The organism is Cellulosimicrobium sp. MI9406 (assembly GCF_040595865.1).
In the GTDB taxonomy this organism is placed as follows: domain Bacteria; phylum Actinomycetota; class Actinomycetes; order Actinomycetales; family Cellulomonadaceae; genus Cellulosimicrobium; species Cellulosimicrobium funkei.
Genome location: NZ_JALIZI010000010.1, coordinates 112,839 through 170,067 on the forward strand (window position 1 = coordinate 112,839; position 57,229 = coordinate 170,067).

The following is a 57,229-nucleotide window of genomic DNA, read 5'->3' on the forward strand; positions in this document are numbered from 1 at the left end:
GGGGCCACGAGCAGCGTCGTGACGAGCGGCGGGTCGTCCGCCGTCGACCCGCCGCGCCACGTAAGCGCGGCCCAGGCGGTGGCGCCCGGCGCGAGGGCGATCGGGGCGAGGCCGTCGTCGTCCGGCTCGAGGAGCACGTCCGTCTCCGAGCCGTCGTCGGCGACGAAGCGGACCACGGGCGCGCCCGCGAGGACGCACTCCGCGGCGCCGTCGTTGCGGGCCGTGACGGTGAGGAACCGGCGCCCCGCCGCGGCGTCGAACCCGAGGGCCCCGAGCGTGAGGTCGCCGGGGGCGCACGCGCCCGCGGGGCGCGTCCCGGTCGTCGGTGCGGCGGCTCCCGCGACGAACCCGGAGCGCGTCGCGGACGCGCCGCCGTCGGTCGAGCCGTGGACCTGGTACGCGAGCACGGGTCCGGTGTAGGCCGCGCCGTCGAGCGTGCGCGCGACGACGGCCGCGTCGCCCGAGGTGATCACCGTGAGCAGGGGGTCCTGCGGGAACGTGTCGCGCGCGGTCTCGTGCACGACCTGCGTCACGCCAGGTTCCGCGGCGACCTCTCCGAGCAGGGTGAGCAGCGCGTCGTCGGGGACGGACTGCCCGCCGTCGTCGTAGGTGCCGACGGCGCCGCCGGCGACACCGAGGCTCGTCAGCCCCCGGCCCTCGGCACGGACGAGCGCGGCGACGCCGACGAGGTCGTCGGCCGTGCCGACGTCGACCGACGCGGACCCCGGGGACAGGAACACGCGGCGCACGGGGTCGTGGGCGACGAGGCGCACGGCGTCGGCCACGGCGTCGGCCCCGAGGAGCTCGGGGCGGGGCTCCCCGGTGGCCGGGTCGATGCCGCGGTCGGTGTCCGCGCCCGGGCCGTGCGCGACGGCGAACGTCCCGCCGCCCGCGCCCGTGCCCTCGACGCGGAGCGACCAGGCACCACCGCCGGGCGCGGCGGCGACGATCGCGCTCGCGTCGTCGGCGGTGCGCTGCGCCTCCTCGGGTGTCGGCAGCGGGCTGACCAGCGTGACGCGCGCGGACTCGCCCGCGGTCCCCAGGGCATCCACGGCCGCGACGCCGGGCAGCGCCCGCAGTCGCGCCGCGACGGCCTCGTGGTCGCTCTCGGGGGAGTTCGGCGCGGGCGTCGCGCCGGGTGCGGGGGTCGTCGGGGCGACCGACGAGGTGGTCGGGGCGGGCTGCTCGGCCGCGGTGCGCAGCGCCGCCGGCCCGACGACGGCGGCGACCACCGCGAGAACACCGCCCACGCCCGCGGCGGCCACCGCGACGAGGGGGCCGCGCCGTCGGGCCCGTGGCGGGGCCGTCCCGGTGCCGGGGTCGGTGGCGGGCTCGGGGGAGGGTGTGCCGTCGTCGTCCACGGCCGTGACCGTACCGGTCACCGCGACCGTGCGGGGTGGGGCGCCGACGTCCTCCCCAGGGTCCGCCCGGCGTCTTCACCGTGCCAGGGCCTCCCCGGGGCGACGCGCGGGGGAACCGGTCTTTTCGGCGCATCGACGGACGAGCCGGGCGCGTACCGACCCCGCGCTTTTACCAGGACTCCTGCTGACGGGCAACATCTGGCATGATCCGGCCATGACAGTGCGGACGGCTGCGGAGCTCGCTGCGGTCGACGACCCGGCGTGGCCGACGCTCTCGCGCATGCTGGGTCGCGGCGGCGTCGAGGTCGTGCCCGCGCCCGCCTGGTCGCTCGAGGTCCTCTACCGGCTCCAGGTCACCGTCCGCTCGACCCTCGGCGCGCTCGCCCTGCACACCGGCGGGGTCCTCGTCGACGGCGGGTGGCTCCGGATCATCGGCGGGGGCGGGGCCGGGCTGCCGGACCTCGCGACCGTCAACGGCCTCGGGGAGCCGGGGGAGAACAGCGTCGCGCCGTCCGTCCTCGTCGTCGCGTACGACGTGCTCGGCGGCACGTTCGCGATCAACGGCGGCGGGCTCCCCGGCCCGCTCGGCAACGTCCACTACTTCGCGCCGGGCTCGCTCTCCTGGCTCGACCTCGGGTTCGGCCAGGCGGCGTTCCTCGAGTGGTCCGTGAGCGGGGGGACCGCCGAGTTCTACGCGCCCGTGCGCTGGCCCGGCTGGTACGACGAGATCGGCACCGTGCGCCTCGACGAGGGCCTGAGCGTCTACCCGCCCCTGTGGTCGGAGGAGGGGCGCGACGTCGCCCGCTCGTCGCGCACCCCGGTGCCGCTCGGCGAGCTCGTGGACTGGCATTTCGAGATGGCCGAGCGCATGGCCCCGGTCGACGACTACGTGCGCGACGCCGACGAGCACCTCGACGGCTACGGCGCCTGGCCCGCGGACGGCTACCGCCCCTGAGCCCCGGTCACGCCCTGGTCATGCCAGATCCGCGTCGAGAAGGTCGGCGCGCACCGTCCCGAGCTTGTCGGGGTTGCGCACGACGTCGAGCGCCGCGACCCGCCCCCCGACGACCGTGAACGCGATCACCGTGAGCACCCCGGTCCCGTCGCGCAGGAGCAGCCCGGGCGCGCCGTTGACGTCGACCAGGCGCATCGCTTCGGGCGGCGTGCGCAGGTAGCTGAGCAGCACGGGACCTGCCGTCCCCGCCCCGCGCACGGTGTGCCGCAGCGCGCGGACCTTGCCGCCGCCGTCGCCCCGCAGCACGACGTCCGGGTCGAGCACCGCGAGCAGGGCCGGCAGGTCGGCGTCCGAGCAGGCCGCGACGAACGCCTCGACGGCGCGCGCCTGCTCGGCGCGCGTCGCGGTCCCGCGCGGCCGCCCCGCCTCCACGTCCTTGCGGGCGCGCGCCGCGAGCTGGCGGACGGCGGCCGGCGAGCGCCCGACGACGTCGCCCACCTCGTCGAACGGCAGCCCGAACACGTCGTGGAGCACGAACGCGACGCGCTGCGCGGGGGAGAGGCGCTCGAGCACGACGAGGAGAGCCATGCTCACCTCCTCGTCGAGCGTCACGCGGTCGGCCGGGTCCGCCGCGTCGACGGCGCCCGCGGCGACCGGCGAGGCGGCGCCCGGGGTCGTCACGACCGGCTCCGGCAGCCACGTCCCGACGTAGCGCTCGCGGCGCGCCCGCGCGCTCCCGAGCACGTCGAGCGCGAGCCGCCCGACCGTCGTCGTCAGCCAGGCCGCGAGGTTGCGGATCGAGCCTGCGTCCTGGGTGCGCAGCCGCAGCCACGCGTCCTGGACGCAGTCCTCGGCGTCGGACCAGGAGCCGGTCGTCGTGTACGCGAGCCGCAGGAGGCGCGGGCGCTCGGCCTCGAACGCGCGCGCGAGGTCGTCGGCGGCCGGGCCGGTCACCGGGCTGCCGCCCGCTCGGCGCGCTGCGCCGCGAGCCAGTCGCGGAACGTCGTGGTGCCGCGCACGTCGGGGTGCGAGTCGGTGAGGCCGCCGGCGCGCAGCGCGCGGCCGAGCGCGCCGGGGAGCGGCACCCGGACGGGGACGGCGCGCGAGCCGGTGACGTCGCGCCAGGCGCGCGCCAGGTCGCGCAGGTCGACCGCCTCGGGACCCGCGACGGTCGTGATGCCGCCGAGCGGTTCGCGCTCGGCCGCGTCCGCCACGGCGGCGCCGACCTCGGCGGCCGCGACCGGCTGGACCGGGGCGCGCAGCAGCGGCACGACGCCCCGGCGCGCCGCGGCCCCGAGCGTCGCGGCGACGAGCTCGTGGAACTGGGTCGCGGCGACGACCGTCCACGGCACGCCCCCGTCCGCGACCTCGCGCTCCTGCGCGACCTTGGCGGCGTAGTAGGCCATCGGCACATCGTGGCACCCGACCACCGACACGAGCACGTGGTGCCGCACCCCGGCGTCGCGCTCGGCGGCGAGCAGGCGCCGCGTGCCGTCGACGACGGCCGCGCGCACGTGCCGCAACGACGTCGCGGTGTTGCTCGCGTCGACCACGACGTCGACGCCGTCGAGCGCCGCCGCGAGACCTGCGCCCGTCGTGAGGTCGACGGGGTGCTCCCGGGCGTGCCTGCTCAGCGCCCGCACCTCGTGGCCGCGCGCGGCCAGGCCCGCCACGACGTGCCGACCGACGGTCCCCGTCCCACCCACCACAGCGATCCTCATACCCGGACGACGACGCGGCGCCATCCGATGTGACATCTCCAGCCTCCTCCGGAGTTGTATACAAGTGCGCAGGACGTGTGGCACGATGGCCGGGTGACGACGACGCCCGAGCTGCGCACCGCCGTCGGGCCGTCCGCGGCGCCTGGCGACGCGGGCCTCGCGCGCCGCCAGTCCGGGGCCCGCGCGGTCTACGACCTGCTGCGCGGCCGCATCATCGACGGCTCCCTCGCGCCCGACGCGCGGCTCACCGAGCCCGTGCTCTCCGCCGAGCTCGGCGTCTCGCGGACGCCGGTGCGCGAGGCGCTGCGGCTGCTCCAGGCCGAGGCGCTCGTCGTCGAGCTGCCCACCGGGGGAGTGCGCGTCGCGCCGCTCGATCTCGCCGACGCGCGGCGCGTCTACGACGTGCGCGCCCGCCTCGAAGGCCTCCTCGCCCGGGACGCGTGCGAGCGCGCCACGCCCGACGACGTCGCGCGGCTCGCGCGCCTCGTGACGCTCATGGACGCGGTCCGCGACCACGAGGACGAGGTGCTGCGCATCGGCGCTCAGTTCCACGGCGAGATCGAGGCGCTCGCCGACAACCGCTGGGGCTCGGCGCTCCTGCGCCAGATCCGCGGCCACGTCGACCGGTACCGCGCGCTCGCGGCTCGCCGCCGCGTGGGCACCACCGACCACGTCGACGAGCACCGCGCCGTCGCCGACGCCATCGCGAGCCGCGACGCCGCCGCCGCCGAGGCGGCGATGCGCGCCCACATCGAGCGCAGCGCCGCCCTCGCCGAGCAGTCGCTGCGCGGCGCGGGGTCGGCGACCGACGACCTCCCCTGACCACCGCCCACCGCACGACGGAGACACCGATGCCGTACACCCACCACCTGCGCGTCTACCCCAGCGCGGAGCCGCTCGACCGCACCGACCAGCTCGCGTGGAAGCTCGCCGAGCTCGCGACCGACCCCGTCGAGGTCACGCCCGAGGTCGTCGACATGGTCGTCAACCGGGTCATCGACAACGCCGCGGTCGCCGCGGCCAGCCTGACGCGCGGCCCCGCGGTCGCGGCGCGAGGCCAGGCGCTCGCGCACCCCTACACCCCGGGGTCGACGGTGTTCGGCTGCGGCCTCACCACCCGCACGAGCCCCGAGTGGGCGGCCTGGGCGAACGGCGTCGCGGTGCGCGAGCTCGACTTCCACGACACGTTCCTCGCCGCCGAGTACTCCCACCCGGGCGACAACATCCCGCCGATCCTCGCCGTCGCGCAGCACGCCGGGTCCGACGGCGCCGCCGTCGTCCGGGCGATCGCGACCGGGTACGAGGTCCAGGTCGACCTCGTGCGCGCGATCAGCCTGCACCGGCACAAGATCGACCACGTCGCGCACCTCGGGCCGTCGGCCGCCGCAGGCATCGGGACGCTGCTCGGCCTCGACACCGAGACGGTGTTCCAGGCGATCGGGCAGGCCCTGCACACGACGACGGCCACCCGCCAGTCGCGCAAGGGCCAGATCTCCACGTGGAAGGCGCACGCCCCGGCGTTCGCGGGCAAGGTCGCGGTCGAGGCCGTCGACCGCGCGATGCGCGGCCAGACGTCGCCCGAGCCGATCTACGAGGGCGAGGACGGCGTCGTCGCGTGGCTGCTCGACGGCCCGGACGCGGCGTACGACGTCGTGCTCCCGGCCCCTGGCGAGCCCAAGACGGCGATCCTCGACACGTACACCAAGGAGCACTCCGCGGAGTACCAGTCGCAGGCGCTCATCGACCTCGCGCGGGCACTGCACGACGAGCACCCGTGGCTCGCCGACCCCGAGAACGTCACGTCGATCGTCATCCACACGAGCCACCACACCCACTACGTCATCGGCTCCGGCGCGAACGACCCGCAGAAGTACGACCCGACGGCGTCGCGCGAGACGCTCGACCACTCGATCCCCTACATCTTCGCGGTCGCGCTGCAGGACGGCGGCTGGCACCACGTCGACTCGTACGCCCCCGAGCGCGCGGCCCGCCCCGACACCGTCGCGCTGTGGGCCAAGGTCACGACGGCCGAGGACCCCGAGTGGACGCGCCGCTACCACTCGACCGACCCGGCGGAGAAGGCGTTCGGCGGGCGCGTCGAGATCGAGCTGGCCGACGGCGGCCGCCTCGTCCGCGAGATCGCCGTCGCCGACGCGCACCCGCTCGGCGCGCGGCCGTTCGGGCGCGAGCAGTACGTGCACAAGTTCCGCACGCTCGCCGCGGGCGTCCTCGAGGACGCCGAGATCGAGCGCTTCCTCGACCTCGCGCAGCGGCTCCCGGAGCTCACGCCCGCGGAGGTGCGCGAGCTGACGATCGTCGGGCGGCCCGGTCTGCTCGACTCCGTCCCCACCCCGACCGGCCTGTTCGAGCTCGGTCGCGACGACGCCCCCGCGCACCCCGAGGTCGAAGGCGACGGGTTCACCATGCACGAGGCCGACGCGACCACCGAGGGAGAGGCGCGCTGATGCTGTACAGCCAGGTGACGCCGTCGGACAAGCGGCGCGCGTTCCGCGCGGCGCTCGACGCCGCGGCGACCACGGGGGAGCCGCTGCGGCTCCCGGGCGCGTTCAACCCGCTGTCCGCGCGCCTGATCCAGGACAAGGGCTTCGAGGGCGTGTACGTGTCGGGGGCCGTGCTGTCGGCCGACCTCGGCCTGCCCGACATCGGCCTCACGACCCTCACCGAGGTCGCGGGGCGATCGCAGCAGATCGCGCGCGTCACGGACCTGCCCGCGCTCGTCGACGCCGACACCGGCTTCGGCGAGCCGATGAACGTCGCGCGCACCGTCCAGGCGCTCGAGGACGCAGGCGTGGCGGGCGCGCACGTCGAGGACCAGGTCAACCCCAAGCGGTGCGGCCACCTCGACGGCAAGGAGGTCGTCGGGCTCGACGAGGCGGCGAAGCGCGTGCGGGCGGCCGCCGACGCGCGCCGCGACCCCGGCTTCCTGATCATGGCGCGCACCGACGTCCGCGGCACGATCCCCGGCGACGCCGGGCTGCGCGCCGCGATCGACCGCGCCAAGGCGCTCGTCGACGCGGGGGCCGACGCGATCTTCCCCGAGGCGATGAAGGACCTGTCGGAGTTCGAGGCCGTCGCGTCGGCCGTGGACGTGCCCGTGCTCGCCAACATGACCGAGTTCGGCAAGTCCGAGCTCTTCACCCGGCGCCAGCTCGGCGACGCCGGCGTGCGGCTGATCATCTACCCCGTCACGCTCCTGCGGGTCGCGATGGGCGCCGCCGAGCGCGCGCTCGACGAGATCGCCGCGACCGGCACCCAGGCAGGCCAGGTCGAGGGCATGCAGACGCGCGCACGCCTCTACGAGCTGCTCGACTACGCCGCCTACAACACCTTCGACGAGGGCATCTTCACCTACCGGCCCTGACGACCGGCCGGTGCCGCGCGCCCGTCGGCCGCGGCACCGGCATCTCCCCGCGACCCGTGCTGCACGAAGGAGTGACCGCATGACCACCACCGCACCGACCACCGACGCGCCCGAGATCCGCAAGGGCCTCGCGGGCGTCGTCGTCGACGTCACCGCGATCTCGAAGGTCAACCCCGAGACGAACTCGCTCCTGTACCGCGGCTACCCGGTGCAGGACCTCGCCGCCCGCCGCAGCTTCGAGGAGGTCGCGTACCTCCTGTGGCACGGCGAGCTGCCCACGCCGGAGCAGCTCGCCGAGCAGACCGCCGTCGAGCGGGCGCACCGCGCGCTGCCCGGCCACGTGCGCAACGCGATCCTGGAGCTCCCGACGACGTGCCACCCCATGGACGTCGTCCGCACCGCCATCTCCCAGCTCGGCGCGCACGACCCCGACGCCGAGGACTCCTCGCCCGAGGCCGAGCAGGCCAAGGCGGTCCGCCTGTGGGCCGTGCTGCCCGCCGCGGTCGCGCTCGACCAGCGTCGTCGCCGGGGCCTCCAGCTCGTCGAGCCGCGCGACGACCTCTCCTACGCCGAGAACTTCCTGTGGATGACGTTCGGCGAGGAGCCCGAGCCCGCCGTCGTGCGCGCGTTCGAGGTGTCGATGGTGCTGTACGCCGAGCACTCGTTCAACGCGTCCACGTTCACGGCGCGCGTCATCACGTCCACGCTGTCCGACCTGCACTCCGCCGTGACGGGCGCCGTCGGCGCGCTCAAGGGGCCGCTCCACGGCGGCGCGAACGAGGCCGTCATGGCGACGTTCGCCGAGATCGGCACCGCCGACCGCGCCACCGCGTGGCTCGACGACGCGCTCGCCCACAAGCGCAAGATCATGGGCTTCGGGCACCGCGTCTACAAGCACGGCGACTCGCGCGTCCCCACCATGCGCGCGACGCTCGACGACCTCGTCGACCACTACGGCCGCCCGGACCTCCTCGAGCTCTACACCGCGCTCGAGACCGCGATGACCGAGCGGAAGAACATCCTGCCGAACCTCGACTACCCGGCCGGCCCGGCGTACCACCTCATGGGCTTCGACACCCCGATGTTCACGCCGCTGTTCGTCGCGTCGCGCGTGGTGGGCTGGACCGCGCACGTCATGGAGCAGCGCGCCGCCAACGCCCTCATCCGCCCGCTCAGCCAGTACGTCGGCCCGGAGCAGCGCGACCTCCCCTGACTCTGCCCCTGCCCTGCCCCTGCCGCTGGCCCCCCGCCCCTGCGCCGAACAGGTGGTCCTGGCGCGTCCCGTCCCCCGGACGAACCGGGACCACCTGCTCGGACCGCTGGGATCGCCTGGTCGGCCGGCCGAGGGCGTCAAGCGACGAACGACTCCAGCTCGGCGCGGTCGGGCGGGCCGTCGCGGTGGATGAGGGCCTTGATCTCCTCCGTGCGGTCCCAGACGTTGACGGCCATGCCGGCCTCGACGCGGCCGTCCTCGAGCCAGAACGCGACGAGCTCGCGGTCCGGGACGGAGCCGGAGACCACGACCTCGTCGTAGGCGTCCGGGCCGGCGACGAAGCCGAGGTACTCCATGCCGACGTCGTACTGGTCGGAGAAGAAGTAGGGCAGCTCGGGGTAGGGGTCGGTCGCGCCGAGCATCGCGCGCGCGGCGTGCGGGCCCTGGTGGAGGGCGGTCGCCCAGTGCTCGACGCGCAGCGACCGCCCGTAGCGCGCCGAGGGCACGCTCGCGACGTCGCCCGCGACGAAGACGTCGGGGTCGGTGGTCTGGAGCGTCGCGGACGCGACGACGCCGCCCGTCGCCGAGTCGAGGGCGAGCCCGGCGTCCCGCGCGAGCCCGACGTTCGGGACCGCGCCCACGGCGACGAGCACGAGGTCCGCGTCGACATGGGTGCCGTCGGCGAGGTCCACCCCCGTAGCCCGACGACCGTCGCCGGAGATGCCGGTGACCTGGGCGCGGCGGTGGAGGTGCACCCCGTGGTCGGCGTGGACCTGCCCGTACAGCTCGCCCATCTCGGGCCCCAGCACGCGCTCGAGCGGGTGGGTCCCGAGCCCGATCACGGTGACGTCGAGGCCGAGCGTGCGGGCGGACGCCGCGACCTCCAGGCCGATCCAGCCGTCGCCGACGACCGCCAGCCGCCCGACGCCGTCGTCCCGGGCAGCGCGCAGCGCCGCGGCCAGGGCGTCGCTGTCGTCGAGCGTCCGCAGCTCGTGCACCCCGGCCAGGTCGCCGCCGGGCAGGGGGATCCGGCGCGGGTCCGAGCCGGTCGCGAGCAGCAGCTTCTCGTACGACAGCGTGCGGCCGTCGTCGAGCGTCACGCGCCGCCCGGCGAGGTGGAGCGCGGTCGCCGCCGTCCCGGTGCGGAGCTCGACGTCGTGTGCGGCGTACCAGTCCGCTGCGAGCGGGAACACCGCGTCGCGCTCGGCCTCGCCGCGCAGGTAGTCCTTGGACAGCGGCGGCCGCTCGTACGGGCGGTGCGGCTCGCGCGCAATGACGGTGATCCCGCCGTCGTAGCCCTCCGCGCGCAGCGTCTCGACCGCCTTCGCCGCGGCGAGCCCTCCTCCGACGACGACGTGACGTCCAGCGCTCATGGCGACCTCCGCGGTGGTTCGGGACAGCGGACGGCCTCAGTCTCGCGCGAACCGGGGCGCACCGCCGGGGGAGCGGCGGGCGGGAGAACGACGAGAGGCCCGGGATCCTTGCGGATCCCGGGCCTCTCGGCTGGTCGGGGTGACAGGATTTGAACCTGCGACCTCTTCGTCCCGAACGAAGCGCGCTACCAAGCTGCGCCACACCCCGGTCGCTGGCCCACGTGACGGTCGACGAGGAGACCTCGCCTTCCCCGCAGGAAGCCTGCCCAGAATAGCCGACGAAGTGCCGTGCCACGAAACCCGATCCCCGTGACCCCGCCGACACCCCCCTTGACCCCCCGACCCGCGCCCGTCGAGCACGGGGTTGGCGACCGACAACCCGGGATCGCGGTCGCTGACCCCGTGTTCGGCGGGTGGTGGGGAAGGGGACGTCGTCAGCGCGACGTCAGGGTGAGCAGCGTGGCCTCGGGGCGGCACGCGAACCGGACCGGCGCGTAGGGCGACGTGCCCGCACCGGCGGAGACGTGCAGCCACGTCGAGTCCTGGCCGCCCGCGGCGTCGGGGCGGGGGCCCGGCCAGCCGTGCAGGCCCTTGGCCCGCTTGCGGTCGATGTCGCAGTTCGTCACGAGCGCGCCGAACCCGGGCACGCAGAGCTGCCCGCCGTGGGTGTGGCCCGCGAGGACGAGCTCCGCGCCGTCGTCGTGCATCTGGTCCAGGACCCGCCGGTACGGCGCGTGCGTGACCCCGAGCCGGAGCACGCCGCCCTCCGGCGGGGCGGCCGGAGCCTGCGACGCGGGCGCCGGGAAGACGTCGCGGTCGAGGTGCGGGTCGTCGACGCCCACGAGGTCGAGGCGGACGCCGCCGACGTCGAGGGCGTCACGACGGTTCGTGAGGTCGACCCACCCGGCGTCGCGCATCGCGCCGGCCATCTCGGCCGCGGGCAGGAGGCGGGCCTGCGACGCGAACGGCAGCCGCGCGTCGGGCAGGAGGTAGCGCGCCGGGTTCTTCGGGACGGGGGCGAAGTAGTCGTTCGAGCCCAGGACGAACGCGCCGGGCACCGCCAGGAGCGGGGCGAGGGCGTCGAGCAGCGGCTCGAGCGCGTCGACGTGCGCGAGGTTGTCCCCGGTGTCGACGACGAGGTCGGGCTCGAGCTCGGCGAGCGAGCGCACCCACTCGATCTTGCGCCGCTGGGTCGGGACGAGGTGCAGGTCGGAGACGTGCAGCACCCGCAGGGCGCGCGAGCCGGGCGGCAGGACCGGGACGGTCGCCTCGCGGAGCGTGAAGAGCTTCGTCTCCACGTGCGCGTACGCGACGCCCGCCACACCGACGGCAGCCAGCGCCCCGAGCCCGCGCAGGGCCCGGCGCGCCCCGTCGGCGCTCAGCCGTTCCCCCGGCCGCCGAGGCTCTCCAGCCACGCGCCGAGGTCGCTCTCGCGGCCCGCGCCGTTGCTGCGGTCCCCGCGGTCGCCGCGGCCGCCGTCGGCCTCGTTGTCCGGCTGGTCGTCGTCGGGCTGGTCGCCGCCCGGCTGGTCGCCCCCGGGCTGCTGACCGCCCTGGTCGCCGCCGCCCTGGCCGCCCTCGGGCGTCGAGGGGGTGCGCGGCGGGGGCGTCGGGGCGTTCACCCGGCCCCAGTCCGGGTCGGCGAACCCCGGCGCGGGCTGGCCGGCGAGGATCTGGTTCATGTAGTCGCGCCACGTCGGGGCGGCGAGGCTCGATCCGTACCAGTAGGGGCGCGTCTTCCCGTTGATGGTGAAGCGGCCGTTCATCGGGACGTCGCTCTCGGCGTTGCCGATCCACACCGCGGTGACGACCTGCGGGGTGTACCCGATGAACCACGTGTGCGTGTTGTTGTTCGCCGTCCCTGTCTTGCCCGCTGCGGGGCGCCCGTCAGCGAGACCGTTGCCGCGGCCCGAGCCCTGCGTGATGACCTGCTGCAGCGCGTAGGTGACGGTGTTGGCGATGTTCGGGTCGATCGCTCCGGGCTGGCAGTCCGCGGTGGGCACGGGGAGCTCCTCACCGTCACCAGCGACCACCTTGGTGATGGCGATCGGCTTGCAGTACGTGCCGCCCGAGGCGAACGTGGCGTACGCGGCCGCCATCTGGAGCGGCGACGAGTTTTGCGTGCCAAGAATCATCGACGCGTTGACGTTGACGTTGCCCTCGTCCTTGAGCATGGACGGCTGGAACCCGGCGGCCTTCGCGGTCTCCGCGATGCCGCAGAGGTCGAGCTGGCTCGCCATGGTGGTGTACGCGGTGTTCACCGAGTTGAACGTCGCCTTGAGGACCGACATGGAGCCCGAGCCGGGACCGTCCGAGTTGGCCGGGGTCCACTTCTCGTTGCCCAGGCGGGTGCAGCTCGCGCGGAAGTCGCGGTTGATCGTCCAGGTGCGCTTGTTGGCGCTGACCGTGTCGTAGAGCGAGTGGCCCTCCTTGAGCCACTCGGCGAGCACGAACGGCTTCCACGTCGAGCCGGGGGAGAACCCGTTCGACGAGCCGTGGGCCTGGTCGACGCTGTAGTTGACCGCGGTCGTGTTCGGCGCCGGGTCCTGCGTGTTGTCGTACGCCCGGTTCTGCGCCATCGCGAGGATCTTGCCCGTGCCGGGCTCGACGGTGACGATCGCGTCCTCCACCTGGCTCGGGTCGTCCGCCGGGACGGCGGCCGTCGCGTGCTGGTGAGCGGCCGCCTGCATGTTCGGGTCGAGCGTCGTGTAGATGTCGAGACCGCCACGGTAGAGCAGCGACTGCCGCTCCTCCTTGGTCTCGCCGAACACCGGGTCCGACATGATGATCTTCGTGACGTAGTCGCAGAAGAACGTGGCGCCGTTCTCGGCCGCCTGGCAGCCCGCCTCGAGCGGCTGGATCTGGAGCGTCTCGGCGATGGGCGTGGCCAGCCCGGCGTCGTACTCCTCCTTGGTGATGTAGCCCTGCTGGTACATCGTGTTGAGGACGACGTTGCGGCGGTTCTGAGCCTTCTCCGGGTCGGCCGTCGGGTCGTACGTGGACGGCGCCTTGGTGATCCCGGCGATCGTGGCCGCCTGGAGGTAGTTCAGGTCCTTCGCCGAGATGCCGAAGTAGTGCCGGGCCGCCGTCTCGACGCCGTACACGGAGCGCCCGAACTGCGCGATGTTGAGGTAGCCCTGGAGGATCTCCTCCTTGGTCATCTTCTTCTCGAGCGAGATGGCGAGCTTCGCCTCGCGGGCCTTGCGGCCGAGCGTGTCGGCCTTGGCCTCGTGCTGCGCCATGACGTCGTCGTCGCGCACGGCCTGCTCGATGAGGACGTTCTTCACGTACTGCTGCGTCAGGGTCGAGGCGCCCTGCGTCGAGCCGCCCGTGAGGTTGTTGACGAACGCGCGCGGGATGCCCTCGACGTCGACCCCGCCGTGCTCCCAGAAGCGCTTGTCCTCGATCGCGATGACCGCGTTCTTCATGGGCTCGGAGACCTGGTCCAGCGGGACGACGATGCGGTTCTCCGTGTAGAACGTCGCGAGCCGCGTCGTGCCGTCGTTCGCGTAGATGCGCGACTGCTCGGACAGCGGGCCCGGCTCGAGGTCGGCCGGCAGCTCGTCGAACACCTCGACGGCGGTGTCCGTCGCCGTGTTCGCCCCGGCGGCCAGCGGCACGAGGAGCCCGGCCGCGAGCACGCCGCCGACGCCGGAGACCAGCACGAACGCCAGGAAGAGGGCGACGAGCTGGTACGCGTTGATCTGCCGGCCGCGAGGACGCACAGGGGAAGCCATGGTGCCAACCCTACGGGAGCACACCCGGGAGAGGCCCGGAAAGCCGCCTCTCCCGGGTGTGCGGGTTGTGTAAGCATCCCGGGACGGCGCGCCCGTCCGGCCGCGCCGCGGCCCGCGCCGTCCGACTACGCTCGCCCCATGGCAACCACGTGGGAGTACGCGACCATCCCCCTCATCATCCACAACACGAAGGCCGTCCTCGACCAGTGGGGCTCCGACGGCTGGGAGCTCGTCCAGGTCGTGACCGGCCCGGACGGCAACGGCCTCGTCGCCTACCTCAAGCGCCCCACCGGGGAGAAGTAGTGACGGGCGTCCCCGCCGGGACGGTCGCCGCGCGCCTCGCGGAGCTCGGGATCACCCTCCCGCGGGTGGCGGCGCCGGTCGCCGCCTACGTCCCCGCGGTGCGCTCCGGCCGGTACGTCCACACCTCGGGCCAGCTCCCGTTCGTCGACGGCGCCCTGCTCGCGACCGGCAAGGTGGGTGACGGCGAGGGCCTCGTCGCGCCCGCCGACGCCGCGGACCTCGCGCGCGTGTGCGCGCTCAACGCGCTCGCGGCCGTGCACGACGTCGTCGGGAACCTCGACGACGTCGTCCGGGTCGTCAAGGTGGTCGGGTTCGTGGCGAGCGACCCGTCGTTCACGGGCCAGCCCGGAGTCGTGAACGGTGCGAGCACCGTCCTCGGCGAGATCTTCGGCGAGGCCGGGGTGCACGCGCGCAGCGCCGTCGGCGTCGCGGTCCTGCCGCTCGACGCCCCGGTCGAGGTCGAGCTCGTCGTCGAGCTGGCGGACTAGCCCGCGACGCCCGCACGAGAACGGGGTCGGCGACCGCATCCGTGAGGATCCGGTCGCCGACCCCGTTCTCGTCGGCATCTCGTGCGGCATCTCAGCCGGCGTGGCCGCTCAGCGCGCGCGGCGCTCCAGGCGGTCCATGTCGAGCAGGACGACGGCCCGGCCCTCGCGGCGCACCCAGCCGCGCGTCGCGAAGTCGGCGAGCGCCTTGTTCACGGTCTCGCGCGACGCGCCGACGAGCTGCGCGAGCTCCTCCTGCGTGAGGTCGTGCGCGACGCGGATGCCCTCGTCCGTCTCCTCGCCGAAGCGGGTCGACAGGTCGAGGAGCGCCTTGGCGACACGGCCCGGCACGTCGGAGAACACGAGGTCGGCCAGCGTCTCGTTCGTGCGGCGCAGGCGGCGCGCGAGGGCGTTGAGCAGGTGCTTGGCGACGCTCGGGTGCTTCTCGATCCACTCGACGAGCTGGTCGTGGCCGAGCTCGTAGATCACGGAGTCGGCGACGGAGCTCGCGGTGGCGGTGCGGGGGCCCGGGTCGAAGAGCGAGAGCTCGCCGAACATCTCGCCGGGGCCGAGGATCGACAGGAGGTTCTCGCGGCCGTCGTTGGAGCGGCGCCCCAGCTTGATCTTGCCGCTCGCGATCACGTAGAGGCGGTCGCCCGGCTCGCCCTCGCGGAACAGCACGTCTCCGCGCGACAGCTCGATCTGCTGCATCGACTCGAAGAGGGTGCGCGTCTCGTCCGCGTCCATCGTCGCGAACAGGGGGGCGGAGAGCACAACGTCGTCGTCCACGCGGGGTGTCCTATCGTCTCGTCCTCGGAAATGTTCCAGGACAAGTCTGCCCTACCGCTGCAACTCGGGTGTCAGGGGCGGCGGCTACGGTGGGTTTCGTGACCACCACCGAGCAGGCCCGCGCGCGGGCCCCGAAGCCCGAGTCGCACCTCGCGCTCGTGCGGCGCGCGCGCCGCACCAACCGTGAGCTCGCGGTCACCTACCCGGACGCGCACTGCGAGCTCGACTTCACCACGCCGCTCGAGCTGCTCGTCGCGACGGTCCTCTCGGCGCAGACGACGGACAAGCGCGTGAACCTCACGACGCCCGCGCTGTTCGCGCGCTACCCGGACGCCGCGGCCTACGCGGCGGCGGACCGCGCCGAGCTCGAGGAGATCCTGCGGCCCACGGGCTTCTTCCGGGCCAAGGCGCAGTCGGTCATCGGGATCGGCCAGGCGCTCGTCGAGCGGTTCGACGGCGAGGTGCCCGCCCGCCTGGAGGACCTCGTCACCCTGCCCGGCGTGGGGCGCAAGACGGCGAACGTCGTGCTCGGGAACGCGTTCGGCGTGCCGGGGCTCACCGTGGACACGCACTTCGGCCGCCTCGTGCGCCGCCTGGGGTGGACCACGGAGGAGGACCCGGTCAAGGTCGAGCAGGTCGTCGGCGGGCTCATCGAGAGGTCGGAGTGGACGATGCTCTCCCACCGGCTGATCTTCCACGGCCGGCGGGTGTGCTTCGCGCGCAAGCCGGCGTGCGGCGCGTGCACGATCGCGCGGTGGTGCCCGTCGTTCGGCGTCGGCGAGGTCGACCCGGTCAAGGCTGCCGCGCTCGTCAAGACGAGCTGAGGGTCTCGCGCGGACCGCCGGGCGGGGGCGCGGTCAGCCCGCGGGCCGCTGCGTCGTGGGGAGCCAGTCCAGGAGCAGGTCCGTCACGTTGCCCGGGGCCTCCTCGGGGAGGAAGTGCCCGGCGTCGTCCACGACCTCGAACCGGAAGTCCCGGGCGAGCGCGGCGCCGTCGGCGTCCGCGAGCTCGCGGCGCAGCAGCCCGTCGCGCGCCGCGTGCACCTGGAGGGCGGGGACCTCGACGGGGTGGCGGAGCGCGGCGAGGAAGCGGCGCCCGTCGGGCCGGGGGGTGGAGCGCACGGCCCAGCGCAGCGACTCCATCGCGGTGTGCGCCGCGAACGGGATGCGCATGACGGTGCGGTACGTGTCGACGACGTCGGGCGCGAAGGGCTGCGCGGCGCCCGTGGCGAGCACGTCGGCCACGAGGTCGCCGCGGACGAGCGCGCGCTCGGGCAGCGTCGGCACCTGGTAGAACGCGAGCTGGCGCTGCGCGGCGGGCGTGAGGAGCCGCCGGGCCGACGTGTGCAGGCGTGCGGGGTGCGGCGCGGAGAACGCGGCGACCCCGGCCGTCACGGCGGGCTGGAGCGCGGCCATCGCCCAGGCGAGGCTGCCGCCGGTGCCGTGGCCCACGACGACCGCGCGTCCCGACCCGAGCGAGCGGATCACGCCGGCGATGTCGCGCGTGCGCGTCGGGGCGTCGTAGCCGATCGGCGGCTTGTCGGACGCCCCGACGCCCCGCACGTCCATCGCGGCGACGCGGTAGCCCGCGGCGGCCAGCGGCTCGAGCTGGTGCCGCCACGCCCACCAGAACTGGGGGAACGAGTGGAGCAGCACGACGAGCGGCGGGCCGGGGTCCCGCACGCCACGGTCCTCGGGACCGGCGAGCGCCACGTGGAAGCGGGCCCCGTTGGCCGGCACGAACTCGTGGCGCCAGGGGCCGTCGAGGAGGGCGGACGTGAAGTCGGAGGGGTCGGGCGTCACCCGGACGAACCTACCGGCGTCCCGGACCCGCTGTCGGCCGACGACCCGGAGCCGGCACCGGCGGCGTCCGCTCCGGACGCCTCCGCGGCCGCCGCGGGACGGCGGTCCTTCGGCGGGTCGAACCGGTAGCCGACGTTGCGCACCGTGCCGATGAGCTGCTCGTGCTCCGGCCCGAGCTTGGCGCGCAGACGGCGCACGTGGACGTCGACGGTGCGCGTGCCCCCGTAGTAGTCGTAGCCCCAGACCTCCTGGAGGAGCTGCGCGCGCGTGAACACGCGGCCCGGGTGCTGGACGAGGTACTTGAGGAGCTCGAACTCCTTGTACGTGAGGTCGATCGGGCGGCCGCGCAGCCGGGCGGTGTAGCCGCTCGCGTCGATCGCGAGCTCGCCCGCCGCGATCTCCTGCGGGCCGTCCTCGGCCGGTCCCCGCGCGGAGCGCTCGATGACGAGCCGGAGCCGGGCCTCGACCTCGGCCGGTCCGGCGCCCTCCAGCAGGAGGTCGTCGGCACCCCACTCGGCGGTCACCACGGTGAGCCCGCCCTCGGTGAGCACGAGCACGAGCGGGACCGTCAGGCCCGTGGCGTGCAGGAGCCGACACGTGGTGCGGGCGGCGACGAGGTCGCGGCGCGCGTCCAGCAGCACGACGTCCGAGTCCGGTGCGTCGACGAGCGCCGACGGCTCCATGGGCAGGACCCGGATGCGGTGCGAGAGCAGGCCGAGCGCGGGCAGCACCTCGACGGAACCGCCAGTGGCGGGGGTGAGGATGAGCAGGTCGGCCATCCGGCACCTCCTTCCGGGTCGCGGGGCGCGGGCGGCGCCCCCGGGCGTCGACGCGTGGCGACCGGGCGGGACGGACCTCTACGGGGCACGCCACGTCGTCGGCCACGTCCGCGGTCCGTGGACGGTTACCGTATCGCGTGCCGGCCGCTCGCACGGTGCGTGTCTCACATCGCGCGCGTCCGCTCTCCCCGGCCGGTGACAGCGCTGCCCGGCAGCGACGCCGCGGCCCGCTCGCGAGACCGCCGCCCGGCCGTCGACAGGGAGCCGGTGAGCGGCCCGTGGCGAGTCTCTGCGACACTCTGAGGCGTGCTGCACGACCCGACGCCCTCCCGCGACCCCCGAACGGGGCGCTGACCGCGTGGACCTCTCGACCCGTGCCGTCGTGACGGCATGCCTGGCGGCGGTCGTGGCCGTCGCCGCGTTCTTCGGCCCGCTGCCGCTCACGATCGCGTCGGGCGCGCTGGCGCTGGGCGTCGCGATCGGCTGGCCGCGGCTGCTCGACATCCCCGTCCACGGCGGGACCCGGGTCGTCATCGCGATCGCCGGGCTCGGCGCCGTGGCCGCGACCGCCGCGACGCACGGGGAGCCCGCGCTGCGCCACCTGCCCGTCGTGCTCGCGCTCTCCGTCGTCCTCGCGTTCGTCGCCGAGCTCCTGCGGCGCGACGGCCGTCCGCGCCTCGTCGAGTCGCTCATCGGCACGGTGAGCGGGATCGTCGTGGCGACGTCGAGCGCGGGCTGGATCGCCGCGGGCCGCACCGACGCCGGCGAGTCCCTCGTCGTCACGACGGCGGTCGCGCTCGCCGTGGCGTCCGCGGTGTCCGCGCTGCCGCTCGGCGGCTGGCTCAACGCCGCGCTGACGCTCGGCCTCGCGGTGCTCGCGGGCGGCGCCGTCGGCTACGTCATGCCCGACCTCGAGCTGCTGGGCGGCGTCTGGGCGGGGGTCGTCGCGGGCCTGCTCGTCGCGTCGCTGCACGCGCTCTTCGACCAGCTCCCCGAGCTGCGCGGCCGTCTGGGCGCGTTCTCGGCGACCGCCCTGCCCGTCGCCGTCGGCGGGACCCTGATCTTCGTCGTCGGCCGGGTGATCGTCGGGTGACCCCGTCGCCGCTCGCCGTCGTGCTGCTCGTCGTGACCCTCGTCGCGACGGCCGCGCTCGGCGTGTGGTGGCAGCGACGCCAGGGCATCGTGCGGGCCGCGCGGGGGAGAGGACCCGCGTCGCCCGCGGCCGCCGGGCCCGCGCCCGTGGACTGGGCGGCGCACGGCGTCGCGCTCGCGGAGCGCCGCACGTTCGTCCAGTTCTCCGCCGAGCTCTGCGCGCCGTGCCGCGCCACCGCCCGGGTCCTGCGCGACGTGAGCGCCGCGCACCCGGACGTGACGCATCGTGAGATGGACGTCGACGCCCACCTCGACCTGGTGCGAGCATTCGGCATACTGCGCACGCCGACCGTCCTCGTGCTCGACGCGGAGGGCCGGGAGGTCGCCCGCGCGAGCGGGGGCATGAACCGCGCCCAGGCGCTCGCGGCGCTCGCCGTCGCGGACCCGGGCGCGCGGCCCGCGAGCGTGCCAGGCAGCTGACCGCCGTCTCCGACGGCCCGACCGGAGGAGACCCGAGTGAGCGACCAGGCAGGCCCGGAGGCCACCGTCACCGAGCCGGGCGGCGCGCCCGCCGGCATCGACCCGCGCGGGCCGCGCGCGGGGGCGGGCATGACGGCCGTCCTGCTCGCCGTGGTGATCCTGCTCTGGACGTCGCCCGCGGCGCTCGTGCTGCTCGCGGTCGTCGCGGCGAGCTTCCTGCTCGGCACCGTCCGCGGCGCGCAGGGCACGTGGCAGGCGGCCGTCTACCGGCTGGTCCTGCTCCCGCGCATCGGCCCGACGACGGAGCGCGAGGACCCGAGGCCGCCGCGGTTCGCGCAGGCGGTGGGCCTCGTGATCACCGGTGCCGGGGTCGTGCTCGGGCTGATCGGCGTCGCGGGCGCCGTGCCGGCCGCGGCGGCGCTCGCGCTCGTGGCCGCCGTCCTCAACGCCGCGTTCGGCCTGTGCCTCGGGTGCGAGCTGTACCTGCTGCTGCGCCGGGTCGCGCCGGCCCGCTGACGGCCCGGCGCGCGCCCGCCCGGCAGGCGAGCGCCCGCGGGCGCGGCTCGCTCAGTAGACGAGCGCCTGGGCACCCTCGCGCAGTGCCTCCTCGACGAACACCGCCGCCCCCGCGATGCGCACGCCGGGCAGGACGTCGTCGGCGGTGATCCCGCGGCGCGCCGCGCACTGCGTGCAGACGGTCAGCGTGCCCGCGGCGAGGACCGCGTCGAGCAGGTCGGGCAGCGGCGCCGCGTGCTCGAGCTCGAGCTCCGCCGCGCGGCCCGGCACCCCGAACCACGCCGCCTCGCCCGTGAGCCACACGCTCACCTCGACGCCCGCCGCGACCGCGGCGGCGGCGACGGTGAAGGCCTGGTTCGCGGCCTCGGGCCGGTCGAGCCCGGAGGTCGTCTTGACGACGAGGGAGCGGGGGCGGGGGGCGGCGGCAGGGAGCGAGGAGTCGGTCACGCGGCCGAGCGTAGTCCCGCGGGTGACCACGGCCACGGCGTGCCGGTGCCGTCCGGCCGGTAGGATCGCCCGCATGAGCCCGCACACTCTCGAGCTGATCTTCCTCGGCCTGCTCCTCGCGGCGACGGTGACCATCACGTGGTTCGCCGGGTACGTCGTCTACAAGCTCTTCAAGGGCCAGCGCTGACGTCGCCGCGCGGGGCCCGTCCCTGCGCGGGCGCCGCGCGCCGCCCGACTCCGAGAGGTGGTCGCTGATGCCGTTCGAGTTCCCCGAAGGCCTCGCTCCCGAGGTGTACCCGCTCGCCTGGCTCGTCGGGAGCTGGCGCGGCGAGGGCGTCGTCAAGTACCCGGGCATCGAGGAGACGCCGTTCGTCCACGACGTCGTGTTCGACCACGACGGCGGCCCCTACCTGCGCTACGAGTCGACGCTGCGCGTCCTCGACGCCGCGGTCCCCGAGACGGTGCCCGCGGAGGGCGAGTGGCCCGAGCGTGACGAGGCCACCCTCGACGCCGCGGCCGCCGCGTCGCCCGTCTGGTCCACGGAGACCGGCTACTGGCGCGTGTCGACCGACCGGCCCGAGGGCCTGGAGGACGACCGCCACCCCCTCGAGGTCCTGGTCGCCGACCCGGCGGGCCGCGTGTCGGTCTACCTGGGCGCCGTCGGCAACGGCCGCGTGGACCTGGCGAGCGACCTCATCGCGCGCACGTCCACCGCGTCCGAGGTCACGGCCTCGAAGCGGCTCTACGGGTTCGTCGAGGGCCAGCTCCTGTGGGTGTGGGAATTGGCGGCCTTCGGTCAGCCGTTGCAGTCGTACGCGTCCGCGAAGCTGACCCGGCGCCCGTCGGCCTGACGCAGGCCACCGGGCGGCCCGAGGGCCCGCCCGGTCCGGACGCGTCGACGAAGGAGGACCACCCGTGACCACCGGTTACACCAGCCCGCTCCTGTCTCGCCACGGCGCCGTGCCCGCGACGGGCCCCGACGAGGGCGTCGCCTGGCACTACGGCGACCCGACCGGGGAGCAGCGCGCGCTGCGCACGGGCGGCGCCGTCGTCGACCAGTCGCACCTGGGCATCGTCACGGTCACGGGCCCGGACCGGCTGAGCTGGCTGCACTCCATCACGTCCCAGGACCTCACGGACCTCGCGCCGCGCACCTCGACCGAGCTGCTCGTGCTCTCGCCGCAGGGCCACGTCGAGCACGCCGCGTCGGTCGTCGACGACGGCACCACGACCTGGCTCGTCACCGAGCGCTCGCACGCGGCCGACCTCGCCGCGTGGCTGGACCGCATGAAGTTCATGCTCCGCGTCGAGATCGCCGACGCCACGGACGAGTGGGCCGCGCTCGGCGAGCCGGTCGACGCCGAGGGCGCCGAGGACGAGCCCGTGACGTGGCGCGACCCGTGGCCGCGCGTCCTCGCGGGCGGCACGCGGTACGGCCCGCCCGAGGACGAGCACCCGGGCCGCGAGCGCCCGTGGCGGCTCGTGCTCGTCCCGCGCGCGGAGCTGGCCGACGCCGTCGCGGCGCGTGAGGCCGCCGGGTGGCGCCTGGTGGGCACGTGGGCGAGCGAGGCCGCGCGCGTCGAGGCCTGGCGCCCGCGCCTCGCGACGGAGGTCGACCACCGGTCGATCCCGCACGAGACCGACTGGCTGCGCACCGCCGTCCACCTGCACAAGGGCTGCTACCGGGGGCAGGAGACCATCGCGCGCGTGCACAACCTCGGGCGTCCGCCGCGGCGCGTCGTCATGCTGCACCTCGACGGCTCTGGCCACCTGCTGCCCGCCCCGGGGGCCGAGGTCACGCTCGACGGCCGCGCCGTCGGGTCCGTCACGTCGGTCGCGCGCCACCACGAGCTCGGGCCGATCGCGCTCGCGGTCCTCAAGCGGAGCGCGCCGGTCGACGCCGAGCTCCTCGTCGACTGCGACGGCGGCGCGATCTCCGCGGCGCAGGAGGTCGTGGTGCCCGGCGAGGGCGTCTCCGTCGACCGTCCGGCCGCGCGCGGCCCCGTCGGGCGCGGCGTCACGCCGCGCGGCGAGGGCGCACCCACGAGCATGCTGTGACGTCGGGGCCGGCGGGCGGGCAGTCCCCGGGGGCGGTCCACGTCGCCCGGACGGCGTGGCGCCGGCTCCTCCTGCGGGCCCGGGTCCGGCAGGGCGCGTCGCGCGTGCGCGTGGCGCTGTGGCCCATCCTCCAGGCGTCGGCGGCCGCCGGTCTCGCGTTCGGCATCGCCCGGTACGGGCTCGGGCACACGGCCCCCTTCTTCGCGCCGGTCTCCGCGTGGATCTGCCTCGGCTTCAGCCAGGACCGTCAGCTCCGCCGCGTGCTCGAGCTCGCGGTGGGCGTCGCGATCGGCGTCGGCCTGGGGGACCTCGTGGTCCACGCGATCGGGTCGGGCTGGTGGCAGGTCGCCGTCGTCCTCGCGGTCTCGGCCCTCGCCGCACGCTTCATCGACCGGGGCGCGATGCTCACGACGCAGGCGGGCGTGCAGGCCATCGTCATCGTCGGGCTCCCGGCCGCGCAGGCGGGCGGCCCGCTCGGGCGGTGGACGGACGCGCTCGTGGGCGGCGCCGTCGCGCTCGCCGTCGCGGCGCTCACCCCGGGCGACCCGCGGCGACGCCCCCGTCTCCTCGGGGCGGAGGCGACGTCGGAGCTCGCGGGCGTGCTCGACGTGCTCGCGCGCGGCCTGCGGGCGCGCGACCCCGGGGACCTCGACGCGGCGCTGGTCAAGGGCCGGGCGTCCGAGGGCGCGCTCGAGGAGTGGCAGTCGTCCGCGACGTCCGCGCGCGAGCTCGCGCGCGTGAGCGCCGCCGGGCTGCGGCACCGGGACGAGCTGGGCGGGCTCGAGCGGCAGGCGGTGCTCGTCGACCGTGCGATGCGCAGCGTGCGCGTCCTGGCGCGGCGCGCACGGCCGGTCGCGAGCGGCCCGGACCACCACGAGCTCGACGCCGTGGCGGACCTCGTCGCCCGGTTCGGCGCCGGGGTGCACGTGCTCGCCGAGGCCGTCGGCGCGGGGCGCGACCCCGCGGTCGCGCGCGAGGTCCTCCTCGAGGTGGCCCGCAGCGCCGACCCCCACGCGCTCGGCGACGGCGACTGGCAGGTGCAGTCGCTCGTGATGCTCGTGCGGTCGCCGATCGTCGACGCCCTGGAGGCGGCGGGCGCGACGCCCGAGCAGGCGCGCGACGCGCTCCCCGAGCTCTGAGAGCGTTCGCACCCAGGACGACCGACCCCTGCACAGCGGTACCGCGGGCCGGTACGGTCGGGGCATGGAGGTCCCTGTCAGCGCGCTGCGCGCCGAGCTCAAGTCGTGGATCGAGCGGGCCAGGGACGGTGAGGAGGTCGTCATCACCGAGCGCGGCGTCCCCGTCGCCCGGCTGACCGGCGTCGCGACGGCGGACCTCGTCACCGAGCTCGTGCGCGACGGCGTCCTGGTGCCCCCGGCGGGGGAGCGCCCCGTGCACGCGGTGCCCGCGCCGGCGCTCGCCGCGGCGACGGACGGGGCACGTCCGGCGGGTCCCGACGGCCCGCGCCCGTCCGACGGCGCCCGGGCCGCCCGCGGCGGCGGGGTCGCGGCGCTCGTGCGCCGGATCCGGCGCTGAGGGGCCCGCGGTGGCCCTCGTCTACTTCGACGCGAGCGCGCTCGTGAAGCTGTGCGTCCCCGAGGCGGGCTCCGCGCTGGCGAGCCGCCTGTGGAACCGTGCGGACGTCGTCGTCACGAGCCGTCTCGCCGACGTCGAGGTCCGCGCCGCGCTCGCCGCGGGGGCCCGTGGCGGGGTCATCGACGGCCCGGCGCACGCCCGCGCGCTCGGCACGTGGGACACGCTGCGACCCGCGCTGCACGTGGTCGAGGTGTCCGGTGCCGTCACCGACCGCGCGTCGCGGCTCGTCGCCGCGGGGTCGCTGCGCAGCAACGACGCGGTGCACGTGGCGAGCGCGCTCGCCGTCGCGCACGACGACACGGTCGTGGCCGCGTGGGACCCGCACGTCGTGACCGCGGCGCGCGCCGCCGGGCTGCGCGTGGTGCCGTGGCCGCTCGCCAGAACGTAGGCTCGTGCCCGTGGGAATCTTCGGGTCGCTGCAGTGGATCGTCTACCTCCTCCTGTCGCTGGTCGTGTTCGGGACGCAGCTCTTCGCGCTCGTCGACGCGATCCGGCGGCCCGCGAGCGCGTTCACGGCCGAGGGCAAGCTGAGCAAGCCGATCTGGCTCGCGATCCTCGGCGTCGCCGCGGCGCTCGGCTTCCTCTCCATCCCGCTCGGCGGCGGGATCAACCTCGGCTTCATCGGGATCATCGCGGTCGTCGCGGCGATCGTGTACCTCGTCGACGTGCGTCCCCGCCTCCAGCCGTACGGGAACGGGCGCGGCAACGGGTCGTCCGGCCGGCCCGGCGGCTGGTGAGCGCCGCGGTGACCGACGGCGTCCGCACCGGGGTCGCGCGCGCCGCCGTCCCGCTGGCCGAGGTCGTGCGCGGCGACCTCGTGGAGTCCGTGCACACGGGGCACCTCGTGCTGCTGGAGCCCGACGGCGGCACGCTCCTCGAGCGTGGTGACGCCGGCACGGTCGTCTGGCCGCGCTCGAGCGTCAAGCCGTTCCAGGCCGTCGCGATGCTGCGGCACGGCCTGCGCCTGCCGCCGCGCCTCCTGGCCCTCGCCGCCGCGAGCCACAACGGCGAGCCCGAGCACCTCGCGGGGGTGCGCGAGATCCTCGCGGGCGCCGGGCTCGACGAGTCCGCGCTGCGCAACACCCCGGACCTCCCGCTGCACCCGCCGGCCGCGCTCGCGTGGCAGGAGGCGGGGAACGGCCCGTCGTCGATCACCCAGAACTGCTCCGGCAAGCACGCGGCGATGCTCGCGACGTGCGTCGTCGCGGGCTGGGACCCGCGCACGTACCTGGAGCACGACCACCCGCTGCAGGTCGCGGTGCGCGAGACCGTCGCGGAGGCGACGGGCGTCGCCGTCGAGCACGTGACGGTCGACGGCTGCGGCGCGCCGCTCTTCTCGACGACCGTGCGCGGGCTCGCGCGCGCGTTCGGGCGACTCGCCGCGGCCCCGCAGCACGACCCGGGTTCGGCCGAGGCGGAGGTCGCGCGCGCCATGGCGGCGTTCCCCGAGATGGTGGGCGGCACGGGACGCGACGCGACCCTTGCGATGCGCGCCGTCCCGGGCCTGGTCGCCAAGGACGGGGCCGACGGGGTGTACGGGGCCGGGCTGCCCGACGGCCGTGCCCTCGCCCTCAAGGTGCTCGACGGCGCGTCCCGGCCGCGCCCGGCGGTGCTCGCCGCGGCGCTGCGCCGTCTCGGCGCGCTCGACGTCGCGGGCGCGGACGGGCCGGCGCTCGACGCGCTCGGCGACGTGCCCGTGCTCGGCGCCGGGCAGCCGGTGGGCGCCGTGCGCGCGGTGCTCGACGAGCCCGGGACGGACGCGGCGTACGACGCCTCGCAGGACCTCTCGTCCGACGCAGCGCGGCGCGACGACAGGGGACGGCCGTGAGGGCCGTCGTGCAGCGCGTGACGCGCGCGAGCGTGAGCGTCGTGGCCGACGACGGGACGGCGGAGGTCGTCGGCGCGATCGACCGACCGGGCCTGCTCGCGCTCGTCGGCGTCACGCACGACGACGGCGACGCGCAGGTGGAGACGATCGCGCGCAAGATCGCCGAGCTGCGGATCCTCGCGGGGGAGCGGTCCGTGCTCGACGACGGCGCGCCCGTGCTCGTCGTCTCCCAGTTCACGCTCTACGCGGACACGCGCAAGGGCCGTCGGCCGTCGTGGAACGGCGCGGCGCCCGGTCCTGTCGCGGAGCCGCTCGTCGACGCGGTCGTCGAGGCGCTGCGCGCCCGCGGGGTCGAGGTGGCGACCGGGCGGTTCGGCGCGCACATGGCGGTCGACCTCGTCAACGACGGCCCGGTCACGCTGATCCTCGAGGCCTGACGCGGCGTCGTACGGGCTGTCCCGTACGGGGCCTGCGTACGGAGGACCGCGTACCCCGCGCGGCGCGCGTGACGCGAAGAGTGTGGGAAGCACGTAGTCCCGCGGGCCCCGCCCACGGCTACGGTCGCTCACGTCAGCCGGTCGCTCAGGCCCCGCAGGAGGCCGCACCGCCGCGCGTCCGCGCGGGTCGGCGACCGACCTCGTCGACGAGAGGTCCTCTCGATGCACCGTCCTCGCCCGTCCGCCCCGCGCCGCGCCCGCGCCACGCGCGCGGCCGCCGGCCTCACCGCCCTCGCGCTCGCCGCGAGCGGGGCCGTCGCCGCCGCGACGACCGCCGCCGCCGCGCCGACCGCCCACCTGACCGCCACGACGGCGGCCACCATCCCGACGCCCGACTCCCCGAACGGCGACGCCGCCCTCAACGGGTACCGCAACGTCGGCTACTTCATGTCCTGGGCCCCGGAGAACTACGGCTACACCGTGCGCGACTTCGTCGAGTCGGGCCAGGCCGAGCAGATCACCCACGTGAACTACGCGTTCGGCAACATCCACCCGACCGACCTCACGTGCTTCCTCGCGGACGCCCCGGGCACGCCCGAGCCGGGCGGCAACGACGGCGCCGGCGACGCGCAGGCCGACTTCGTGCGAGCCGTCTCCGCCGAGGACTCGGTGGACGGCGTCGCGGACGAGCCGGGCCAGGCGCTCGCGGGGAACTTCAACCAGCTCCGCAAGCTCAAGGAGGAGCACCCCGACACCAAGGTCCTCATGTCGCTCGGCGGCTGGACCTGGTCCAAGTTCTTCTCGAAGGCCGCGGCGACGCCCGAGAGCCGCGAGAAGTTCGTCGCGTCGTGCATCGACCTCTACATCGACGGCAACCTGCCCGTGATCGACGGCCGCGGCGGCCCCGGCGCGGCCGCGGGCCTGTTCGACGGCATCGACGTCGACTGGGAGTGGCCCGGGGCCCCCGACTGGTCGCAGCACCCCGAGAACCACGTCGACCCGGTCAACGACAAGGCGAACTTCACCGCGCTGCTCGCCGAGTTCCGCAAGCAGCTCGACGAGCGCGGTGCCGCGCAGGGCAAGGACTACCTGCTCTCCGCCTACATCCCGGTGAGCCCCACCGTGGTGAACGCCGGCTGGGACGCCCCGACGATCTTCGACTACCTCGACTACGGCAACATGCAGGGCTACGACCTGCACGGTGGCTGGTCGCCGAACCTCGCCGGGCACCAGGCGAACCTGCACGACACCACGCAGCCCGGCACGATCTCGCTCGAGGACGGCATCGACCTCTACCTGTCGCGCGGCGTCGACCCCGCCCAGCTCACGCTCGGCATCCCGGCGTTCGGCCGCGGCTGGTCCGGCGTCGAGGCCGGCGACTCGAACGGCGCCTGGCAGCCCGCCGCGGGGGTCGCCCCCGGCACCTACGAGGCCGGGAACAAGCAGTACTTCGAGCTGCGCGACCACGGGACCGAGTACTTCGACGAGGTCAGCGGGGCCTCGTGGCGCTACGACGGCGACCAGTGGTGGAGCGTCGACACGCCGCGCGCCGTCGCGTTCAAGGCGTCGTGGATCACGGAGAAGGGCCTCGGCGGCTCGATGTTCTGGGACCTCGCGGGCGACTACGAGGACGAGCTCGTCGGCACGGCGGCCGACGTCTACCGCGCGGCCCCGGCCGGTCCGGTCGACCCGACCGCGCCCGGCTCGTGCTTCCCGGGCTGGGACCGCAGCACCTCGTACGTCGGGGGCCGCGTCGTCTCGCACGAGGGCGTGAACTACCGCGCCGCGTGGTGGGTCCGCACGAACGTCCCGGGCACGGAGAAGTGGTACCCGGCCTGGCGCGTCGTCGGCACCTGCGCCTGACGACCTGACGGTGCGGTGCGCGGCCTCGGCCGCGCACCGCACCGTCCGTCGCTCAGCGCAGCCAGCCGCGGCGCTTGATGTACGCGAGCGGGATGACGGCGGCGACGAGCGTCACGAGGACCGTGAGCGTGAACCCGTACGGCCGGTCGAGCTCGGGCATGTGCGTGAAGTTCATGCCGTAGAACGACGCGATGAGCGTCGGGGGCAGGAACACCGCCGTGATGATGGTGAAGACCTTGACGATCTGCGCCTGCTTGACGTCGAGCGACGTCATGATCGCCTGCTGCAGGTAGCGCACCTTGTCGTGCTCGAACCCGGCGTGCTGCTTCACGCCGTCGACGTCCGCGACGAGCGTCTCGACGAGCCCCGCGAGCACGGGGTCCGAGTCCGCGATCTCGCTGCGCAGGTGCCGCGCGGCGCGCGCGAGCGAGAGCTGGGACTCCTGGGCGCGCGACACGATCTCCTCGGCGCGGTTCATGCGCGTGATCGTGTCCTGCATGTCGCTCACCCCGATCTCCCGGCCGCGCGAGTCGACTCCGCGCGTGGCCTCGTCGATCTCGTCGGACATGTCCTCGAGCAGGTCGCTCGCGTAGGACACGACGCGGTCGGCCGCCTCGTTGAGCGCGTAGAGCAGCGCGTACGCGACGCCGTACGACGAGCCGATGAGCCACGGCGTGCGGCGCATGCGGGCGATCGCCTTGTCGAAGACGGCGTAGTGCCGCTGCGGCTGGGCCGTCACGACGACGTCGGCGGACAGGGCGAGCACGATGCGCTCGTCCACCACCCGGTCGCCGTCGCGCCGGGTCGCCGTCACCGGCAGGTAGACGTGCGCGTCCGTCTCCCAGACGCGGCCCCCGGCGGCCGCGAAGTCGACGCCGTGCTCGGCCGCGCGGGCCGCGGAGTCGGGGTCTCCGACCGCGACCTGCACCCAGCGCGAGCGCAGGACGCGCGGGTCGAACCGGGGCGAGCCGTCGCCGTGCGCGCGGGCGTGCAGGTCGAGCCCCCCGCGCACCGGGGCGGGCAGGCGGGTCTCCGTCCCGGGGGCGAGGCCCGGGGTCTCGTGCAGCATCGTCGTCATCACGCACCGCCGGCCGTGAAGTGCGCGGTGAGGAGCGCGGCGCAGATGAACAGGTAGAGCCCCACGGTGAAGGAGATCGACTGCCGTTCGAGGTTCGGCCGGCGCGTGCGGCGCCGCTCCTCGCGCGGGGCGCGCAGGGGCGTCCGGGCGGGGCGGGTCCGCACCGGGGTGGCAGGGGTGGTGGTCGGCGCGGTCGCAGGGGAACGCTGCGTCATGGTGGTCGTCCTTTCCGGCGGGCGGACGGCACGGGCGCGGCCACGGGTGGGCGGCGCGGGTGCGTCGGCGGGGGAGGTCCGGCGGCGCGCGCGAGGCGCGCGCGGAGCGCACTGGCGACCTCCCCGCGCGGGACGGACGACGGCCGGGGACGCAGGGACCTGCGTCGGCCGGGCTCAGGCGTCGGGTCGCGAGCCACGGGGGGTGAGCGCGCAGTGCACGGATCTATGACTGCTGCCGTCAGGCATGGGGCTCACCTCGCTCTCGTGGCGGCGGCGCCGTGGGCGCCGCACCCGGGTCGGGGCGCACGAGGGTCGTGGCCGCGACGGGGATCGAGGCCAGGCTAGCCCTCCGGGCAGCGGGCGGCAACCGTCGAGGTGCGGGCGTCGGCCCAGGTGGCGGCCGTGTGACGAGCGGGAAACGATGAGGTGATCCCTTGTTTACGGAGGGTTGTTAACATTTCATCCGGTCGACGGGCGACGAAGCCCCCGGACGGAGGGTCCCGACATGTCAGAACAGCAGGACTACATGGTTCCCGAGCCGGTCCGTCGTGCGGACTCGCGGTTCGCGCGACGGCTCGAGCGGCTCTCGTCCCGCGCGCAGGAGGTCGACCGCGCGCTCGCCGCCGTGAGCGAGGGCAAGGGCGGTCTCGTGTGGACCGCCGAGCACGGCATGGGCGCGAGCGCGACGCTCGAGCTCGTGTGCGAGGCCGTCGCGACGCACGAGTTCGCGCAGCCGACCGTCACGCTCCGCTGTCGCCCGCCCGCGGGCGTCCCCGCTCCCGGGTCGGCCGTCGTCTCCGTCGTGTCGCAGGTGTCGCAGCTCGCGGGCGGCGTGGTCCCCGAGCGGCTCACGCGGGTCCTCGAGCCGGTCGACCCGGGCTTCGGCCACCTCCCCGAGGTGGCGGCGGTCGCGCTCGCCGAGCTCCTCGTCGCGACGTTCGACGGCGCGACCGTCGTCCTCGTCGCCGACGACCTCCACCTCCAGGACGAGCTGAGCCGGTCGGTCCTCGCGAGCCTCGTGGCGCAGCGGCACGCGCCCGTCGTCCTGCTGGGCACGGCGCCCGCGGGCGCGCTCGACCCGTCCGCGGGGCCGTTCGAGCTGCGCGCCGTCCCGCCGCTCGCGCCGGCCGACGCGCTCCACCTCCTGCTCGTCGAGCGGCGGCTCGCCGTCGCCCCGCACGTCGCGGCGCGGCTCGCGCACCTCCTCGGCGGCAACGCCGCGGCCATCACGCAGACGGCGGCGCTCCTCACCCCCGAGCAGCTCTCGGGCGGGTCGATCCTGCCCGACCCGCTGCCCGCCGTCCCCGCCGTCCGGTCGCTCTTCGCCGACCGGCTCGCCGCGCTCAGCGAGGCGGAGCGCCAGGCGCTGCTCGTCGCGGCGGTCGCCGTCGTCGACCGTACCGAGCTCGTGCTGTCCGCGACGGGGCTCGCGATGGAGCAGGTCCTCGACGGCCCGCTCGCGGAGCACCTCGTCCTCGCGGGGGGCCGCTTCGCGTTCGTCGACCCGCGCATGCGCTCGCTCGTCCACGCCGACGCCCGCCTCGCCGAGCGCACGGCGGCGCACGTCGCGCTCGCCGAGGCGCACCGGCGGGCGGGGGAGGAGGACGTCGCGGTGTGGCACTCGGCGCTCGCGACCCTCGTGGGCGACCCGGCGCTCGTCCCGGGCCTCCTGCGCATCGCGCGCCGCCACCTCGACCGCGGCGACGTCGTGTGGGCGCACGAGGTCGCGCGCGAGGCGGCGAGCCAGGCGGGTGCCGAGCACCGCGCCGAGGCGTTCGCGATCGCCGGGGTCGCGGCCCTGCGCTCGGGCCACGTGCAGGACGCCGCCGACTGGCTGCGCAAGGCCTCGCGGAGCGGGGACGACGCGCTGCGCGCGTGCACGCTCGGCCCGCTCGTCGCGGCGCTCACGCTCGCCGAGGGGCAGGTGCCCGACGACGTCCTGTCGCCCTACCTGCGCGGGGGCCGGCCTGACGGCCTCCCGCCGGACGCCGTCGCCGGGGTCGTGACGGGCGTGCTCACGGCGGCGCGGCTGCACGCCGAGCGGGGCGACGGCGTGAGCACCTCCCAGCTCCTCGACACCGCGACGTTCCTCGCGTCGTGGTGCGAGGACGACGCGACCCCGGCCCGTCTCGCCCTCGCGCGCTCCTGGGCCGCGGTGTTCGGGGTGGGGGAGCGCGGCGTCGTGCCCGACGTCGACCTGGGCCCGGACCACGAGGCCGCGCTCCAGGTGAGCCGGGCGCTCGGGCTCGCCGCCGACGACCGGCTGGACGACGCCGCGCAGACGCTCGCGAGCGTCGTCGCCTCCCTGGCCCCGGTGCGCGACGGCGGCCGGTGGTTCGACGGCCCGGACGCCGCCCTCACGCCGCTCGCCGAGGCGCACGTCCGGCTCGCGCAGGCGCTCGTGCACCTGTGGCGCGGCACCCTCACGCGCGCCGCGGACGAGCTCGCGGAGGCCGCGTTCCGCCTGCCGCTCGGCCTGCCGTTCGCGGGGATGGGCGTGGCCGCCGCGCGCCGCCTCGACATGATGACCCGGGGCGTCGTCGGGCCCGTCGCGACGGCGCTCGAGGAGACGTGCGCGAGCCCGACGTCGCGGCCCGTGCGCCTCGGCCTGCTCGTGGACCGCGCCATGGGCGCCGCGTTCGCCCACCACGTGACCCAGGCCGCGACGCTGCTCGAGCTCGCCGCGGAGCGCGAGCGTCCCGACAGCGCGCGCATGCTGCCGCTGCCCGGGCTGGACGACGTCGAGGCCTGGGTCGTCGCCGGGCGGCACGACGCGGCGCAGCGCGCGCTCGCGCGGCGCCGGGTCGACGCCAAGGAGCTCCCGCCGTCGCTGCGGTCGGCGACGCTCGTGCGCGCCGACGTCTCGCTCGCCGCGCCCGAGGACCTCACCGCGCCGCTCGAGCGGGCCACGCGCGTGAACCGCACGACCGCGTCGCCCTACGAGCACGCGCGGACCGACCTGTGCGCCGCGCGCGCCCTCGTGCGCGCGGGCGAGCTGCAGCGCGCCCACGGCCTGTTCCTGTCCGCGATCGAGCTGTTCGACGACGCGGGCGCGGACGCCTGGACGACGATCGCGCTCGACGAGCACGCCGAGGTGGTCCGCCTCCTCGGGGGCCCGGTGCCCGAGGACCTGACCGCGGCCGTGCCGGGGGTGCCCGGCGTCCTCGGCGGTGGGGCCGTCGTCCCGGGCGGCACGTGGCCCGCGGCCCCGCGGGCCGGGAGCATGCACGCCGCCCTCGGGGTCGCGCGCGCCGGCGTCGAGGCGCAGGCCGCGCTGCGGCCCGCCCCGCCGGACGCGTGCCGGCTCGCGGTGCGCGAGAGCGACGTGACGGACGAGGCGCTCGCGGAGCTGCGGGGCCGGTGGGCGGACGAGCTCACGGAGCGCGAGCTCGACGTCGCGCTCCTCGTCGTCCAGGGCGCGTCGAACCGGGAGGCGGCGGACCAGCTCTACCTGTCGGTCCGCACGGTGGAGGTCCACCTCGGGCGCGTGTTCCGCAAGCTCGGGGTGCGCTCGCGCGTCGAGCTCACGGTCCTGGCGCACCGCGTGGGGCGCTGAGCCGGGGTCGATTCGGGGCCTCTCGTCAGCATCTGTCCGCTTTTGTCCTACGGGTCTTCCCCTACGCCGACCGCGCGGAGGAGCCGCGAACACTGCGGGAAGCGCGGATCACGCGCGGGTCCCCTCGTGGCTACGTTCGGGGTGACCTGAGGGCAGGGCGGTCCGGAGCACGGAGCCGCCGCAGCTCCCCGTACGAGCACGAGGCAGGACCCATGGACGTGTCCCTCTCCACCCGACCACCGCGCCCGGCCCGGCGGCGCGGCGCGCGCCTCGCGGCGCTCGCGACGGCGGCCGCCCTCGTCGGCGGCCTCCTCGCGGGCGTCGCGCCGGCGCAGGCGGCGCCGACCGCCACGACGGCGGTCGGCAACCCCGGCGACAGCGACGTCAACGGCTACCGCAACGTCGGCTACTTCACCCAGTGGGGCGTGTACGGCCGCGCCTTCCCGCTCAAGAAGGTGCAGGACTCCGGCGCGGCCGCGGACCTCACCCACATCAACTACTCGTTCGGCAACATCCACCACCAGAACCTCACGTGCTTCATCGCGAACAAGGCGCAGGGCACGGGGCCGAACGGCTCCGACGGCGCGGGCGACGCGTGGGCCGACTTCGGCATGGGCTACACGGCCGCGAACTCCGTCGGCGGCGTCGCCGACGCGTGGGACCAGCCGCTCGCGGGCTCGTTCAACCAGCTCAAGCAGCTCAAGGCGAAGAACCCGCAGCTGCGCGCGCTCATCTCGATCGGCGGCTGGACCTGGTCGAAGAACTTCTCCCGCGCGGCGGCGACGCAGGCGTCCCGCGAGAAGCTCGTGTCGTCGTGCATCGACCTCTACATCAAGGGCAACCTGCCCGTGATCGACGGCCGCGGCGGGCCGGGTGCGGCCGCCGGCGTGTTCGACGGCATCGACATCGACTGGGAGTGGCCGGGCTCGAACAACGGCGAGGTCGGCAACTCCGTCGACCCCGTGAACGACCGCGAGAACTTCCGGCTCCTGCTCGCCGAGTTCCGCAAGCAGCTCGACGCGTACGGCGCGCAGACCGGCAAGCACTACCTGCTCTCGGCGTTCCTGCCCGCCAACCCGGCCGACATCGCGGCCGGCGGCTGGAACGACCCGCGCATCTTCCAGTCCCTCGACTACGGCAACGTGCAGGGCTACGACCTCCACGGCGCCTGGGACCCGGCGCTGGCCGGCCACCAGGGCAACCTCTACGACGACCCGGCCGACCCGCGGGCCGCGAGCCGCCAGTTCAGCGCGGACAAGGCCGTCCAGGAGTACCTCCGCGCCGGCGTCGCCCCGAGCCAGCTCGGCCTCGGCCTCGCCATGTACGGCCGCGGCTGGAAGGGCGTCACGTCGTCGCAGCCGTGGTCGGCCGCGAACGGGGCGGCCCCCGGCACGTGGGAGGCGGGCAACGAGGACTACGACAAGCTCCGCACGCGGGGCCAGGACTACTACGACCCGACGACCGTCTCCGCCTGGCGGTACGACGGCGACCAGTGGTGGAGCTACGACAACGCCCGGTCGGTGGCGGCCAAGGCCGAGTACATCGACCGGCTGAACCTGGGAGGCGCCATGTGGTGGGACCTGTCCGGCAACCACGACGGCACGCTGCTCGGCGGCTTCACGGACAAGGTCCGCACGCTGCCGGCCGGTCCCGTCGACGGCACGAGCGGCCCGACGAACCCGCCGACGAACCCGCCCACCAACCCGCCGACCAACCCCCCGACCAACCCGCCGACGGACCCGACGGCCTGCGTGGCCGCGTGGTCGGCCGCGACGGTCTACACGGGCGGGGCGACGGCGTCGTTCGAGGGCAAGAACTACCGCGCGAAGTGGTGGACCCAGGGCGACCGGCCGAGCGCGGGCGGCCCCTGGGAGGCGACGGGCGCGTGCGGCGGGACCACCCCGACGACCCCGCCGACGACGCCGCCCACGAACCCCCCGACCACGCCGCCCACGACGCCGGGCACGTGCACCGCACAGGCGTGGTCCGCGACGGTCGCCTACACCGGGGGCGCGACGGTCTCCTACCAGGGCCAGTCGTACCGCGCGAAGTGGTGGACGCAGAACAACGTCCCGGGCGCGGAGCAGTACGGCCCGTGGCAGGCCCTCGGCGCGTGCTGACGCCCGGCCGCCCCTCCTGACGGGGGACCACCGGGGCGGCCCGCGGGTACGGGGAATCCCGTACCCGCGGGCCGCCATCGTGTGGTTCTCCCGCATCTCGACCAGCCCTCGCGCTCGTTAGCGTGAAGGGGCCGACGAGGACCTCCGCAGCCCTCCCCAGTGGGTTGCGGGGCTCCTCCGACCGTGAAAGGCGGTCAGCGTGCCCGTGCGTCACCGAACGACCCGACCCCGCACCTCCCGTCCCCTCCCGCCCTCCGTGGCCTCCGCCCTGCCCGTGGCCCTGACGGCCGTGCTCGGCGCCGCGCTCCTCGCGGGCTGCACGAGCGGCTCCGACGACGCCGGGTCGGCCGTCGACGGCGGGTCGGGACCCGCCCAGGCCGAGGACCACGGCTCGCACGGCGACCACGCCGACGCGGGCAAGGTGCCCGTCGGCCCCCTCCAGCTCCCCGGCGCCGACTACTGGTCGGTGCTCCAGCCGGCTGACGGCGTCACGCAGGTCCGGGCGGGCGGGTGCCCCGAGGACGCGGCGTGCCCGAGCTTCGAGGTGCTGACCGGTGCGGCGCTCGACGGCGTCGACCCCGCGACGGCGCTCCTGCCCGACGGCGTCACGTGCCCCGGGGCGGATGCGCTCGCGGCCCGCGCGGTCGGCGACCCCGCCGAGTCGGACGTCGAGGTCGCCGGCACGCCCGCGACGCTCGCGCGCTGGACGCTCTCGTGCGTCGACGAGGCCGGGACCGAGGTGCGGACCGTCGAGCAGCTCCAGTGGTACGTGCCCGACGCCCCCGGCGGTGCGGTGCTCGTCGTCGACCGCTGGGCGTTCGAGGGGCTCGAGTCGCGCCTCGCCGCGGGAGGCTGGGCGTCCGCCTGACCGACCCCGGCCGGCACCGACGACGGCCTCGCACCCGGGAGGGTGCGAGGCCGTCGTCGTGCACCCGGCCGTGCCGGCGGCCGGGTCAGCCCTTGCGCGTGCGGCGCGTCAGCAGCACGACCGCGGCGCCCACGGCGGCGAGCCCCGCGGCGACGGCGGCGTACAGGCCCACGGTCGCGCCCGTCGTCGCGAGCGACGAGGATGACGAGCCGGTCGCGACGGTGCGCGAGACCTGGGACGCCGTCGTGGTCGTCGTGGGGTTCCCCTGGCCCGGCGGGTTCGTCGCGCAGCTGGGCGACGACGGCGGGTAGTCCACGCTGACGACCGTCTCGGGGTTGACCTGGAAGAGCACCTGGACGCTGGGGCGCACCCAGTCGAACTCGTCGCCCTCGACCCACTGCCCGTCGACCAGGCTCCAGCCGGGCCAGTCGGCGCCGCGGCCGTCCGCCCCGACGACGGCGCCGGGCCACAGCACGCGGCCCTGCAGGGGGAGGCCGGACTGGACGACGTCCGCGCCGCCCGGGTTGAGCCACGTGATCGTCGCGGTGTCGTTGTCCGTGCCGGTGACGGCGATGGCGTACTCGAGGTACGGGACGTCCCCGTCGCAGACGGGGGACAGGGTGGTGAGCTCGATCGTCGGCTCCGGCACGTACGTGTCGTCCTCGGCGGCTCCCGCGACCGGTGCGGTGAGCAGCACCGCCGTCGCGGCTGTAGCGGTGACGGCCAGCGCGCGGCTCCCGGCGCGGCGTCCTCCCGACGTCTTCATGGTGATTCCTGTCCGTGGGCGGGAAAGGCTGTTCGTGGAGAGGGAGCCGTGCCCCGAGGTCCCTGATACGTGCAGGTGCCACACGCGCGCGAGGTGTTTCCGTCCTGCCAGGCTAGCGAGGCGGGCGCCCGAGTTGGACGCTTGTCCAGGGTGAAAAAAGGGCGGTGCGCGGAATCGTGACCGCGCCGTGACGCGACCCGCCGCGGCTCAGCCGCAGGGCGCGACGTCGACCGTGCGCAGGCCCGGCTGGGTGGTCGTGGGCGTGCTCCACACGTCGAGCGAGGTCGCGGCGGCCGTCCCCGCGTCCCGCGGCGTCGTCGTCGTGAACGACAGGGTCGTCGACTGGCCGGGCGCGAGGTCGACCATCGCGGAGAGCGCGCCGCGGCCCGCGACGTCGCCGGGCTGCGCCGGGAGCGGGGCGTCGTCGCGGCGCAGGCCCGACACCTGCCCGTCGCGCGGCGGGTAGAGCACGACGAACGTGCGCGTGACGCCCGGCTCGACGCCCGCCGTCCCGCCGCCCGTGACGTACCAGGGCAGGCTCGTCGCGGCGTCGGCCGGGGCGGACGACGCGAGGTCGACCTCGAACGTGTCCACGCGGCCCGCGGCCGTGCACGTGCTGCCCGCGAGGCGCACGTCGCTGCCGAGGTAGACGCCCATCTTGCCGCCGGTGCCGTCGTTGAGGAACACGCCGACCGAGCCCGCGGCCTGGTCGGCGGTGTCGATGTCGCCCGCCACGACCGTGCCGGCGAGACGCTCCTGCTCCGCCTCGCGCGCCGACCACAGCAGCACGCGGTGCTCGTCCGCGCCGCGCACGAGCGCGTCCCGCGCGACGGCCGGGTCGGCCCCGCCCGCGAGGAACTCCTCCAGGACCTGGGCCGCGACCGCCGCGAAGAACGTGTCCGTCTGCTCGCCGGGCTCGAGCTCGGCGTACGCGTCGGAGAGGAGGGTCTGCACGACGTTGCCCGCGTCGAGGTCGACCGCGCCGCCGTCGACGTCGACGGTCACCGGGCCCGTGGCCTCGAGCAGGTAGGAGAGCGCGACGGGGTCGGTCGCGACCACGCCGTCGACCTGCTCGCCCTGCGCGCGCTCCCACATCGTCGACGCGAGCGCGGCGGTCGTGGGGAAGTCCGGCGTCAGCGGGGTGTCCTGGAGGTAGCGGCCCACGCGGTCCGTGAAGAGCTCCTCGACCCCGGGGTCGAGGGGCAGCACCGGCTCGTCGAAGGACGGGAAGCCGACCGTCGAGGCCTGCCGCTCCAGCGTCACCCTGCCCTGGTCCGCCGAGATCACCGCGAGCGCGCCGGGGATCCCGCCGCCGGCGCGCAGCTCGGCGTTGTTCAGCGCGAGGACGAGGTAGCGGCGGGGGCCGTGGGCGCCGAGCATCGCGGGCGCGAGCGCCGTGAGCCGGTCGGCGGTGCGGACCACCGGGCGCAGGTCGTCGGTGCGCGCGACGAGCGCGGCGTACGGGTCGGCGACCTCCGCGTGCAGCGCGTCGCGGTCGACGGTCGCGAGGCGCGCGTCGATCGCGTCGAACGCGTCGGCGGCGCGCGCGACCGTCGGCGCGGCCGCGACGAGCGGTGCGAGGTCGATGCCGTCGCCCGTGAGCGCGAGCCCGTCGCCCTCGACGCTGCCGAGGGTCTGGGTGAGGGACGGCAGCACGACGGCCGCGAGGTCGTCGGCCGTCGCGGCGGCGACGGAGAAGGCCCGCAGGTCCTGCCCGTAGACCGGCATGCGGGCGGCGAGCGACCACAAGGGGCCGTCGGTGTGGGCCCGTGCGGACGCGGTGAGGGGCTGGACCCGCTCGAGCGCGGCGTCGGCGGCCGCGACGTCGCCGTCCCGGAGCGCCTCCTCGGCGGCGGGGACCTCGTCCAGCGCGCGCGTCAGGGCGTCGCGCGCGGCGAGCGCGTCCCGGGCGAGGAGCCCGGCGCACACGACGAGCGCGACCGCGAGCAGGAGGAGAACCCAGCCCAGCCAGGCCGCCCGGCTCCGCCGACGGCGGGGGTGGCGCGGCGGGGCGTCCCGCTCCGTCGTCGTCATGCCTCTCAGCGTAGGGGCCGGGGATGGCAGGATCGGGGCCGTCGCGGGTGAGGTTCGGGTGAACCGCGGGGCGTGCAAGGAACGCGGGCCCCGGGACACAGAGCGGTTGACAGCCCGCCCCGCCGACGAGGAGCCGCCGTGACGACCGACGAGGGCAGTGACGAGACCACCGAGGCCGCCGTCCACGACGAGGCCTGGTTCGCCGCGCTCTTCGCCGCGCACGCGACACCGCTGTACCGCTACTTCCGCCGGCGTCTGCCGAGCGCCGTCGGGGGCGTCGCCCCCGACGCCGACGACCTGACGGCCGAGGTCCTCGCGACCGCGTGGCGGCGTCGCGACGACGTGCCCGACGGCGCCGAGCTGCCCTGGCTGTACCGCACGGCGGGGTTCCTCCTCGCCAACCACCGCCGCAAGGCGCGGGCCCTGCCCGTGGCCGAGGTGCCCGAGCGCCCGGACGACGGCGCCGACGTCGAGCACGTCGTCGTGCAGGACGACGAGGTGCGCCGCGCGCTCTCCGCGCTGTCCGACCGCGACCGGCGCATCCTGCTCCTGCACGCGTGGGAGGGGCTCGGCGGGGCGGACCTGGCTGCCGTCCTCGGCACGTCGCGCGGGGGCGCGGACGCCGCGCTGTCCCGGGCCCGCGCGCGCCTGCGCACGGCGTGGGCGGAGCAGTCGGCGCTCGCGCAAGAGACCGGCGCCTGAGCACACATCACGGGTAGACCCGACCGGCCGCACCTGCGCGGTACGGCCCCTGCGGTACCTGGAGGGCGACATGACCACCCGAACCCCCGAGCAGCCCGACGACGCGGACCTGGAGCGCCTGCGCGCGGCGGACCCGGCCGCGGACGCGACCCCGGACGCCACGGCCCTGGAGGCCGCGGTGCGCGACCGCGTCCCCGAGGCGTTCGCCCGCCCCGCGACGACCGGCCCGGGCGCCGCTCCCGCGGAGCTCCCGGCCGCGGCCGGCCTCGCCGGGGCGGACGGCCCGACGGCCGCGCTCGTCGACGAGCTCGCCGAGCGCCGCGCGCGCCGGCTGCGCCGTCGGGCGCCGCTCCAGGTGGCGGCGGCGGTGGTGGGCGCGCTCGTCATCGGGACGGGCGGCTACGCGCTCGGCGCCGGCGGGTGGGGGACCACGGCGGGCGACTCCGCCGCAGAGAGCACGGCGCTCGCGCCGATCCGGCTCAGCAGCGCGGACGCGCCCGCGTCGGCCGACGCGCCGGCGGGGGCGGACGCGTTCGCGGGGGGTGCCGCCACCGAGGAGGGTTTCGCCGCGAGCTCCCGCGCGACGGCGGACATGGCCTATCCCGGGGGCTGGGGCGGGCGCACCGTCTTCCACGCCGAGGGGCTGTCGTCGGACGGCGCGCGCGCGGACGCGTGGGCCTACGACGCGGCGGGCGTGTTCTCGCAGGAGACGGCGCGCCGCGTCGCCGGCGCCCTCGGGGTCCCGGGCGAGGTGCGCGAGGAGTACGGGTCGTACGCGGTCGGCTCGGCCGACTGGACGGGACCCACGGTCTCGCTCCAGCCGGACGGCCTCGCGAGCGTGAGCTTCAACGACCCGGCCAAGGACCCGTGGGGCTGCGTCGTCGTGACGCCGATGCCCGCCGAGGAGGGTGACGGGGCCGGCCCGTCGGCCGAGCCGGGCACGTGCGAGGAGGCCGACCACGGCGCCCCGCCGAGCGGCGCCGAGGCCGGCGACCGGCTGCGCGAGGTCCTGGGGTCCCTCGGCCTCGACGCCGACGGCTACGAGATCGCCGCGGAGGAGCAGCCCGTGGACCAGGGTGCCCCGCGCGTGACGACGGTGACGGCGGCCGAGGTGGTCGACGGGCAGCGCACCGGGACGCAGTGGAGCGCGACGTACTCGGGTGCGGGGCTCGCGTCGCTCTACGGGAGCCTCGCGCCGCGCGTCGCGATCGGCGCGTACGACGTCGTCAGCCCGGCCGAGGCGGTCGAGCGGCTCGGCGACCCGCGGTTCGGCGGGGGCGGGATGATCGCGTGGGCCCGCGAGGACGTGCAGTCCCTCCCGCCGGAGACCGCGTCCGAGCCCGAGGCCCCGACGGTCCCGCCCACCGTGCGGGAGAGGGCGCGGTTCGCGTGGCCCGTCACGGACGTGACGATCACGGACGCACGCCTCGGCCTGGCGGTGCAGTACCAGCCGGACGGCGCCGCCGTCCTGCTGCCCGCGTACGAGCTGTCCGACGCGGACGGGAACGTCTGGTCGGTCGTGGCCGTGGTGGACGACCAGCTCGACTTCACGCCCTCCGTCGGCTGACGGAGCACGACCCGGCGGTCGGTATCGTGATACCGACCGTCAGGTCGGCTTCGCCTGCGCGCTTTTGCACGTTGCAAGCATCCGAGGTCGCGAAAGTGGCCACGCTTTTGATTGACCACCGACAAAAGTGTGGTTAGGGTCGCAGCAGACCGAGCGCCACCGGGTCGGAGAGCGAGCAGAGCGACCCTCTCCCGGGGCGTGCGGTCCGACGGTGGCAGGGAGGCCATCGTCGTCGTGATCGGCGGCGCCGCGGCGTCCGCCGTCGGAACGGGAGCAACGATGCACCACTTCGCCCCTGACGGATCGTCGGACCGCCCCGCCCCGGACGCGCGCACCGGGCTGTGGCTCGTCGGCGCCCGCGGCTCGGTCGCCACCACCGCCGCCCTCGGCCTCGCGGTGATCGCCGACGGGCGCGCGGAGCCGACCGGGTGCGTCACCGCGGGCGAGCCCTTCGCCTCCGCCCCGCTGCCCGCGTTCGGCGACCTCGTCGTGGGCGGCCACGACATCTCCGACGTGTCGATGGTCAAGCGCGCCGAGCTGCTCGTCGAGGCCGGCATGATCGCGCCGCGCCTGCTCACCGCCGCGCACGCCGCGCTCGAGCGGGCCGACGCCGAGGTGCGTCCCGGCTACTCGGCCCACCCCGCCGAGGGCGCCGCGCGCGAGTCCCAGCAGGCCGCGGCGGAGCGCCTCGCGGCGGACATCGTGGACTTCCGCGAGCGCCACGGCCTCGCGCGCGTCGTCGTCGTCGACCTCGTGTCGACCGAGCCGCTGCCCGAGCCCGCGCCCGAGCTCTCCGACCGCGACCTGCTGCGCGCGGCGCTCGCGGACCCGGAGCGCGCGGTGCTGCCGCCGAGCTCGGTCACCGCGTACGCCGCGCTGCTCGCGGGCGCCCCGTTCGCCGAGTTCACGCCGTCGGCGAGCATGCACCTCCCGGTGCTGCTCGAGCTCGCCGAGGAGCGCGGCGTGCCCGTCGCGGGCCAGGACGGCAAGACCGGCCAGACGTGGCTGCGCACGATCCTCGCCCCGGCGTTCGGGGCCCGCGGGCTGCGCGTCCTGTCGTGGGCGGGGGCCAACCTGCTCGGCGGCGGGGACGGCGCCACGCTCGCCGACCCGCAGGCGGTGCAGAGCAAGCTCGTGTCCAAGTCGCGCGGGCTCCAGGACCTCACGGGCAGCGACGTCACGCCGCTGCACATCGACAACGTGCCCGACCTCGGGGACATCAAGGTCGCGTGGGACCACGTCCACGTCGAGGGCTTCCTCGGCTCGCGGCTCACGCTGCAGACCACGTGGTCCGCCTACGACTCGATGCTCGCTGCGCCGCTCGTGCTCGACCTGGCGCGCCTGCTCGCGCTCGCGGACGCGGCCGGGTACGCGGGCCCCGTCCCCGAGCTCGGCTTCTTCTTCAAGGACCCCTGGGGCAGCGGCGTGCACGACTTCGCCGCGCAGACCGTCGCGCTGTCCGACTGGGTCCGCGTGGCGACCGCCCGGGTGGGCGGCGACGCGACCGCCACGGCCGACCGGTCGTGACGGGCTCCCTCCACGACCACCTGGACCTCGTCCGCGCCCCCGCGGTCCTCTCGGTGGTCGGTGACACGCTCGCGGGCGCGGCGGCGGCCGGGCACGCGCTCACGCCGCGCCGCGCGCTCCTGCCCCTCGCCTCGGCCTGCCTGTACGCGGGGGGCATGGCGCTCAACGACTACGCGGACCGGCACCTCGACGCGGTCGAGCGGCCCGAGCGGCCGATCCCGTCGGGCCGCGTGACGGAGCGGCGCGCCCTCCAGGTCGCCGTCGGCCTCACGGCCGCGGGCGTCGGTCTCGCCGCCGCGGGCGGGGGAGCGCGCGCGCTCGCCGTCGCCGTCCCGCTCGCCGCGAGCGTGTGGACGTACGACACGGTCGCCAAGGAGCGCGCGGCCGGTCCGCTCGTCATGGCCGCGTGCCGCGGGCTCGACGTGCTGCTCGGGGCCGGCGCCGGGCACCTGCGCGCCGCGCTGCCGGCCGCCGCGGGGATGGCCGTGCACACCGCGGGCGTCACGTACCTGTCGCGCGGTGAGGTGCACGGCACGACGTCGTCCCTCGCCGCGGGCGTGGCCGCCGCCACCGCGGTGGGCGGGGCGGTCGTCGGCGCCGGCGCGGTGCGCCGCGCACGGGTGGCCGAGGGCGGCGTTAGCCACCGGACGCGCGTCGCGACGGCGGTCGCCGGGGTCGCGGCCGCGGGCGCCTACCTCGCGACGTGCCTGCCCCGGCAGGTCGACGCCGCGATCACGCCGTCCGCCCAGAACGCGTTCGCCGCGACCAAGGCCGGGATCCGCGCGATGCTGCCGCTGCAGGCGGCCTGGTCCGCGCGCGGGGGGAGCCTGGCGTCGGTGGGGGTGCTCGCGGGCGTCGAGGTCGCGGGCCGGCTGCTGCGCCGCGCGGGGCGGGCCCCGGGCCGCACCGAGATGAGCGAGACGTGAGCGCGCCCGGCACCGCCGGGGGCGCGATGCCCTTCACGCTCGGGTACGGCACCAACGGCTTCACCGACCACCCGCTCGACGTCGCGCTCGACGTGCTCGCCGACGAGGGGTACGGCGCCGTCGCGCTCACGCTCGGCTTCCCGCACCTCGACCCCTTCGCGGACGGCTGGGAGGACGAGGCCGCGGCGCTGCGTGCACGGCTCGCCGCGGCGCGCGACGGTGCGGGGATGCGCGTCGTCGTCGAGACGGGCACGCGGTTCCTGCTGGACCCGTTCCGCAAGCACCGCCCCACGCTCGTGGACGTCGAGGCCGACGCGCGGCTGCGGTTCCTGCGCCGCGCGGTCGAGATCGCCGCCGTGCTGGACGCGGAGTGCGTGTCCTTCTTCTCGGGGGTCCTGCCCGACGACGTGACCCCCGCCGAGGGCTGGACGCTCCTGCGCGAGCGCCTGCCCGCGCTCGTCGAGCACGCGCGCGAACGCGGCGTGCGGCTCTCGCTCGAGCCCGAGCCCGGGATGCTCGTGGAGACGGTGGGCGACGCGCTGCGGCTGCGCGACGAGCTGGGCGGCGACGGCGGCGACCTCGCGGACCTCGGGGTCACGGTCGACGTCGGGCACTGCCTCGTCGTCGAGCCCGACGGCGTGGTGGGCGCGCTGCGCGCGGCCGCGCCGTACCTCGCCAACGTGCAGCTCGACGACATGCCGCGCACCCACCACGAGCACCGCCCGTTCGGCGAGGGCGAGATCGACCTCCCGCTCGTGCTCGGCACGCTCGCCGACGTCGGGTACGCGGGCGTCGCGGCGGTCGAGCTGCCCCGCCACTCGTACGACGCCCCCGGCCTCGCGCACCGCAGCATGACAGCGCTGCACCGCGCGTGGGACGACCGCCCCCACCACCCCCAGGAGGTGCCATGACCGAGACCACCCGTCCCGACGCCCGCACGGCGGACGGGACCGCCCCGGGCGAGCGCTGGCTCGCCGAGGCGCGCGCCGCCGTCGCGCAGGACCCCGCGGCCGTGACGCGCGCGTTCGCGCTCGCGGGCCGCCAGGTGGGCCGCGTGCCCGTCCGCCCGGACACCGACCCCGCGGGGGTCGTGCACGGGACGGTCGACGACGCCGCCCGCGCCGACCTCGTGGTCGCGCTCGCCGAGGGGGCGGGTCGTGGCGGTGCCGACGGCGAGGCCGCCCTCGCGGCGCGGCTCGCGGACCTCTACCAGCACGGCGACACCGCCGAGCGGCGGGGCGTCCTGCGCGGTCTCGACGCCCTCACGGAGCGGGGGGCGCTGGCGGACGACGCCGCGCCGTCGGTCGTGGCGGTGGGCCGGGACCTCGCCGCGGACGCGCTCCGCACGAACGACCAGAGCCTCGTCGCGGCGGCCGTCGGGCCGTTCGCGGCCGCGCACCTCGACCCGCACGCGTGGCGCCACGCCGTGCTCAAGCTCGTCTTCATGGGCGTGAGCCTCGACGCCGTCGCCGGTCTCGACGACCGCGCGGACGACGAGCTCGCCCGCATGGCCCGCGACTTCGCCGCCGAGCGCCGCGCCGCGGGCCGCGTCGTGCCCGACGACGTCGCCCGCCTCGCCCCTGACGTCACCACCGGGAGGACCGCCTGATGCGCATCTTCGACCCCCACATCCACATGACCAGCCGCACGACCGACGACTACGAGGCCCTGTACGCCGCGGGCGTGCGCGCGCTCGTCGAGCCGGCGTTCTGGCTGGGCCAGCCGCGCACGAACGTGGGGTCGTTCCTCGACTACTTCGACGCGCTCCTGGGCTGGGAGCGGTTCCGGGCCGCGCAGTTCGGCATCCGGCACCACGCGACGATCGCCCTCAACCCCAAGGAGGCGAACGACGCGCGGTGCCGCGAGGTGCTCGACGAGATCCCGCGCTACCTGCTCAAGGACGGCGTCGTGGCCGTCGGCGAGGTCGGGTACGACTCGATGACGCCCGAGGAGGACGAGGTCTTCTCGCGCCAGCTCCAGATGGCCCGCGACGCGGCGCTGCCCGTGCTCGTGCACACACCGCACCGCGACAAGCTGTCGGGGACGCGGCGCACGCTGGACGTCGTGCGCGAGTCGGGGATCGCGCCCGAGCACGTGCTCGTGGACCACCTCAACGAGACCAACGTCGCGCTCGTGCTCGACGCGGGCGCGTGGGCGGGGTTCTCGATCTACCCGGACACGAAGATGGACGAGGACCGCATGGTCGCGATCCTCCAGGAGCACGGCACCGAGCGGATGATCGTGAACTCCGCCGCCGACTGGGGACGCTCCGACCCGCTCAAGACGCTCAAGACGGGGCAGGCGATGCTCGCCGCGGGCTTCACCGAGGACGACGTCGACCAGGTGCTGTGGCGCAACCCGGTCGAGTTCTACGGGCAGTCGGGCAACCTCGTGCTGGACCCGGTCCCCGGGTTCGTCGAGGGTGACCTCCCCACCCCGGGCGTGGAGTTCGAGGGCTCCTCCGTGCTGCGCGGCGCGCGGGCGTAGCGCGGGAAGGCTCGACCATGCTGCTGTCGTACTGCACCAACGTCCACCCGGCCGAGCACCTCGACGGGGTGCTCGACCAGCTCGTGCGCTACGCCGCGCCCGTGCGCGAGGCCGCGGGGCTCGACGTGCTCGGCGTCGGGCTGTGGATGCCGGCCGTGCTCGCGCACCGCCTCGCGGGCTCGCCCGACGACCGCGTGCGCCTGCGCGCCGTGCTCGACGAGCACGGCCTCCAGGTCCACACGCTCAACGCGTTCCCGTACGGCGGCTTCCACGCCGACGTCGTCAAGCTCGACGTCTACACGCCCACGTGGGCCGACCCGGAGCGGCTCGCGTACACGCTCGAGTGCGCCGAGGTGCTGGCCGAGCTCCTGCCCGACGGCGTCGCCGGGTCGATCTCGACGCTGCCCCTCGCGTGGCGCGAGCCGTGGACGGACGCCGACGACGACGCCGCGACGCGCGCGTTCGCTGCGCTCGGGGAGGGCCTGCGCGACCTGCGCGAGCGCACGGGCAAGGTCGTGCGCGTCGCGGTCGAGCCCGAGCCGGGCTGCGTGCTCGACACGGTGGACGACGTCGTGGCCTGGCTCGCGGCGCGCACCGGGCCGGACGTGCCGGCGGACCGGCGCATCGACCCCGAGCACGTGGGCGTGTGCCTCGACACGTGCCACCTCGCGGTGTCCTTCGCGGACCGCCGCGCGGGGACGGCCGCGACGGTGCGCCGCATCACCGACGCGGGCCTGCGGGTCGTCAAGGTGCAGGCGTCGGCCGCGCTGCACGTCGCGGACCCGGCCGACGACGCGGCGCGCGCCGCCGTCGGTGCGTTCGCCGAGCAGCGGTACATCCACCAGGTGCGCGAGCTCACCGCGGCGGGCGACGTGCTCGCCGCCGACGACCTGCCCGACGCCCTGGGCGGCGCGCTGCCCGCGGAGGGACCGTGGCGCGTGCACTTCCACGTGCCCCTGCACCACGAGCCCGCCGCGCCGCTCGCCGCGACGACGGACGTGCTGCGCGCGGCGGTCGACGCCGTCCGCGCGGCGCCGCACGGCGACGAGGCCCACCTCGACGTCGAGACGTACACGTGGGCCGTGCTGCCCGAGGGGGCCGCGACCGACTCGCTCGTCGCAGGCATCGCGGCCGAGCTGCGCTGGGCGACGACCCACCTCGCCGCGACGCACGACGTCGCTGCCGCACGGACGGCGCACACCGAACCGCCCTCGGGGCCGACCGCGGACGACGCCGCGGCCGACCCGGGCACGACCAGGAGGACCGCATGAAGCCCGTGCTGCTGCTCGACGTCGTCGGGCTCACCTCGACCGCGCTCGCCCACATGCCGCGACTGCGCCAGCTCGCCGCGAGCGGCTGGCAGTCCGAGCTCGCGACGGTGCTGCCCGCCGTGACGTGCAGCGTCCAGTCGACGATGCTCACGGGGCTCAGCCCTGCCGAGCACGGGATCGTGGGCAACGGCTGGTACTTCCGCGAGCTCGGCGACGTCTACCTGTGGCGCCAGCACAACCGCCTCGTCGAGGGGGAGAAGCTCTGGGAGGCCGCGCGCCGGGCGCACGGCGAGTACTCGTCGGCGAACGTCTGCTGGTGGTACGCGATGGGCATGACGACGGACGTCACCGTCACGCCGCGCCCGATCTACCACGCGGACGGCCGCAAGTCCCCGGACGCCTACGTGCGCCCGGCGGCGCTCCACGACGACCTCGTCGGCCGGTTCGGGGAGTTCCCGCTGTTCACCTACTGGGGCCCGACGGCGGACATCACGTCGTCGCGGTGGATCGTCGACGCGACGCGGCACGTGCTGCGCACGCACGCGCCCGACCTCACGATGGCGTACGTCCCGCACCTCGACTACGACCTGCAGCGGTTCGGGCCCACGTCGCCGCAGGCCGACGCCGCGGCGGCCGAGCTCGACGCGACGCTCGCGCCGCTGCTCGACGACGCCGCGAACCAGGGCGTCACCGTGCTCGTCGTCTCCGAGTACGGCATCGCGGACGCCGACCGGCCCGTGCACCTCAACCGCATCCTGCGCCGGGAGGGCCTCCTCGAGGTCTACGTGCAGGACGGCAAGGAGCAGCTCGACCCGTGGACGTCGCGCGCGTTCGCGGTCGCGGACCACCAGGTCGCGCACGTGTACCTCGGCGACCAGCAGGACCCGGCGCTCCGGCGGCGGGTCACGGACCTGCTGCGCGGCGTCCCCGGCGTCGACGAGGTGCTCGACCGCGAGGCGCAGGCGCGGTACGGGCTCGACCACGAGCGGTCGGGCGACCTCGTCGTCGTCGCGGAGCCCGGCGCGTGGTTCACGTACTACTTCTGGCTCGACGACGCTCGCGCGCCCGAGTACGCGCGCGGCGTCGACATCCACCGCAAGCCCGGCTACGACCCCGCCGAGCTGTTCTTCGACCCGGCGGACCGGCTGGCGAAGGCGAAGGCCGGCCTCAACCTCGTGAAGAAGAAGGTGGGCCTGCGGTACGCGATGAGCACCGTGCCGCTCGACGCGTCGTACGTCAAGGGCTCGCACGGGCGGCTCCCCGACTCCTCCGCCGACACGCCGCTCGTGATCTGCTCGGACGCGGAGGTGCCGGCGTCGGTCGCGGGTGTGGTGGAGAGCGGGTCCGGGCAGGTCCCGGCCGCTGCCATCAAGGGCCTGGTGCTCGAGCTGCAGGGCCTCGGCGTCCGGGTCTGACGAGCGATCGCTACCGGGCGAGGCGCTCGTCGAGCCAGTCGAGCACGCGCTGCTCGACGAGCGCCCGCCCGAGGGGCTCGCAGTGCCCGCTCGCCCCCTCGTCGTCGCTGAAGGTGACGAGCGTCGCCCCGGGGACGAGCCCGGCCAGCCGCTCCGGCTGGCCGGGCCAGAACTGCTCGTCCTCCGGGCTCGTGACGAGCAGCGGCGTCGTGACCTGAGCGGCGACGTCGGAGGCGTCGTACCGGCGGACCTCGCGCAGCGTCGCGGCATACCCCTGCTCGCCGTACGGGCGCGCGCGGAAGCGCCACGTGCGGGCGGCGCCCTTCGACAGGCGCAGGCCGAGCGCCATGTCGCGGTCGAACGCGTGGTCGTCGCCCTTGTCCAGGAGCTTGAGGAGGCTCTTCGGCACCTCGCGCTCCCACGAGGTGGCCACGTCGACCACCCCTGGGTCGACGACGGCCGCGGCCGGGCGGTGCTCGAACGCGAGCGCGCGCGTGACCCAGTAGCCGCCCTGGCTGATCCCGTAGACCGCGACGCGGCCGGGGTCGACGTCGGCCCGCGCGACGACCGCGTCGAGCACGGGCGTGAGGACCGCCTCGAAGTCGGGACGGAACGGGACCCCGTGCTCGAAGAGCACCGACTGCTGGCCCGGGCCGTCGAACACGAGCGCGTGGTACCCGCGGCGCACCGCCCCGGACACGACGGCCGACCACAGCGACGGCAGCGAGCCGTCCGAGCCGTTCACCGCGACGACGACGGGCCCGCGCACCCCGGGGTCGACGCCCGGGGCGCGGAACAAGTACCCCGGGAGCGTCGTGCCCTCGTAGGGGATCGGGAGGCGCTCGACGTCGAGGTCCACGAGGTCGACCCAGCGGTCCCACGCCGCACGGTGCTTGCGGAACGTCGGCAGCAGCGGCGCGTCGTCCTCGAGCCCGGACACCGCGTTCACCGCGACGCCGAGGTAGGTCGCCGCACGCAGGTACGCGGAGGCGGCGCTCACGCGGTGCCCGCGCGCCGCGCACGACTCGCCGGTCGCGGCCAGGCGGTCGCCGAGCGCGTCCCAGGCGCGGAACCACGCACGGTGGTCCGTGCCGACGTCGGCCACGGCCGCGAGCACCTCGCCGGCGTCGGCGGCGCCGCTGAACGCTCCGCCGAGGACCGTGCGGATCTCGAAGTCGAGGTCGGGGTCGTGGGAGAAGCGTCCGGAGAGGCTGCTCCGGTGCGAGCCGTGCCCGGTCATGGGGTGCCCCTGCCGTCCTGGGAGGTACGGAACGCTCTCCAGGCTAGGAGCGTCGGCGCACGGGCGCGCGGCGAGCGAGGGGTGCGCACGGCCGTGCGCCGTCGGCGAGTCGCGCGGGCGGTCGGTCAGGCGCGGGTGACGGCACCCACGACGAGCGTCGCGACGACGCCCAGCACGAAGACGGCGGTGCACACGCCGCCCACGACCCGCGCTGCGCGCAGCCCTGCGGGGGCCGGCGCGTCGCCCGGGTCGAGGAACCCGACGAACGCCGACCCGGCGTACGAGGGCCGGATCGGCACGTGGAACTGACGGACGTCGTGGTCGGTCAGCGCCGGCGGCGGCTGGTGCGCGAGCGCCGCCTCGACGCGACGGCGGCGCAGGCGACCGACCTGCAGCACGTACCCCGCGAGGACGCCGTACTGGCTGAGGTAGAACAGGCCCAGCGCGAGCACCGTCGTCCCGAGGCAGACGCCCGTCGCGGACCGCATCGACACCAGCAGGGCCACCCCGCCGGCGGTGAGCGCGGCGCCGAGGAGCAGCCACAGGGGCAGGACGGCCCAGGAGCCCGAGCGGTCGTCGGCGTACGGCGAGGCGGGCTGCGCCGGACGGCTCGAGTCCGCGAGCTGGTCCGCGAGCCGGCTCGCGGACGGCTTCTCGTCTTCCCACCAGGCCATCGGGCCCCTCCTTCGTCGCGGGTCGTCACCTGACCCGGAACGCTAGCCGCCCGCGCGCCGCCGCTCCATGGGGAGCGGTGCCCGCTAGTCGTCGTCCTCGTCGTCGGGCAGCGCGACGAGCAGGTCGAGGTGCAGCCCGAGCACCGTGCCGTCCGCGGCGACGGTCCGCACGAGCGGGTAGAAGCCGTCGCCCCAGCCGGAGTGCGCGAGCACGACGTTCTCGCCGTCCTGCGCGCCGGGCAGCAGGATGTTCGCCGACCCCTCGCGCAGGTGGTCGGGGGAGTCCGTGAGCGCGAACCAGCTCGTGTCGGTGCCGTCGTCGAACACCTCGTCGTACCAGTCGCCCTCCGGCATGAGCCGGGCGACGGCGTCGGCGTCGGCGAACGCGACCGTCCCGGCGTCCACCGGCACGCCGTAGGCGGCGCCCGCCTCGGGCGGGCCGTCCGCGCCCTCGGGGACCACGGGCTCGACGGCGGCGACCTCGCCCTCGGCGAGCACGACGCTCAGGTACGCCTCGCGCAGGTGGGAGCCGTCCTGCTCGTCGGAGACGTCGGCGACGGTGACGCGCACCGGGTACCGGCCCGGCTCGACCGGCACGACGAGCCCGTGGCCGAGCAGCGTGAACGGGTCGGACGCCTCCAGGCGCCCGCTGGGGAGCACGAGCTCGCCCAGGTCGTGGACCGTCAGCGTGTAGTCGGGGCCGTCGGCTGCGCCCGTGCCGGCGGCGCGGCCGGGGCGCAGGGCGAAGAACGTGTCGGGGGAGGGGAAGTCGCTCACGCCCGCGAGCGTAGCGGGCCGCGCCCACGCCGACGGCAGGGCCACCGCGCGACGTGTGGCGGAGTCCGGCAGGAGGGCGGTGGGGCCGCAGCCGTCACACGACAGCGACGTGCATGCCGGTCAGTCACGCGTGCTGACGTCGTGCAGGACGAAGGTGGCGAACCCCAGCTCGCCTCGTGCGCCGCTCAGCCAGGCGTCGCGATTCCCGCGTGCGGCGGCAAGTGCCTGGTCGCGGTCCTCGGTCGTCGGGGCCTCCCGCACGGCCCAGTCGACGAGCGACCCGGTCCAGCTGAAGTGGTAGTCGTCCCACTCGGCCACCGTGCTGACGTGCCCGTACGACGGCTCGAACCCGTGCTCGCGGACGGCTCGCACGAAGCCGACGAGGTCGGGATAGGCGTCGGCGGAGACCTCGAGCGCTGTCAGCGCAGAAGCCGACGGGGAGCCCTCCCAGATGCTGTCACCGACCAGCGCTCGGCCACCGGGGCGCAGACGCCGCCGGACAGCGGCCAGCATGTCCTCCAGCCTGCCGAAGGCGTGGCTCGCACCGATGCACAGCACCACGTCGAAGACCCCGTCGTCCCAGGTGGCGGCGTCCGTCTCGATCCAGTGCACCCGGTCGCTCAGCTTCCGCTCCTCGGCACGCCGGGCGGCAGAGGCCGGGAGCATGTGGTCGATCCCCACGCCGGTGGTCCCGGGGTAGGCGAGCAGCAGCTCCTCCAGCCACTCGCCCTCGCCGCACCCGAGGTCGACGGCGCGGGCGCCGTCGCTCGGGCTCAGCCAGCCGACCAGCTCGCGCACCCGCTCGGGCGCCACCGGCGCTCCGATCGGATGGCGCCGGTGGGCGATGTCGAAGATCTCGGAGCGTTCCACCTCGGCGACGCTACAGGCCACCGCCTGCCCGCGCCGACGCCGTCCGACGAGCCGTCACCCGTGGCTCACGCAGCCCTGGACACGCCGACGGCGCCCGGTCCGTGGGGACCGGGCGCCGTCGGGCGGTGTCGCACGAGCGTTCGCGAGGGGCGCTCAGGCGGCGGGCGTCACGAGCAGCTCAGCGCCTCGTAGTCGGCGTCGTAGGTCGTGGTGACCTCCTCGCCGTCGATCTCGGCGGTGAGCGTGGCCGTCACCGAGCCCGCGTCGAACGACGCGGCGCGCGACGAGAACGACCGGTAGGCGTTCTTGCCGTCCTTGACGTTCGGGAACGTCTTCTGGCCGTACGGCGTGGTCACGACGACGTCGGCCGTCGCGCCCGACTCGTTGAGCACGCGCACCGCGACGTGCGCCTTCCCGCCGAGGCAGCGGGCCTCGGCCGTGACGGTCGCGTCGACGACGGCGGACGTCGTGACGTCCACGGTCTGCCAGCGCGAGGTCGGCGTCGCGTTGTGCAGGTGCAGCAGCAGGAGCTTCCCGCTGCCGGCCTCGACCGCCGACTCCGAGCGGTGCACGGTGATCGGCGCGTCGTCGGCCCCGGCGTACACGAGCTCGCCCTCGCCCCCGAACCAGTAGGCCGGGTCGTACGGGTCGGCCGTGAACGTCTCGCTCGCGTCGACGAGCTGGTCGGCGGCCTGCGAGTACGGCGAGTACGTGAGGACCTGGAAGGTCGGCACGTCGCCCTCCTCGATCCCGAGGGACCCGATGCCGACCGGGATGACGACGACGTTGTTGTCGAACACCGAGGTGTCGACGTCGCCCCAGACGGTGTTGACCGGCTGCTGGTCGATGACGTCGCCGGCGTCGTGCTCCGTGCCGTCGGGGTCGGTCCAGTCCTTGAGCGTGTACGTCACGGCCAGCGTGACGTCGATCTCGGTGTCGAACTTCACCGCCGCGACCTCGAAGTCGGCCGAGCCGTCGGAGTCGACGTCGACCTCGACCGCGGGGATCGAGACGGAGCCGAGGCTCGCCCACTCCCCGTCCATCGCGACGGCGATGCCCATGAAGCCGTCGGCCGGGTCGCCCCCGGCCGCGGCCTCTTGCGGCGCCGTGGACGCGAAGCCGACCGCGCGCACGTCGGCCGCCGCGATGGCCGACGCCGAGGCGCCCACCGCCGCGTCCGCCTCGAGGCGGGGGCTCGTCGTCTTGAGCTCGAACGGCGCGACGAGCGACGTCCAGCCGCCGGAGTCGACGCCGCGGCCGTCGAGGTCGAGCTCGGCGGTCGTCGCGGTGCCCGGGAAGGCGACGGGCTTGGCGGACAGGTCGCTCACGAGCCGCGGCGACGCCTGCACGGGGACGCGCAGCTCGCTGCCGCCGTCCGTCGGGGTGAGGACCACGCGGCCGCTCACCGAGGACACGAAGTCGCGCGGCACGCCGACGCCGGAGTCGGCCGACGACGTCGGGTCGAGCTCCTTGGCGAGCGTCGCCGGGTCCGCCGTGAGGGTCACCGTGACGACGGTGCGCTGGCCTGCGGGGACGGTGATCGACGCGGGCGCGACGGAGACGGTGGCGCCGCCGGCCGTGCTTGACTGCGTGAAGCCGGTCGAGTACGTCTTCGGGGTGTCGCCGGTGTTCTGCACCGTCACGGTCTTGCGGACCGTGACCGGGTCCGCACCCACGGGCACGACGCCGAACGCGACGGACACCTGGTCGGAGTCCTGCGACGCGTAGGCGAGGGTCGTGTTCGTGGCCGCGTCGACGGCGTCGACCCGGCCGGAGCCCACGCGCTCGGGACCGTACGCGGTGCCCGTGCCCGAGGGGCCGGTGAAGACGTCGTGCGTCGCGGTGTTCATGACCGACGCCTTGACCTCGGCCGGCGCCCAGCCCGGGTGGGCCTGCTTGACGAGGGCCGCGATGCCCGCGACGTGCGGGGTGGCCATCGAGGTGCCGGACTTGATGCTCGCGCCGACCAGGCGGCCGGACGCGACGGACGCGATGCCGGTGCCGGGCGCCGCGACGTCGGGCTTGGCGACGCCGAGCGAGCCGTGCACGCCGCGCGACGAGCCGCTGTTCAGCGTGTCGCCGATCTCCGGGATCGAGACGAACGACGACAGCGCGAGCGACGGGCCGACGGTCAGCGTGACCTCTCCGGCCTCGATCGCCGGGCGCAGCGCGGCGTGGCTCGGGCCCGTGAGCTGGGCGCCGGGGATGCCGGGGTTGCCCGCGATGCCCGCGACGAACGACGACAGCTCGGAGGACAGCAGCACGCCGACGGCGCCCGCGGCCTCCGCGTTGTTGAAGCGCGCGGCGCTGCCGCACGCACGGGTCGCGTCGTCGTCGTCCCAGTAGAGGAACGCGATCTTGCCCGCGACGGCGGCCGCCTGCTCGGGCGTGAACGGGGCGCAGCCGGAGAAGTCGTCCGCGACGAACGCGACCGGGGCCGTGACGTCCGCGGTGCCCGCGTACGCCTGGGAGTTCTGCGCCGGGTACGTGCCGGCGAGGGACTCCGGCGCCTCGACGCGGACCGCGTCGAACGTCTGCGTGTCGCCGACCGAGTTCGCGACCGTCAGCGCGGTGCGCGCGTTGCCGGGCGAGCCGCCGACGTCGGTCACGTCGCCCGCGTTGCCCGACGCGATGACGGACAGCGTGCCCAGGCGCGAGAGCTGGTCGATGAAGAGGTTCTCCGGGTCGTCCGCGGGCGAGCCGTCGGAGCCGAGGGAGAGGTTGACGATGTCGAGGCGGTCGGACAGGTCGCCGTCACCGTTCGGGTCGGCCGCCCACTCGAGCGCGTCGACGACGACGCCCGTCGAGCCGCCGAGGTCGCCGAACACCTTGAGCGCGTAGATGCCCGCCTGGGGCGCGGAGCCCGGGCCGACCTGCCAGTCGGAGACGGCGGTGAGCGTCGAGTAGTCGCCGTCGAACGTCTCGCCGTCGGCCGTGACGCCGTACGCCGCCGTCGTGCCGGCCACGTGCGAGCCGTGGCCCGAGCCGACCGAGTCGAGCGAGTCGATGGGGTTCTCGTCGGGCGTCGGCACGAGCGTCGTGCCGGGGACGGTGCCGCTCGCGTCGTAGTCGTACCCGGCGAAGTCGTGGCCGCCGAGGAACTTCAGCTCGTCGTACGTGCCCTCCGGGACCGGGCCGGTGCCGCGGTCGCCGTAGGCCTCGTCGAACGCCTCCTGCGTGCCGGGGCCGCCGAACGCCTTGTGGGTGTAGTCGACGCCGGTGTCGATGATGCCGATGCGCACGCCCTCGCCGGTGAGGCCGGTGCTCTGCCACGTCTCGAGCGCGCGCGTGAACACGTCCGTGCCCTTGTTCGCGGGCTTCTTGGGGATGATCCGGTAGACCGTGCGGACGGAGGCGTCGCGCGCGAGGTCGCGCACGCGGGCCGCGTCGCCCGTGACGACGACGCCCGCGACGAGCGTGCTCGTGACCGACACCTGCTGCGGGTTCCGCGCGCCCGCGCTGCGGGCGGTCGCCTGCTGCGGGACGACGTCGTCCGCGAGCTGCGCGACCTCCTGCGCGTTGGCCTCGACCTCGTCGGGGCTCGCGCCCTGCGCCGTGAGGTCGACCGCCGACGGCGCGTCGAGCTCGACGAACGCGGTGACCGTGCCGGTCGCCTTGGCGAGCGACGGCGCGACCTTCTCGGTCGGCTCGAGCGACGCGCCCGACTGCACGCCGAAGGCGTTGCCGGGGTCGGGCGGCGGGTCCGCGGCGGCGGGCGCGGCGGCGGCCGCGACGACCGCGAGGCTCGCGGCGGCGGCGGTCAGTGACACGGGTAGAGAACGGTGCTTCATCGACACTCATCTCCCCGGCAGTGCCGGTTCGGCGAAGGGTTCGTGGATGGGTCCTTCCCAGCGGTCTCGCCCGGGTGGGACCGAGGCCACCCGAGCACGGTAACCAACGACCGCCCGACCTGCCCAGCGGCAGGGGACCTCCGCCGGGCCCCGAGGGACCGTCCGCCCTAGGATGCGGGCGGGGTCACGGGACGTGGCCGTCCTGTGGGAGTCCCCTTCCCGCGTCAGGTCCACGGGGTGCGAACCCGGGGGCGTGGCCCACGCAGAAGGAGAACCATGACCAGCACTCCGCTCCGCGCCCTGTCCGCCGGCCTCGTCGCCGGTCTCGTGCTGGTGGGCGCCGTCGCCGGCCCGGCGCTCGCCTCGCCGCCGGGCGTCCGGGCCGCCCCGGGGGACGACCTCGCGGCGGTCCCGCTCGCCGACCAGCCCGTCGCGACCGGCGAGAGCTGCGCCGTCGAGGCCCAGCCTCTCCTCCCCGGCGAGGACCCCGCCTCGCTGCCCGCCGCACCCGAGGTGTGCTTCGGCTCGCTGGAGGAGGCGCTCGAGTTCGTGTCGGGGGACGAGGTCGCGCCGTCGCGCCTCGGTCGCGCCACGCGGGCCGACGTCGACGGCCTCGTCGGCGAGCTCAACGCGACCACGACGGCGGGCCCGCGGGCCGCGGCGGAGCGGGCGACGACGGCCGCGGCCGGGTCGATCGTGCTCGGCGTGCTGTGGCGGGACCCGAGCTACAAGGGCGCGTCGAAGGTGCTCTACGGGTCGGGTACGAACGGGTGCCACACCGGCTCGACGTACGGGTTCCCGAACCTCGCGAACCTCCTCATGAACAACGTCGTCTCCTCGGCGTCGACGTACGCCGGGTGCTGGGCGACGCTCTACGACTCCTACTCGTACGCGGGCACGAAGAAGAACTGCACGCCGCACTGCGCGACCCTGGGCTCGTTCGACGACCGCGCGTCGTCGGTCGTCTACCGCCCGGCGGGCACGCTCGGCTGAGCGCGCCGCGTGACGCAGACCTCACGCACCCCGTCCCGGCGGGGCGCGGCGCGGCGGGTTACGGTCGGGGCACCGGGTCCTGCCCGGGACCCACGACGTCGAAGGAGATCTCGCATGCCCACCCGTATCGCACGCA

Annotated in this window: 52 protein-coding genes, 1 tRNA gene and 1 pseudogene (2 of these 54 only partly in view); 34 read left to right on the forward strand and 20 right to left on the reverse strand. The window is 75.6% G+C overall.

Annotated elements, in window-relative coordinates; all coding sequences use genetic code 11:
* Positions 1-1,361, reverse strand: the 5' portion of a protein-coding gene (locus tag MT994_RS17785) for a DUF4232 domain-containing protein (RefSeq protein ID WP_354807317.1). The gene continues 124 nt to the left of window position 1, outside the view; 1,361 of the gene's 1,485 nt are visible here — the first part of the coding sequence; its start codon is at positions 1,359-1,361; its stop codon lies off the left edge, out of view.
* A 214-nt stretch (positions 1,362-1,575) separates the two neighbouring features.
* Between MT994_RS17785 and MT994_RS17790 the strand changes: the two genes are divergently transcribed.
* Positions 1,576-2,316 carry a DUF2625 family protein gene (locus MT994_RS17790; protein WP_354807318.1) on the forward strand — a complete coding sequence of 247 codons (741 nt, stop codon included), beginning with the start codon at positions 1,576-1,578 and terminating at the stop codon, positions 2,314-2,316.
* A gap of 18 nt (positions 2,317-2,334) precedes the next feature.
* Here MT994_RS17790 and sigJ read toward each other — a convergent pair whose 3' ends face one another.
* Together sigJ and MT994_RS17800 are read right to left on the reverse strand one after the other, a co-directional pair.
* Complete coding sequence (gene sigJ, locus MT994_RS17795; protein WP_354807319.1) at positions 2,335-3,270, reverse strand: RNA polymerase sigma factor SigJ; 936 nt, start codon at positions 3,268-3,270, stop codon at positions 2,335-2,337.
* A complete protein-coding gene (locus MT994_RS17800; RefSeq protein ID WP_338077458.1) occupies positions 3,267-4,022 on the reverse strand; it encodes an NAD(P)H-binding protein in 756 nt (251 codons plus the stop codon). Before MT994_RS17800 ends, sigJ begins: the two co-directional genes overlap by 4 nt.
* 108 nt (positions 4,023-4,130) lie before the next feature.
* On the opposite strand from MT994_RS17800, the gene MT994_RS17805 reads away from it, so the two are divergent.
* The 4 genes and pseudogenes from MT994_RS17805 (at position 4,131) to MT994_RS17820 (ending at position 8,632) form a co-directional block, all read left to right on the forward strand.
* Entirely contained in the window at positions 4,131-4,859 is a 729-nt protein-coding gene (locus tag MT994_RS17805) for a GntR family transcriptional regulator (RefSeq protein ID WP_168945279.1), read from the forward strand.
* 29 nt (positions 4,860-4,888) lie between these two features.
* A pseudogene (locus tag MT994_RS17810) lies at positions 4,889-6,403 on the forward strand (MmgE/PrpD family protein); the annotation flags it as partial.
* Positions 6,404-6,501: 98 nt separating this feature from the next.
* Positions 6,502-7,419: a methylisocitrate lyase gene (gene prpB, locus MT994_RS17815; RefSeq protein WP_085387314.1), complete on the forward strand. Its 918-nt coding sequence runs from the start codon at positions 6,502-6,504 to the stop codon at positions 7,417-7,419.
* 79 nt (positions 7,420-7,498) lie between these two features.
* The gene (locus tag MT994_RS17820) at positions 7,499-8,632 is read left to right on the forward strand and encodes a bifunctional 2-methylcitrate synthase/citrate synthase (protein ID WP_354807320.1); all 1,134 of its coding nucleotides are present in this window, start codon (positions 7,499-7,501) and stop codon (positions 8,630-8,632) included.
* Positions 8,633-8,769: 137 nt separating this feature from the next.
* Here MT994_RS17820 and MT994_RS17825 read toward each other — a convergent pair whose 3' ends face one another.
* The 4 genes from MT994_RS17825 to MT994_RS17840 all read right to left on the reverse strand — a co-directional run bounded on the left by MT994_RS17825 (position 8,770) and on the right by MT994_RS17840 (position 13,741).
* A complete protein-coding gene (locus MT994_RS17825; protein ID WP_354807321.1) occupies positions 8,770-10,005 on the reverse strand; it encodes an FAD-dependent oxidoreductase in 1,236 nt (411 codons plus the stop codon).
* Between the two features lie 131 nt (positions 10,006-10,136).
* Positions 10,137-10,213, reverse strand: a tRNA-Pro gene (locus tag MT994_RS17830).
* A 226-nt stretch (positions 10,214-10,439) separates the two neighbouring features.
* Positions 10,440-11,360: a metallophosphoesterase gene (locus MT994_RS17835; RefSeq protein ID WP_354807382.1), complete on the reverse strand. Its 921-nt coding sequence runs from the start codon at positions 11,358-11,360 to the stop codon at positions 10,440-10,442.
* A 23-nt stretch (positions 11,361-11,383) separates the two neighbouring features.
* Complete coding sequence (locus MT994_RS17840) at positions 11,384-13,741, reverse strand: transglycosylase domain-containing protein (protein WP_354807323.1); 2,358 nt, start codon at positions 13,739-13,741, stop codon at positions 11,384-11,386.
* Positions 13,742-13,879: 138 nt separating this feature from the next.
* On the opposite strand from MT994_RS17840, the gene MT994_RS17845 reads away from it, so the two are divergent.
* Both MT994_RS17845 and MT994_RS17850 read left to right on the forward strand, forming a co-directional pair.
* The gene (locus tag MT994_RS17845) at positions 13,880-14,044 is read left to right on the forward strand and encodes a hypothetical protein (RefSeq protein WP_021481786.1); all 165 of its coding nucleotides are present in this window, start codon (positions 13,880-13,882) and stop codon (positions 14,042-14,044) included.
* Complete coding sequence (locus tag MT994_RS17850; protein WP_021481785.1) at positions 14,044-14,532, forward strand: RidA family protein; 489 nt, start codon at positions 14,044-14,046, stop codon at positions 14,530-14,532. The genes MT994_RS17845 and MT994_RS17850 overlap by 1 nt, the downstream gene beginning before the upstream one ends.
* Positions 14,533-14,640: 108 nt before the next feature.
* Here MT994_RS17850 and MT994_RS17855 read toward each other — a convergent pair whose 3' ends face one another.
* Positions 14,641-15,318 (reverse strand): Crp/Fnr family transcriptional regulator, encoded by a 678-nt coding sequence (locus tag MT994_RS17855; protein ID WP_021481784.1) that lies wholly within the window; start codon positions 15,316-15,318, stop codon positions 14,641-14,643.
* Between the two features lie 98 nt (positions 15,319-15,416).
* Here MT994_RS17855 and nth point away from each other — a divergent pair, with 98 nt between their 5' ends.
* Positions 15,417-16,142: an endonuclease III gene (gene nth, locus MT994_RS17860; RefSeq protein ID WP_144680006.1), complete on the forward strand. Its 726-nt coding sequence runs from the start codon at positions 15,417-15,419 to the stop codon at positions 16,140-16,142.
* Between the two features lie 33 nt (positions 16,143-16,175).
* Here nth and MT994_RS17865 read toward each other — a convergent pair whose 3' ends face one another.
* Both MT994_RS17865 and MT994_RS17870 read right to left on the reverse strand, forming a co-directional pair.
* Positions 16,176-17,120: an alpha/beta hydrolase gene (locus MT994_RS17865; RefSeq protein ID WP_354807327.1), complete on the reverse strand. Its 945-nt coding sequence runs from the start codon at positions 17,118-17,120 to the stop codon at positions 16,176-16,178.
* Entirely contained in the window at positions 17,117-17,899 is a 783-nt protein-coding gene (locus tag MT994_RS17870; RefSeq protein ID WP_354807328.1) for a response regulator transcription factor, read from the reverse strand. The genes MT994_RS17865 and MT994_RS17870 overlap by 4 nt, the downstream gene beginning before the upstream one ends.
* A gap of 358 nt (positions 17,900-18,257) precedes the next feature.
* On the opposite strand from MT994_RS17870, the gene MT994_RS17875 reads away from it, so the two are divergent.
* The 3 genes from MT994_RS17875 to MT994_RS17885 are packed head-to-tail and all read left to right on the forward strand — an operon-like array spanning position 18,258 to position 19,987.
* A complete protein-coding gene (locus MT994_RS17875) occupies positions 18,258-18,992 on the forward strand; it encodes a hypothetical protein (RefSeq protein WP_043654716.1) in 735 nt (244 codons plus the stop codon).
* Entirely contained in the window at positions 18,989-19,471 is a 483-nt protein-coding gene (locus tag MT994_RS17880; protein WP_354807329.1) for a thioredoxin family protein, read from the forward strand. Before MT994_RS17875 ends, MT994_RS17880 begins: the two co-directional genes overlap by 4 nt.
* Positions 19,472-19,507: 36 nt before the next feature.
* A complete protein-coding gene (locus MT994_RS17885; protein WP_076404531.1) occupies positions 19,508-19,987 on the forward strand; it encodes a DUF4395 domain-containing protein in 480 nt (159 codons plus the stop codon).
* Positions 19,988-20,038: 51 nt separating this feature from the next.
* On the opposite strand, the gene MT994_RS17890 is transcribed toward MT994_RS17885, so the two are convergent.
* Entirely contained in the window at positions 20,039-20,434 is a 396-nt protein-coding gene (locus MT994_RS17890; RefSeq protein WP_228485077.1) for a DsrE family protein, read from the reverse strand.
* A gap of 254 nt (positions 20,435-20,688) precedes the next feature.
* Between MT994_RS17890 and MT994_RS17895 the strand changes: the two genes are divergently transcribed.
* The 9 genes from MT994_RS17895 (at position 20,689) to MT994_RS17935 (ending at position 28,216) form a co-directional block, all read left to right on the forward strand.
* Positions 20,689-21,285 carry an FABP family protein gene (locus MT994_RS17895; RefSeq protein ID WP_043654723.1) on the forward strand — a complete coding sequence of 199 codons (597 nt, stop codon included), beginning with the start codon at positions 20,689-20,691 and terminating at the stop codon, positions 21,283-21,285.
* Between the two features lie 64 nt (positions 21,286-21,349).
* Positions 21,350-22,492 carry a glycine cleavage T C-terminal barrel domain-containing protein gene (locus MT994_RS17900; RefSeq protein ID WP_354807330.1) on the forward strand — a complete coding sequence of 381 codons (1,143 nt, stop codon included), beginning with the start codon at positions 21,350-21,352 and terminating at the stop codon, positions 22,490-22,492.
* Positions 22,489-23,631, forward strand: coding sequence for an FUSC family protein (locus MT994_RS17905; protein ID WP_354807332.1), 1,143 nt, complete (start codon positions 22,489-22,491; stop codon positions 23,629-23,631). Before MT994_RS17900 ends, MT994_RS17905 begins: the two co-directional genes overlap by 4 nt.
* 64 nt (positions 23,632-23,695) lie before the next feature.
* Positions 23,696-24,028, forward strand: coding sequence for a type II toxin-antitoxin system prevent-host-death family antitoxin (locus MT994_RS17910; protein WP_171468365.1), 333 nt, complete (start codon positions 23,696-23,698; stop codon positions 24,026-24,028).
* 10 nt (positions 24,029-24,038) lie between these two features.
* Positions 24,039-24,476: a type II toxin-antitoxin system VapC family toxin gene (locus MT994_RS17915; RefSeq protein WP_354807334.1), complete on the forward strand. Its 438-nt coding sequence runs from the start codon at positions 24,039-24,041 to the stop codon at positions 24,474-24,476.
* A 10-nt stretch (positions 24,477-24,486) separates the two neighbouring features.
* Positions 24,487-24,825 (forward strand): DUF2516 family protein, encoded by a 339-nt coding sequence (locus MT994_RS17920; RefSeq protein ID WP_308200541.1) that lies wholly within the window; start codon positions 24,487-24,489, stop codon positions 24,823-24,825.
* 8 nt (positions 24,826-24,833) lie between these two features.
* The gene (locus MT994_RS17925) at positions 24,834-25,916 is read left to right on the forward strand and encodes an asparaginase (RefSeq protein WP_354807335.1); all 1,083 of its coding nucleotides are present in this window, start codon (positions 24,834-24,836) and stop codon (positions 25,914-25,916) included.
* Entirely contained in the window at positions 25,913-26,353 is a 441-nt protein-coding gene (dtd, locus tag MT994_RS17930) for a D-aminoacyl-tRNA deacylase (RefSeq protein ID WP_076404536.1), read from the forward strand. The genes MT994_RS17925 and dtd overlap by 4 nt, the downstream gene beginning before the upstream one ends.
* Before the next feature lie 222 nt (positions 26,354-26,575).
* Positions 26,576-28,216, forward strand: coding sequence for a glycosyl hydrolase family 18 protein (locus MT994_RS17935; protein WP_354807336.1), 1,641 nt, complete (start codon positions 26,576-26,578; stop codon positions 28,214-28,216).
* A gap of 52 nt (positions 28,217-28,268) precedes the next feature.
* Here MT994_RS17935 and MT994_RS17940 read toward each other — a convergent pair whose 3' ends face one another.
* Both MT994_RS17940 and MT994_RS17945 read right to left on the reverse strand, forming a co-directional pair.
* Positions 28,269-29,294: a CorA family divalent cation transporter gene (locus MT994_RS17940; protein WP_354807337.1), complete on the reverse strand. Its 1,026-nt coding sequence runs from the start codon at positions 29,292-29,294 to the stop codon at positions 28,269-28,271.
* Positions 29,294-29,509, reverse strand: coding sequence for a hypothetical protein (locus tag MT994_RS17945; protein ID WP_354807339.1), 216 nt, complete (start codon positions 29,507-29,509; stop codon positions 29,294-29,296). The genes MT994_RS17940 and MT994_RS17945 overlap by 1 nt, the downstream gene beginning before the upstream one ends.
* Before the next feature lie 505 nt (positions 29,510-30,014).
* Between MT994_RS17945 and MT994_RS17950 the strand changes: the two genes are divergently transcribed.
* From MT994_RS17950 to MT994_RS17960, 3 genes are all read left to right on the forward strand, one after another.
* Positions 30,015-33,065 (forward strand): helix-turn-helix transcriptional regulator, encoded by a 3,051-nt coding sequence (locus MT994_RS17950; protein WP_137280718.1) that lies wholly within the window; start codon positions 30,015-30,017, stop codon positions 33,063-33,065.
* Between the two features lie 212 nt (positions 33,066-33,277).
* The gene (locus tag MT994_RS17955) at positions 33,278-35,185 is read left to right on the forward strand and encodes a glycosyl hydrolase family 18 protein (RefSeq protein WP_354807340.1); all 1,908 of its coding nucleotides are present in this window, start codon (positions 33,278-33,280) and stop codon (positions 35,183-35,185) included.
* A 256-nt stretch (positions 35,186-35,441) separates the two neighbouring features.
* On the forward strand, positions 35,442-36,053 hold the full coding sequence (locus MT994_RS17960) for a hypothetical protein (RefSeq protein WP_354807342.1): 612 nt from the start codon (positions 35,442-35,444) through the stop codon (positions 36,051-36,053).
* Positions 36,054-36,138: 85 nt separating this feature from the next.
* Here MT994_RS17960 and MT994_RS17965 read toward each other — a convergent pair whose 3' ends face one another.
* Both MT994_RS17965 and MT994_RS17970 read right to left on the reverse strand, forming a co-directional pair.
* Complete coding sequence (locus MT994_RS17965; RefSeq protein WP_354807343.1) at positions 36,139-36,819, reverse strand: peptidase; 681 nt, start codon at positions 36,817-36,819, stop codon at positions 36,139-36,141.
* Positions 36,820-37,026: 207 nt separating this feature from the next.
* Entirely contained in the window at positions 37,027-38,853 is a 1,827-nt protein-coding gene (locus tag MT994_RS17970) for a DUF4012 domain-containing protein (RefSeq protein WP_354807344.1), read from the reverse strand.
* Between the two features lie 138 nt (positions 38,854-38,991).
* Between MT994_RS17970 and MT994_RS17975 the strand changes: the two genes are divergently transcribed.
* The 9 genes from MT994_RS17975 (at position 38,992) to MT994_RS18015 (ending at position 48,748) form a co-directional block, all read left to right on the forward strand.
* Complete coding sequence (locus tag MT994_RS17975; protein ID WP_051028536.1) at positions 38,992-39,555, forward strand: sigma-70 family RNA polymerase sigma factor; 564 nt, start codon at positions 38,992-38,994, stop codon at positions 39,553-39,555.
* A 70-nt stretch (positions 39,556-39,625) separates the two neighbouring features.
* Entirely contained in the window at positions 39,626-41,122 is a 1,497-nt protein-coding gene (locus MT994_RS17980; protein WP_354807346.1) for a hypothetical protein, read from the forward strand.
* A gap of 279 nt (positions 41,123-41,401) precedes the next feature.
* Positions 41,402-42,649, forward strand: coding sequence for an inositol-3-phosphate synthase (locus MT994_RS17985; protein ID WP_354807347.1), 1,248 nt, complete (start codon positions 41,402-41,404; stop codon positions 42,647-42,649).
* Positions 42,646-43,575, forward strand: coding sequence for an SCO3242 family prenyltransferase (locus tag MT994_RS17990; protein ID WP_354807349.1), 930 nt, complete (start codon positions 42,646-42,648; stop codon positions 43,573-43,575). The genes MT994_RS17985 and MT994_RS17990 overlap by 4 nt, the downstream gene beginning before the upstream one ends.
* Positions 43,572-44,486, forward strand: a complete 915-nt coding sequence (locus MT994_RS17995) for a sugar phosphate isomerase/epimerase family protein (RefSeq protein WP_354807350.1) — start codon at positions 43,572-43,574, stop codon at positions 44,484-44,486. The genes MT994_RS17990 and MT994_RS17995 overlap by 4 nt, the downstream gene beginning before the upstream one ends.
* Positions 44,483-45,184 carry an EboA domain-containing protein gene (locus MT994_RS18000; protein WP_216608000.1) on the forward strand — a complete coding sequence of 234 codons (702 nt, stop codon included), beginning with the start codon at positions 44,483-44,485 and terminating at the stop codon, positions 45,182-45,184. The genes MT994_RS17995 and MT994_RS18000 overlap by 4 nt, the downstream gene beginning before the upstream one ends.
* The gene (locus MT994_RS18005) at positions 45,184-46,062 is read left to right on the forward strand and encodes a TatD family hydrolase (protein ID WP_061267969.1); all 879 of its coding nucleotides are present in this window, start codon (positions 45,184-45,186) and stop codon (positions 46,060-46,062) included. Before MT994_RS18000 ends, MT994_RS18005 begins: the two co-directional genes overlap by 1 nt.
* 17 nt (positions 46,063-46,079) lie before the next feature.
* Positions 46,080-47,333, forward strand: a complete 1,254-nt coding sequence (gene eboE, locus MT994_RS18010; RefSeq protein ID WP_354807352.1) for a metabolite traffic protein EboE — start codon at positions 46,080-46,082, stop codon at positions 47,331-47,333.
* Positions 47,330-48,748, forward strand: coding sequence for a nucleotide pyrophosphatase/phosphodiesterase family protein (locus MT994_RS18015; protein ID WP_085387332.1), 1,419 nt, complete (start codon positions 47,330-47,332; stop codon positions 48,746-48,748). The genes eboE and MT994_RS18015 overlap by 4 nt, the downstream gene beginning before the upstream one ends.
* Before the next feature lie 10 nt (positions 48,749-48,758).
* Here MT994_RS18015 and MT994_RS18020 read toward each other — a convergent pair whose 3' ends face one another.
* The 5 genes from MT994_RS18020 to MT994_RS18040 form a co-directional block, all read right to left on the reverse strand.
* Positions 48,759-49,988 carry a dipeptidyl aminopeptidase gene (locus tag MT994_RS18020; protein ID WP_076404544.1) on the reverse strand — a complete coding sequence of 410 codons (1,230 nt, stop codon included), beginning with the start codon at positions 49,986-49,988 and terminating at the stop codon, positions 48,759-48,761.
* Positions 49,989-50,113: 125 nt separating this feature from the next.
* Entirely contained in the window at positions 50,114-50,662 is a 549-nt protein-coding gene (locus tag MT994_RS18025; RefSeq protein ID WP_043658818.1) for a hypothetical protein, read from the reverse strand.
* 84 nt (positions 50,663-50,746) lie between these two features.
* Positions 50,747-51,439, reverse strand: a complete 693-nt coding sequence (locus MT994_RS18030; protein WP_354807354.1) for a DUF4241 domain-containing protein — start codon at positions 51,437-51,439, stop codon at positions 50,747-50,749.
* A 120-nt stretch (positions 51,440-51,559) separates the two neighbouring features.
* On the reverse strand, positions 51,560-52,309 hold the full coding sequence (locus tag MT994_RS18035; RefSeq protein WP_354807356.1) for a class I SAM-dependent methyltransferase: 750 nt from the start codon (positions 52,307-52,309) through the stop codon (positions 51,560-51,562).
* 167 nt (positions 52,310-52,476) lie between these two features.
* Positions 52,477-56,079 (reverse strand): S8 family serine peptidase, encoded by a 3,603-nt coding sequence (locus MT994_RS18040; protein ID WP_354807358.1) that lies wholly within the window; start codon positions 56,077-56,079, stop codon positions 52,477-52,479.
* A 297-nt stretch (positions 56,080-56,376) separates the two neighbouring features.
* Between MT994_RS18040 and MT994_RS18045 the strand changes: the two genes are divergently transcribed.
* Both MT994_RS18045 and MT994_RS18050 read left to right on the forward strand, forming a co-directional pair.
* Positions 56,377-57,093 (forward strand): hypothetical protein, encoded by a 717-nt coding sequence (locus tag MT994_RS18045; RefSeq protein WP_354807360.1) that lies wholly within the window; start codon positions 56,377-56,379, stop codon positions 57,091-57,093.
* Positions 57,094-57,207: 114 nt separating this feature from the next.
* Positions 57,208-57,229: the 5' end (the start) of an OsmC family peroxiredoxin gene (locus MT994_RS18050; protein ID WP_354807361.1), read on the forward strand. 422 nt of this gene lie beyond the right edge of the window; only the first 22 of its 444 coding nucleotides appear in the window; its start codon is at positions 57,208-57,210; its stop codon lies off the right edge, out of view.

Bases quoted from the DNA above. Each gene is read 5' to 3' on its own strand.
- MT994_RS17790 (WP_354807318.1), top strand. From the start codon at position 1,576: ATGACAGTGCGGACGGCTGCGGAGCTCGCTGCGGTCGACGACCCGGCG.
- prpB (WP_085387314.1), top strand. From the start codon at position 6,502: ATGCTGTACAGCCAGGTGACGCCGTCGGACAAGCGGCGCGCGTTCCGC.
- MT994_RS17820 (WP_354807320.1), top strand. From the start codon at position 7,499: ATGACCACCACCGCACCGACCACCGACGCGCCCGAGATCCGCAAGGGC.
- MT994_RS17825 (WP_354807321.1), bottom strand. From the start codon at position 10,005: ATGAGCGCTGGACGTCACGTCGTCGTCGGAGGAGGGCTCGCCGCGGCG.
- MT994_RS17840 (WP_354807323.1), bottom strand. From the start codon at position 13,741: ATGGCTTCCCCTGTGCGTCCTCGCGGCCGGCAGATCAACGCGTACCAG.
- MT994_RS17845 (WP_021481786.1), top strand. From the start codon at position 13,880: ATGGCAACCACGTGGGAGTACGCGACCATCCCCCTCATCATCCACAAC.
- MT994_RS17870 (WP_354807328.1), bottom strand. From the start codon at position 17,899: ATGGCCGACCTGCTCATCCTCACCCCCGCCACTGGCGGTTCCGTCGAG.
- MT994_RS17895 (WP_043654723.1), top strand. From the start codon at position 20,689: ATGCCGTTCGAGTTCCCCGAAGGCCTCGCTCCCGAGGTGTACCCGCTC.
- MT994_RS17910 (WP_171468365.1), top strand. From the start codon at position 23,696: ATGGAGGTCCCTGTCAGCGCGCTGCGCGCCGAGCTCAAGTCGTGGATC.
- MT994_RS17935 (WP_354807336.1), top strand. From the start codon at position 26,576: ATGCACCGTCCTCGCCCGTCCGCCCCGCGCCGCGCCCGCGCCACGCGC.
- MT994_RS17940 (WP_354807337.1), bottom strand. From the start codon at position 29,294: ATGACGACGATGCTGCACGAGACCCCGGGCCTCGCCCCCGGGACGGAG.
- MT994_RS17945 (WP_354807339.1), bottom strand. From the start codon at position 29,509: ATGACGCAGCGTTCCCCTGCGACCGCGCCGACCACCACCCCTGCCACC.
- MT994_RS17950 (WP_137280718.1), top strand. From the start codon at position 30,015: ATGTCAGAACAGCAGGACTACATGGTTCCCGAGCCGGTCCGTCGTGCG.
- MT994_RS17955 (WP_354807340.1), top strand. From the start codon at position 33,278: ATGGACGTGTCCCTCTCCACCCGACCACCGCGCCCGGCCCGGCGGCGC.
- MT994_RS17965 (WP_354807343.1), bottom strand. From the start codon at position 36,819: ATGAAGACGTCGGGAGGACGCCGCGCCGGGAGCCGCGCGCTGGCCGTC.
- MT994_RS17970 (WP_354807344.1), bottom strand. From the start codon at position 38,853: ATGACGACGACGGAGCGGGACGCCCCGCCGCGCCACCCCCGCCGTCGG.
- MT994_RS17980 (WP_354807346.1), top strand. From the start codon at position 39,626: ATGACCACCCGAACCCCCGAGCAGCCCGACGACGCGGACCTGGAGCGC.
- MT994_RS17985 (WP_354807347.1), top strand. From the start codon at position 41,402: ATGCACCACTTCGCCCCTGACGGATCGTCGGACCGCCCCGCCCCGGAC.
- MT994_RS18000 (WP_216608000.1), top strand. From the start codon at position 44,483: ATGACCGAGACCACCCGTCCCGACGCCCGCACGGCGGACGGGACCGCC.
- MT994_RS18005 (WP_061267969.1), top strand. From the start codon at position 45,184: ATGCGCATCTTCGACCCCCACATCCACATGACCAGCCGCACGACCGAC.
- eboE (WP_354807352.1), top strand. From the start codon at position 46,080: ATGCTGCTGTCGTACTGCACCAACGTCCACCCGGCCGAGCACCTCGAC.
- MT994_RS18015 (WP_085387332.1), top strand. From the start codon at position 47,330: ATGAAGCCCGTGCTGCTGCTCGACGTCGTCGGGCTCACCTCGACCGCG.
- MT994_RS18020 (WP_076404544.1), bottom strand. From the start codon at position 49,988: ATGACCGGGCACGGCTCGCACCGGAGCAGCCTCTCCGGACGCTTCTCC.
- MT994_RS18025 (WP_043658818.1), bottom strand. From the start codon at position 50,662: ATGGCCTGGTGGGAAGACGAGAAGCCGTCCGCGAGCCGGCTCGCGGAC.
- MT994_RS18045 (WP_354807360.1), top strand. From the start codon at position 56,377: ATGACCAGCACTCCGCTCCGCGCCCTGTCCGCCGGCCTCGTCGCCGGT.